The organism is Mesorhizobium sp. M0119 (assembly GCF_040322615.1).
GTDB lineage: Bacteria > Pseudomonadota > Alphaproteobacteria > Rhizobiales > Rhizobiaceae > Mesorhizobium.
The window spans coordinates 170,700-225,847 of record NZ_JAMYTU010000004.1; the positions used below are offsets into that span (position 1 = coordinate 170,700).

56 protein-coding genes (2 of these 56 cut by a window edge) are annotated in these 55,148 nt (G+C 63.0%); 19 read left to right on the forward strand and 37 right to left on the reverse strand.

Annotation, left to right across the window (positions count from 1 at the left end):
• Nucleotides 1-28 carry the final stretch of a Gfo/Idh/MocA family protein gene (locus tag NKJ40_RS05825; RefSeq protein ID WP_352465257.1) on the forward strand. 1,112 nt of this gene lie to the left of the window's left edge, so 28 of the gene's 1,140 nt are visible here — the last part of the coding sequence; the start codon falls outside the window, past its left edge; the stop codon is at nt 26-28.
• On the opposite strand, the gene NKJ40_RS05830 is transcribed toward NKJ40_RS05825, so the two are convergent.
• Entirely contained in the window at nt 15-788 is a 774-nt protein-coding gene (locus NKJ40_RS05830) for a FadR/GntR family transcriptional regulator (protein WP_352465258.1), read from the reverse strand. The genes NKJ40_RS05825 and NKJ40_RS05830 overlap by 14 nt on opposite strands.
• A 30-nt stretch (nt 789-818) precedes the next feature.
• Nucleotides 819-1,820, reverse strand: a complete 1,002-nt coding sequence (locus NKJ40_RS05835) for a LysR family transcriptional regulator (RefSeq protein ID WP_352465259.1) — start codon at nt 1,818-1,820, stop codon at nt 819-821.
• A 111-nt stretch (nt 1,821-1,931) separates the two neighbouring features.
• On the opposite strand from NKJ40_RS05835, the gene NKJ40_RS05840 reads away from it, so the two are divergent.
• From NKJ40_RS05840 to NKJ40_RS05850, 3 genes are all read left to right on the forward strand, one after another.
• The gene (locus tag NKJ40_RS05840; RefSeq protein WP_352465260.1) at nt 1,932-2,546 is read left to right on the forward strand and encodes a nitroreductase family protein; all 615 of its coding nucleotides are present in this window, start codon (nt 1,932-1,934) and stop codon (nt 2,544-2,546) included.
• A complete protein-coding gene (locus NKJ40_RS05845; RefSeq protein WP_352465261.1) occupies nt 2,543-3,400 on the forward strand; it encodes an EamA family transporter in 858 nt (285 codons plus the stop codon). Before NKJ40_RS05840 ends, NKJ40_RS05845 begins: the two co-directional genes overlap by 4 nt.
• 170 nt (nt 3,401-3,570) lie before the next feature.
• Nucleotides 3,571-4,035, forward strand: a complete 465-nt coding sequence (locus tag NKJ40_RS05850; protein ID WP_352465262.1) for a nucleoside deaminase — start codon at nt 3,571-3,573, stop codon at nt 4,033-4,035.
• A 306-nt stretch (nt 4,036-4,341) separates the two neighbouring features.
• On the opposite strand, the gene NKJ40_RS05855 is transcribed toward NKJ40_RS05850, so the two are convergent.
• Nucleotides 4,342-4,824: a MarR family winged helix-turn-helix transcriptional regulator gene (locus NKJ40_RS05855; protein ID WP_352465263.1), complete on the reverse strand. Its 483-nt coding sequence runs from the start codon at nt 4,822-4,824 to the stop codon at nt 4,342-4,344.
• A gap of 110 nt (nt 4,825-4,934) precedes the next feature.
• Between NKJ40_RS05855 and NKJ40_RS05860 the strand changes: the two genes are divergently transcribed.
• The gene (locus NKJ40_RS05860; protein WP_352465264.1) at nt 4,935-5,339 is read left to right on the forward strand and encodes a VOC family protein; all 405 of its coding nucleotides are present in this window, start codon (nt 4,935-4,937) and stop codon (nt 5,337-5,339) included.
• Nucleotides 5,340-5,438: 99 nt separating this feature from the next.
• Here NKJ40_RS05860 and NKJ40_RS05865 read toward each other — a convergent pair whose 3' ends face one another.
• Nucleotides 5,439-6,335: an NAD-dependent epimerase/dehydratase family protein gene (locus NKJ40_RS05865; protein WP_352465265.1), complete on the reverse strand. Its 897-nt coding sequence runs from the start codon at nt 6,333-6,335 to the stop codon at nt 5,439-5,441.
• A 146-nt stretch (nt 6,336-6,481) separates the two neighbouring features.
• On the opposite strand from NKJ40_RS05865, the gene NKJ40_RS05870 reads away from it, so the two are divergent.
• Entirely contained in the window at nt 6,482-7,420 is a 939-nt protein-coding gene (locus NKJ40_RS05870) for an NAD(P)-dependent oxidoreductase (RefSeq protein ID WP_352465266.1), read from the forward strand.
• Nucleotides 7,421-8,209: 789 nt separating this feature from the next.
• Here NKJ40_RS05870 and NKJ40_RS05875 read toward each other — a convergent pair.
• Together NKJ40_RS05875 and NKJ40_RS05880 are read right to left on the reverse strand one after the other, a co-directional pair.
• Nucleotides 8,210-8,989 (reverse strand): FadR/GntR family transcriptional regulator, encoded by a 780-nt coding sequence (locus NKJ40_RS05875; RefSeq protein WP_352465267.1) that lies wholly within the window; start codon nt 8,987-8,989, stop codon nt 8,210-8,212.
• Nucleotides 8,990-9,134: 145 nt separating this feature from the next.
• On the reverse strand, nt 9,135-10,124 hold the full coding sequence (locus NKJ40_RS05880) for a sugar-binding protein (protein WP_023675805.1): 990 nt from the start codon (nt 10,122-10,124) through the stop codon (nt 9,135-9,137).
• Between the two features lie 427 nt (nt 10,125-10,551).
• Here NKJ40_RS05880 and NKJ40_RS05885 point away from each other — a divergent pair, with 427 nt between their 5' ends.
• The 11 genes from NKJ40_RS05885 (at nt 10,552) to NKJ40_RS05935 (ending at nt 20,615) form a co-directional block, all read left to right on the forward strand.
• Nucleotides 10,552-11,292 carry an ATP-binding cassette domain-containing protein gene (locus tag NKJ40_RS05885; RefSeq protein ID WP_023675804.1) on the forward strand — a complete coding sequence of 247 codons (741 nt, stop codon included), beginning with the start codon at nt 10,552-10,554 and terminating at the stop codon, nt 11,290-11,292.
• A 34-nt stretch (nt 11,293-11,326) separates the two neighbouring features.
• Nucleotides 11,327-12,325, forward strand: coding sequence for an ABC transporter permease (locus NKJ40_RS05890; RefSeq protein WP_352465268.1), 999 nt, complete (start codon nt 11,327-11,329; stop codon nt 12,323-12,325).
• Between the two features lie 266 nt (nt 12,326-12,591).
• Complete coding sequence (locus tag NKJ40_RS05895) at nt 12,592-13,419, forward strand: AraC family transcriptional regulator (RefSeq protein WP_292660605.1); 828 nt, start codon at nt 12,592-12,594, stop codon at nt 13,417-13,419.
• Nucleotides 13,420-13,526: 107 nt separating this feature from the next.
• Nucleotides 13,527-13,976, forward strand: a complete 450-nt coding sequence (locus tag NKJ40_RS05900; RefSeq protein WP_352465269.1) for an SRPBCC family protein — start codon at nt 13,527-13,529, stop codon at nt 13,974-13,976.
• Nucleotides 13,977-13,990: 14 nt separating this feature from the next.
• Entirely contained in the window at nt 13,991-14,785 is a 795-nt protein-coding gene (locus NKJ40_RS05905) for an FAD binding domain-containing protein (protein WP_352465270.1), read from the forward strand.
• 51 nt (nt 14,786-14,836) lie between these two features.
• Nucleotides 14,837-15,319, forward strand: coding sequence for a (2Fe-2S)-binding protein (locus NKJ40_RS05910; RefSeq protein WP_352465271.1), 483 nt, complete (start codon nt 14,837-14,839; stop codon nt 15,317-15,319).
• 14 nt (nt 15,320-15,333) lie between these two features.
• Nucleotides 15,334-16,701 (forward strand): xanthine dehydrogenase family protein molybdopterin-binding subunit, encoded by a 1,368-nt coding sequence (locus NKJ40_RS05915; protein WP_352465272.1) that lies wholly within the window; start codon nt 15,334-15,336, stop codon nt 16,699-16,701.
• 1 nt (nt 16,702) lies between these two features.
• Nucleotides 16,703-17,707 (forward strand): xanthine dehydrogenase family protein molybdopterin-binding subunit, encoded by a 1,005-nt coding sequence (locus tag NKJ40_RS05920; protein WP_352465273.1) that lies wholly within the window; start codon nt 16,703-16,705, stop codon nt 17,705-17,707.
• A gap of 9 nt (nt 17,708-17,716) precedes the next feature.
• Nucleotides 17,717-18,598 carry an AAA family ATPase gene (locus NKJ40_RS05925; RefSeq protein WP_352465274.1) on the forward strand — a complete coding sequence of 294 codons (882 nt, stop codon included), beginning with the start codon at nt 17,717-17,719 and terminating at the stop codon, nt 18,596-18,598.
• The gene (locus NKJ40_RS05930) at nt 18,595-19,728 is read left to right on the forward strand and encodes a vWA domain-containing protein (protein ID WP_502903691.1); all 1,134 of its coding nucleotides are present in this window, start codon (nt 18,595-18,597) and stop codon (nt 19,726-19,728) included. The genes NKJ40_RS05925 and NKJ40_RS05930 overlap by 4 nt, the downstream gene beginning before the upstream one ends.
• On the forward strand, nt 19,728-20,615 hold the full coding sequence (locus NKJ40_RS05935; RefSeq protein WP_352465275.1) for an amidohydrolase family protein: 888 nt from the start codon (nt 19,728-19,730) through the stop codon (nt 20,613-20,615). The genes NKJ40_RS05930 and NKJ40_RS05935 overlap by 1 nt, the downstream gene beginning before the upstream one ends.
• A gap of 45 nt (nt 20,616-20,660) precedes the next feature.
• Here the strand turns inward: NKJ40_RS05935 and NKJ40_RS05940 are convergent, their stop codons facing one another.
• From NKJ40_RS05940 to NKJ40_RS06040, 21 genes are all read right to left on the reverse strand, one after another.
• The gene (locus NKJ40_RS05940) at nt 20,661-21,068 is read right to left on the reverse strand and encodes a carboxymuconolactone decarboxylase family protein (protein ID WP_352465276.1); all 408 of its coding nucleotides are present in this window, start codon (nt 21,066-21,068) and stop codon (nt 20,661-20,663) included.
• Between the two features lie 362 nt (nt 21,069-21,430).
• A complete protein-coding gene (locus tag NKJ40_RS05945; RefSeq protein WP_352465277.1) occupies nt 21,431-22,927 on the reverse strand; it encodes a sugar ABC transporter ATP-binding protein in 1,497 nt (498 codons plus the stop codon).
• Nucleotides 22,927-23,985 (reverse strand): SMP-30/gluconolactonase/LRE family protein, encoded by a 1,059-nt coding sequence (locus tag NKJ40_RS05950; protein WP_352465278.1) that lies wholly within the window; start codon nt 23,983-23,985, stop codon nt 22,927-22,929. The genes NKJ40_RS05945 and NKJ40_RS05950 overlap by 1 nt, the downstream gene beginning before the upstream one ends.
• A complete protein-coding gene (locus tag NKJ40_RS05955; RefSeq protein WP_352465279.1) occupies nt 23,982-26,105 on the reverse strand; it encodes an ABC transporter permease in 2,124 nt (707 codons plus the stop codon). Before NKJ40_RS05955 ends, NKJ40_RS05950 begins: the two co-directional genes overlap by 4 nt.
• Nucleotides 26,106-26,188: 83 nt before the next feature.
• Nucleotides 26,189-27,214 (reverse strand): sugar ABC transporter substrate-binding protein, encoded by a 1,026-nt coding sequence (locus tag NKJ40_RS05960; protein WP_352465280.1) that lies wholly within the window; start codon nt 27,212-27,214, stop codon nt 26,189-26,191.
• Nucleotides 27,215-27,273: 59 nt separating this feature from the next.
• Entirely contained in the window at nt 27,274-28,260 is a 987-nt protein-coding gene (locus tag NKJ40_RS05965; RefSeq protein ID WP_023675789.1) for an ABC transporter permease, read from the reverse strand.
• Between the two features lie 279 nt (nt 28,261-28,539).
• Nucleotides 28,540-29,982 carry a DHA2 family efflux MFS transporter permease subunit gene (locus NKJ40_RS05970; RefSeq protein WP_352465281.1) on the reverse strand — a complete coding sequence of 481 codons (1,443 nt, stop codon included), beginning with the start codon at nt 29,980-29,982 and terminating at the stop codon, nt 28,540-28,542.
• A 226-nt stretch (nt 29,983-30,208) separates the two neighbouring features.
• Nucleotides 30,209-31,009 carry a 3-methyl-2-oxobutanoate hydroxymethyltransferase gene (locus NKJ40_RS05975; protein WP_352465282.1) on the reverse strand — a complete coding sequence of 267 codons (801 nt, stop codon included), beginning with the start codon at nt 31,007-31,009 and terminating at the stop codon, nt 30,209-30,211.
• Between the two features lie 37 nt (nt 31,010-31,046).
• Complete coding sequence (locus NKJ40_RS05980; protein WP_352465283.1) at nt 31,047-31,361, reverse strand: MocE family 2Fe-2S type ferredoxin; 315 nt, start codon at nt 31,359-31,361, stop codon at nt 31,047-31,049.
• Nucleotides 31,362-31,405: 44 nt separating this feature from the next.
• Entirely contained in the window at nt 31,406-32,494 is a 1,089-nt protein-coding gene (locus tag NKJ40_RS05985; RefSeq protein WP_352465284.1) for a fatty acid desaturase family protein, read from the reverse strand.
• Between the two features lie 91 nt (nt 32,495-32,585).
• Nucleotides 32,586-33,767: an aldose 1-epimerase family protein gene (locus NKJ40_RS05990; RefSeq protein WP_352465285.1), complete on the reverse strand. Its 1,182-nt coding sequence runs from the start codon at nt 33,765-33,767 to the stop codon at nt 32,586-32,588.
• Between the two features lie 34 nt (nt 33,768-33,801).
• Nucleotides 33,802-34,584, reverse strand: coding sequence for an ATP-binding cassette domain-containing protein (locus NKJ40_RS05995; protein WP_352458321.1), 783 nt, complete (start codon nt 34,582-34,584; stop codon nt 33,802-33,804).
• Nucleotides 34,581-35,585: an ABC transporter permease gene (locus NKJ40_RS06000; RefSeq protein WP_352465286.1), complete on the reverse strand. Its 1,005-nt coding sequence runs from the start codon at nt 35,583-35,585 to the stop codon at nt 34,581-34,583. Before NKJ40_RS06000 ends, NKJ40_RS05995 begins: the two co-directional genes overlap by 4 nt.
• Before the next feature lie 61 nt (nt 35,586-35,646).
• The gene (locus NKJ40_RS06005) at nt 35,647-36,585 is read right to left on the reverse strand and encodes a sugar ABC transporter substrate-binding protein (protein ID WP_352465287.1); all 939 of its coding nucleotides are present in this window, start codon (nt 36,583-36,585) and stop codon (nt 35,647-35,649) included.
• 37 nt (nt 36,586-36,622) lie between these two features.
• Nucleotides 36,623-37,537 carry a sugar phosphate isomerase/epimerase family protein gene (locus tag NKJ40_RS06010; protein ID WP_352465288.1) on the reverse strand — a complete coding sequence of 305 codons (915 nt, stop codon included), beginning with the start codon at nt 37,535-37,537 and terminating at the stop codon, nt 36,623-36,625.
• Between the two features lie 26 nt (nt 37,538-37,563).
• On the reverse strand, nt 37,564-38,652 hold the full coding sequence (locus NKJ40_RS06015; RefSeq protein WP_352465374.1) for a Gfo/Idh/MocA family protein: 1,089 nt from the start codon (nt 38,650-38,652) through the stop codon (nt 37,564-37,566).
• A 50-nt stretch (nt 38,653-38,702) separates the two neighbouring features.
• Entirely contained in the window at nt 38,703-39,764 is a 1,062-nt protein-coding gene (locus NKJ40_RS06020) for an ABC transporter ATP-binding protein (protein WP_352465289.1), read from the reverse strand.
• A gap of 1 nt (nt 39,765) precedes the next feature.
• Nucleotides 39,766-40,857 carry an ABC transporter ATP-binding protein gene (locus NKJ40_RS06025; RefSeq protein ID WP_352465290.1) on the reverse strand — a complete coding sequence of 364 codons (1,092 nt, stop codon included), beginning with the start codon at nt 40,855-40,857 and terminating at the stop codon, nt 39,766-39,768.
• Nucleotides 40,854-41,813: a carbohydrate ABC transporter permease gene (locus NKJ40_RS06030; RefSeq protein WP_352465291.1), complete on the reverse strand. Its 960-nt coding sequence runs from the start codon at nt 41,811-41,813 to the stop codon at nt 40,854-40,856. The genes NKJ40_RS06025 and NKJ40_RS06030 overlap by 4 nt, the downstream gene beginning before the upstream one ends.
• On the reverse strand, nt 41,810-42,670 hold the full coding sequence (locus NKJ40_RS06035) for a carbohydrate ABC transporter permease (RefSeq protein ID WP_292661980.1): 861 nt from the start codon (nt 42,668-42,670) through the stop codon (nt 41,810-41,812). Before NKJ40_RS06035 ends, NKJ40_RS06030 begins: the two co-directional genes overlap by 4 nt.
• Before the next feature lie 78 nt (nt 42,671-42,748).
• Entirely contained in the window at nt 42,749-44,362 is a 1,614-nt protein-coding gene (locus NKJ40_RS06040) for an extracellular solute-binding protein (RefSeq protein ID WP_352465292.1), read from the reverse strand.
• A 373-nt stretch (nt 44,363-44,735) separates the two neighbouring features.
• Here NKJ40_RS06040 and NKJ40_RS06045 point away from each other — a divergent pair, with 373 nt between their 5' ends.
• Nucleotides 44,736-45,767, forward strand: a complete 1,032-nt coding sequence (locus tag NKJ40_RS06045; RefSeq protein ID WP_352465293.1) for a LacI family DNA-binding transcriptional regulator — start codon at nt 44,736-44,738, stop codon at nt 45,765-45,767.
• Nucleotides 45,768-45,856: 89 nt separating this feature from the next.
• On the opposite strand, the gene NKJ40_RS06050 is transcribed toward NKJ40_RS06045, so the two are convergent.
• The 10 genes from NKJ40_RS06050 to NKJ40_RS06095 form a co-directional block, all read right to left on the reverse strand.
• Nucleotides 45,857-46,279 (reverse strand): aconitase X swivel domain-containing protein, encoded by a 423-nt coding sequence (locus NKJ40_RS06050; RefSeq protein WP_352465294.1) that lies wholly within the window; start codon nt 46,277-46,279, stop codon nt 45,857-45,859.
• The gene (locus NKJ40_RS06055) at nt 46,276-47,526 is read right to left on the reverse strand and encodes an aconitase X (protein ID WP_352465295.1); all 1,251 of its coding nucleotides are present in this window, start codon (nt 47,524-47,526) and stop codon (nt 46,276-46,278) included. The genes NKJ40_RS06050 and NKJ40_RS06055 overlap by 4 nt, the downstream gene beginning before the upstream one ends.
• 80 nt (nt 47,527-47,606) lie before the next feature.
• Nucleotides 47,607-48,674: an ABC transporter ATP-binding protein gene (locus NKJ40_RS06060; protein WP_352465296.1), complete on the reverse strand. Its 1,068-nt coding sequence runs from the start codon at nt 48,672-48,674 to the stop codon at nt 47,607-47,609.
• Entirely contained in the window at nt 48,674-49,462 is a 789-nt protein-coding gene (locus NKJ40_RS06065; RefSeq protein ID WP_292664211.1) for an ABC transporter permease, read from the reverse strand. Before NKJ40_RS06065 ends, NKJ40_RS06060 begins: the two co-directional genes overlap by 1 nt.
• The gene (locus tag NKJ40_RS06070) at nt 49,462-50,331 is read right to left on the reverse strand and encodes an ABC transporter permease (RefSeq protein WP_352465297.1); all 870 of its coding nucleotides are present in this window, start codon (nt 50,329-50,331) and stop codon (nt 49,462-49,464) included. The genes NKJ40_RS06065 and NKJ40_RS06070 overlap by 1 nt, the downstream gene beginning before the upstream one ends.
• 66 nt (nt 50,332-50,397) lie before the next feature.
• Nucleotides 50,398-51,459, reverse strand: a complete 1,062-nt coding sequence (locus NKJ40_RS06075) for an ABC transporter substrate-binding protein (RefSeq protein ID WP_352465298.1) — start codon at nt 51,457-51,459, stop codon at nt 50,398-50,400.
• Nucleotides 51,460-51,498: 39 nt separating this feature from the next.
• Complete coding sequence (locus tag NKJ40_RS06080; protein WP_352465299.1) at nt 51,499-52,485, reverse strand: PfkB family carbohydrate kinase; 987 nt, start codon at nt 52,483-52,485, stop codon at nt 51,499-51,501.
• On the reverse strand, nt 52,482-53,537 hold the full coding sequence (locus NKJ40_RS06085; protein WP_352465300.1) for an ADP-ribosylglycohydrolase family protein: 1,056 nt from the start codon (nt 53,535-53,537) through the stop codon (nt 52,482-52,484). Before NKJ40_RS06085 ends, NKJ40_RS06080 begins: the two co-directional genes overlap by 4 nt.
• Nucleotides 53,538-53,540: 3 nt before the next feature.
• Nucleotides 53,541-54,266, reverse strand: coding sequence for a GntR family transcriptional regulator (locus tag NKJ40_RS06090; protein ID WP_352465375.1), 726 nt, complete (start codon nt 54,264-54,266; stop codon nt 53,541-53,543).
• A 167-nt stretch (nt 54,267-54,433) separates the two neighbouring features.
• Nucleotides 54,434-54,688 carry a hypothetical protein gene (locus tag NKJ40_RS06095; protein WP_292664224.1) on the reverse strand — a complete coding sequence of 85 codons (255 nt, stop codon included), beginning with the start codon at nt 54,686-54,688 and terminating at the stop codon, nt 54,434-54,436.
• Nucleotides 54,689-54,965: 277 nt separating this feature from the next.
• Here NKJ40_RS06095 and NKJ40_RS06100 point away from each other — a divergent pair, with 277 nt between their 5' ends.
• Nucleotides 54,966-55,148: the 5' portion of a hypothetical protein gene (locus tag NKJ40_RS06100; protein ID WP_292664226.1), read on the forward strand. Its footprint extends 150 nt past the window's final position; 183 of the gene's 333 nt are visible here — the first part of the coding sequence; its start codon is at nt 54,966-54,968; its stop codon lies off the right edge, out of view.

Genomic DNA, 55,148 nt, shown 5'->3' on the forward strand with positions numbered 1-55,148 from the left:
TAGCCGAACGGCAGCTACCTGGACTTGATGACGCTATCGGTATTGGCCAGCAGCTTGCGCACCGCATTGCGCGCCGCGTCCGGCCGCTGCAGGCGGATGCTCTTCTCGATTGCCTCATGCAGCCTCTGCGCATGCTGCAAGTCGTCGAGTTCCCGGGTCGTGAAAGCAAACAGATGATCGAATGCCGATTCGATCAGCACGCCGAGCGGCACCAGCAGATCGTTGCCCGAGGCGCGCAGGATGGCGAGGTGAAAACGCGTGTCGGCGCGCGTGCGCTCCTGCAGGTTGGTCGCCTCGCCCATCTCGCGGCAGGCCTGGCTGATCTCGGCCATCTGCTCGTCAGTGCGCCGCATCGCGGCAAAGGCGCTGGCCTCCGGCTCGATGATGTGGCGGAATTCCTGCACCGTTCTGAGGAACACCTCGCGGTCCGGCGAGGTCGCATACCAGGCCAGCACATCGCGATCGAGCAGGTTCCAGCGCTCCTTCGGCTCGACCCAGCTGCCGATTTTGGGACGTGACGACAGCAAGCTCTTCGCCATCAGCATTTTGATGGCTTCGCGCACCGCCGAGCGGCTGACGTCGAAGGTCTCCGACCATTTGGCTTCGTTGGGCAGGATGGTTCCCGGCGGATAATCGCCGCGCACGATCCTCAGCCCGATCTCGTTGGCCAGCGACGCATGCACGCTCGATCCCGGCATGCGTGCCGCATCAGCGCGGCGGACACCGCTCGTGCGTTCGGCGAACGCCTCGGCCGCTGTCTTTCGCTTATTCGGCTTCGCGTCCTGCATGGCTCCACAAAGTCCGGATTTGGAGGCGTGTCAAGGACACGAAATCGACGGCAATATCTCAGCTTGATTTTCCGCATCCGTCGCCTCGCCGGCACCGCGCTTTGCCAAGCGCTCACGCGGGAGCGGCACAACCGGCTTCTCTTTGTCCCGACTGAATTCCTCGATCAGGAAATCAAGGAAGACGCGGATTTTCGGGGCGAGATGCTGCCGCGCCGGATAGACCGCGTAGAGCGTGGTTTCGACCTTGTCCCAGTCATCCAGAGCCGATTGCAGCCGGCCTGCTTTCAGGTCGTTCTCGACATAGGGATAGGGGATCAGGCTGAGGCCGAAGCCGGCGCGCAGCGCATCGCGCACGGCAAGGCTTGACGAGACCGAGTACCGTCCGTCGATGGCAATCCGCTCGCTGCGGCCGTCCTTGCGGAACTCCCATATGTCCGCATGCCCCGAGAGGCTGAACCGGATGCAATTGGCCGCCTTCAAATCGGCAGGCGTGACGGGCCGGCCATGCTTCGCGAAATAGGACGGAGCTGCGCAAAGCACGTGCGGCATGACCGCAAGCTTTCGGGCGACCAGGCTGGAATCCTCGAGATTGTCGCTGCCGCGAATGGCTAGGTCAAATCCCTCCCGCACGATATCGACGCGCCTGTCGTCAAGATGCAGATCGAGCTTCAAATCGGGATAGCGCGATAGAAACGCGGGAATGCCAGCCGAAAGCCGCGTCAACGTGACGGTCATCGGCGCGCTGACCCGCAACGTGCCGCTCGGCGCCGCCTTGATGGGACCCAGGACCTGGTCGGCCCTGGCCAGCGCATCGAGCCCCTGCGTGACATGCTCCAGGTAGATCCTGCCCTCTTCGGTCAAGGCCATGCGCCGCGTTGTCCGGTTGATGAGCCGCACCCCCAGATGCGCCTCCAGCTCGGCGATGTTCTTGCTGATCGCCGGAGGCGAGAGGCCGAGCCGCCGTCCGGCTTCGGCAAAGCTGTTCAGTTCCGCCACATGACGGAAAACCTGCAGCGCCGTCAGGCGATCCATGGCACCCATTCTCTTTCAGTAAACAATGTCTTTCGATTGTCGCATATTATCGCTCGTTGGTAAATTCTCTATCTGCTTCCCGAACGGCTTACTCAATTTCGGAATGACATGATGACCAACCCCACAATCTCCCTTATCGAGCGACGCATGTCGGCCAATCGGTTCGATGTCTCGCACGCGTTGACGGATGCCGAGGTCGAGGAACTGGCACGCCTCGCAACGCGCGCGCCAACCGCCTACAACCTTCAGAATTGGCGGTTCATCGCCGTGCGGACGCCGGAAGCAAAGGCACGGCTGCGTAGCGTGGCCCATGGCCAGGCCAAGGTGCAGGAAGCAGCCGTCACCTTCATCGTCTGCGGCGTACTGCCCGACCACGCTGCCCTCGATGCAAGGCTGCTTCCTTTCGTCGAAGCCGGCTTCATGCCGGCGGATATGGCTTCGGGCTGGCAGGAAGGCGCCCGCACCCAATATGCCGATCCTCGAGCGGCCCGCGACGAAGCCGTGCGCTCGGCAACGCTTGGCGCTGCAACGCTGATTTTTGCAGCCGAAGCGCTGGGGCTCGTCGCTGGTCCGATGGGAGGCTTCGATGCCGAAGGCGTGGCCCGCGAGTTTGGCCTTGGACTGAATGAAGTGCCGGTGATGCTCATCGCGGTCGGCCGCGCCGCGCCTGGAAACTGGCCGCAAAAGCCCCGCCGCCCTCTTGCCGAAGTACTGGAAATCTTATGAAAGCGCACCGTTCCGATCTGTTGCTTACAGCCATTGCACCCGCAATATGGGGCAGCACCTATATCGTCACCACGCAGTTCCTGCCCAACTTTTCCCCGATGACGGTCGCAATGCTGCGAGCCTTGCCCGCCGGATTGCTGTTGCTCGCGATCGTTCGGCAACTGCCGACGGGCATCTGGTGGCTGCGCAGTTTCGTGCTCGGAGCCCTCAACATCTCGATCTTCCTGAGCATGTTGTTTGTCGCCGCCTACCGGCTTCCGGGCGGGGTCGCGGCGACGGTGCTGTCGGTCCAGCCGTTAATAGTGATTTTCCTTGCCTCTGCCCTGCTTGCCAGCCCTGTCCGGCCGTTGTCGATCGTCGCCGCCCTTATCGGGATCGCCGGTGTTGCGTTGCTGGTGCTGACCCCGAATGCGGCGCTCGATTTAATCGGCGTTGCCGCCGGCCTCGCCGGGGCGGCCTCCATGGCCTTCGGAAGCGTGTTGAGCCGCAAGTGGCAACCGCCAGTAACGCTGCTTACCTTCACGGCATGGCAACTGACCGCCGGCGGTCTGCTTCTCGTTCCGGTGGCCCTGCTTTTCGAACCGTCCATCCCAATCCCGACCGCGGCCAACCTGCTTGGACTGGCGTGGCTCGGCCTGATCGGCGCGGCGCTGACCTATGTCCTCTGGTTCCGGGGCATTGCGCGACTGGAATCTTCCGTGGTGTCATCGCTGCTTTTCCTCAGCCCGGTGACCGCCGTGCTGCTTGGATGGGTATTCCTGGACCAGATGCTGACCTTGCCTCAGATCGCCGGCGTCGTTTTCGTCATCGGCAGCATCTGGCTGGCTCAACGGCCTAGTCGGAACGAGTCCTGATGCATGTCGCGCAAAAATGTGCAGCGGTTTTGCGATAACGACATGCATCAAAACAAGAACCTGAAGCGCGTCGCATGAGGCCGGTCGAACGCGACGCGTTTTAGGCCGCTGACTTGTGCCGGCGGATTGTTCGGCACTATGGTCAAGCGACACTGCCGGAGGATCTGCCGATGCCACAACGGCCCTATGATGAGCGCCTGCTCCGTCAGGCGTTCGACGTCGCGCGCAAGGCCCGCGATGCTGGCGAACATCCCTTTGGTTCGCTCCTCGCCGACAAGGACGGCAATGTGTTGCGCGAGCAGCCCAACGGTTACAAAGCCGGCGGGGGCGACCGCACCGCTCATGCCGAAAGGCTGCTGGCCTCCTGGGCGGGGATGAATATCAGTCTCGAAAAACTGGCTTCCTGCACCCTCTACAGTTCGGCCGAACCTTGCGCGATGTGCTCCGGGACGATTTATTGGGCGGGCATCGGACGGGTCGTCTTTGGGCAGAGCGAACACGACCTCAAGCGGATGACGGGCGCACATGTCGAGAATCCCACACTCGACCTGCCCTGCAGGATCGTCTTCGAAGCCGGGCAGCGTCCGACTGAAGTCGTCGGCCCGCTGCTTGCCGATGAAGCGGCGCAACTCTAGGCCGAATTCTGGAAGGACAAGTAGGGTCGGGACTCGTTGATTCAGAGGCAGAGGTGACTACCGACGTGGACAACGACCTAAGGTGTATTGAAATTCAGGTCAGGCCGAGCCGGAGTCGAAGACGGGCGCAAGCGACCAAAACGGTGGCTGCCGAGAACCGGAGCGGAACGTAGCTGAGTAGGTGAGCACCGGCCTACGCCGGCCATAGCCCTAACTGCCGCGACCGCTGCTCATGAATGCTTCGGCCGGCGAAGGCCGCAGGAAGCCGGCGTTTGCAGGCCGGCATCACCTGACTATCAACAGACCCTAGAGGCCGGTGAGCAATTTCTTAAGCAGAGCGTTAAGAGTTTCCTGCTCCGCCGGCGTCAGCACAGAGATTAATTGCTCTTCCAGCGCCACCATTGGACCAATCAAATCCTCTATCGCGCGCTTGCCGCCAGTCGTCAGCGCAATCTGCTTGCCGCGCCGGTCGTCGGGATCGGGGCGTCGTTCAACCAGCCCGGCGCGCTCCAGCCGGTCCAGGCGGCTCGTCATGCCGCCCGAGGAGATCATTGCCGATTCGTAGAGCTGAGTAGGTGAGAGCATATAGGGTTCACCGGCGCGCCTGAGCGGCGTGAGCACATCGAACTCACCTACGTTCAGGCCCGCTTCTTTGAGCAACGGGTTCATGTGATCGCGGATAACCCGCGCGGCGGCATCGAGCAGGCGACCTACCGTTTCAACAGGCAACAAGGGAAGATCGGGGCGCTCGCGAGCCCATTCCTTAGCTGCGGCCTCGGCGCGATCCATGGCAAAAATATTCCCTCGGCAAAATGTATCTTGCAATCAAGATACATTGCATCTACTTACATTGTAGCAAGATAATAGCGCAGCGCGCATCCCTGGAGAAGGCGAAATCGATGCCCAAAATGATTTTCGTGAACCTGCCTGTCCGTGACCTGTCGGCGTCGACGGCGTTCTACGTGGCGCTAGGCGGCACTGTGAACCCGCAGTTTTCGGGCGAGAAATCCACCTCGCTCATGTTCTCGGACACGATCGGGGTGATGCTGCTGACCCATGACCACTACCGCGAATTCACCACACGCCCAATCGGCGACGCACGGCGCGACAGCCAGGCAATGATCGCCCTCACTGTCGATAACCGCGACGCCGTCGATGCAACACTGACCAGCGCGGTCGCAGCGGGCGGTCGCGCCGATCCCAACCCGGCGCAGGATCTTGGCTTCATGTATAACCGCCACATCGAAGACCCAGATGGCTACGTTTGGGAAATCGTGTGGATGAACCAGACGGCGAACGCCTGAACGCGGTGTGGGCGCATCGGTCGTAGCGGGTCATGAGCCTAGCCTCATGACGAGCAATTCCGGGCTGGCCCAGTGCCGGTTCCGCCTCAGCCGCCCCCGTCAGCTCGTCTTGATATATTTCCGCCAGCTGTGTTCCGGCCGGAAGCCGAGCATGTCCCGTGCCTTGCGGTTGGAGAGCAGCGTCTCGTATTCGCCAAGTTCGCCCTTGACCGGCACATCAGGATAAAACCGCTTCAGCAGTTCGGCCGTCGGCAGGTCCGACGAGGTGTCGTCATTGGCGGCGTTGAATACCTGATAGCCGAGCCCATCCTTCTCGATGGCGCGCAGCGTGATCTGGCCGAGGTCGCGCGCGTCGATATAGCTCCAGGCAATGCGCTTGCGGAAACCCGGATCGGCGAACCATTTCGGAAACAGCGAATATTCATGCGGCTCGATGACGTTGCCGATGCGCAAGGCATAGATGTCGAAGCCGCTGCGCAGCGCAAAGGCCCGGGCCGTCTTCTCGTTGACGACCTTGGACAGCGCGTAGCTGTCCATCGGATCGACGTCGTACTCCTCGTCGAGCGGAAAATGCGTCGGGTCGCGCGGTTCGTTGGCGAAGACCAGCCCGTAGGTCGTCTCGCTGGAGGCGATCACCACCTTGCGGATGCCGAGCTTCACGGCGGCCTCGACGACGTTGTAGGTGCCGAGCGCGTTGATGCGGAACACCTCATTGTCGGGGGTGATCATGATGCGCGGGATCGCCGCGAAATGCACCACGGCATCGACCGGTTGCGAACGGAGCGACGGGTCGAATTCATGCAGGCCCATATAGCTCGACAGCGCATTGAACACCTGCCCGCTATCGGTGATGTCGGTGATCAGCGTGCGCACCTTGGGATTGTCGAGCGGCTTGGTGTCGATGTTGAGCACCTGGCAGCCCTGCTCGACCAGATACTGCACGACGTGGCGCCCGGCCTTGCCGCTGCCGCCGGTGAACATGATCCGCTTCGTCATTTTGCTCTCCCTGGAATTCATGTGTATTGTCAGACAATATCGAACTCTGCAATCGCCTGCCACGGCATGCGGCAAAAACCCGCTTCAACAATTCGCCGGCAAGGTGCAGCGCCGTCATCCATCATTGCAAAATAGGACGAAACGACATGAACACTACCGCCGCGAGCGAAAAGATCGGTTTCATCGGGCTCGGCCTGATGGGGCACGGGATCGCGAAGAACATCGTCGACAAGGGCTATCCGCTGACGTTTCTCGGCCGCAAGAACCGCGCTCCGGCGGAAGACCTGCTCGGCCGCGGCGCCAGGGAAGCGGCGACCTCGCGCGACATCGCGGCGGCATCCGATATCGTCTTCATCTGCGTCACCGGCTCGCGCGAGGTCGAAGCCATCATCCGCGGCGCAGGCGGCCTCAAGGAAGGCCTGAAGCAGGGATCGGTTGTCGTCGACTGCTCGACCTCGGATCCTGTGTCGACGGTGGCACTGGCGGCCGAGCTCAAGGCGCTCGGCGTCGATTATGTCGATGCCCCGCTCAGCCGCACGCCGAAGGAGGCCTGGGAAGGCACGCTCGACGCCATGGTCGGCGCGCCCGATGCGGTCTTTGCCCGGCTGAAGCCGGTGCTCGACACCTGGGCCGGGCGCATCGTCCATATCGGCGACACCGGCGACGGCCATCGCATGAAGCTGCTCAACAATTTCATCTCGCTCGGCTACGCCGCAATCTATTCCGAGGCGCTGGCGTTGGCGCAGAAGGTCGGCATCTCGCCGCCGCGCTTCGACAGCGTGATCCGCAACGGCCGCATGGATTGCGGCTTCTACCAGACCTTCATGCGCTGGACGCTGGAAGGCGACCGCGACGCGCACAAATTCACCATCGCCAACGCCTTCAAGGATCTCACCTATCTCGAATCGATGGCGGGTGCTGCCGGCATCGCCAACCCGCTCGGCAACGCCACCAAGAACGCCTTCGCCGGCGCCTTCGCGGCTGGCCCCGCCGACCAGTACGTGCCGATGCTGGCCACGCATATCGGCAAGGTCAACGGCGTCGACCTCATGCCGACCAGGGATGGCAAGAAGCAGACGATCTGAGAACGTTGGGATTAACGTCTGTCGCAAAACACCAACATTCGACTGCCGCAGGCTAGTTCGTTTGCACAGAGGATTTGGTTCTTCGATTGAGCCCGAAAGGAACTGTAGACGTTCGCTGCCGACCAGCTACAGCCGCCAATCTCCAACGCTGGCGATTAGCCGAATTGCCACCACGCCTTCGTCATCCCAGGGCGGAGCAGGAGCGAAGCGACGTCGCGCAGACCCTGGGATCCATGCCGTGACATCCGCCGAAGAATGCAGCGGCTCGGAGCGGCGCTTGCATCCGCCATTGCGCTCGTTGCCCTTCCACCATGACCGCGAGCCAGAAGCTGCTGAAGCGCTGGCTCCGCCAACGGGAGACCGAATTGATCGAGACGACCAGTCCCAGAGTGCTTCGAGCTTCCCAGGGTCTGCGCCGCGTCGCTTCGCTCCTTGCTCCGCCCAGGGATGACGAAGGCAGGGTTTCGGCTAATCTCCTAAATTTGCGATTTGCCACTGGCAGGAATGATCGACCTTCGTTGCCGGTTGACCCGACTTACGCGCTATTGGCCGAGAAACGATCGAATTAGCGCCTAGACCGGCCGATAACGTCATCTGTATTCGCGAGAAGTCTGTGCACCGCAGCACGCACAACTTCCGATCGGAAGACGCCAGAAATAAAAAACCCGCCTCGGTGGGCGGGTCGTTGGAGCCAATTAGCACGATACCGAAATTAATAGCATAGCTGCCGGCACAAAGCAAGAACAACATGTGGCGCGGCGGTAAAAATCCACAGCCTCGGTGCCTAAATCACCGCCGCGACCGCCCGATAACGTCGTCGGTGTTGGCGAGAAGTCTGTGCACCGCGGCACGGGCTGCAGCCGGCCGCTGCAGGCGGATGTTCTTCTCGATCGCCTCGTGCAGCCTCTGCGCATGCTGCTGGTCGCTGGTTTCGCGCGTGACGAAAACAAACAGGTGATCGAGCGCCGATTCGATCAGCACGCCAAGCGGCACCAGCAGGTCGTTGCCCGACGCGCGCAGGATGGCGAGATGAAATCGCGTGTCGGCGCGGGTGCGCTCCTGCAGGTTGGTCGCCTCGCCCATCTCGCGGCAGGCCTGGCTGATCTCGGCCATCTGCTCGTCGGTGCGCCGCATCGCGGCAAAAGCGCTCGCCTCCGGCTCGATGATATGGCGGAATTCCTGCACAGTCCTGAGAAACACCTCGCGGTCCGGCGAGGTCGCGTACCAGGCCAGCACATCGCGATCGAGCAGGTTCCAGCGTTCCTTCGGCTCGACCCAGCTGCCGATCTTCGGGCGTGATGCCAAAAGGCTCTTGGCCATCAGCATCTTGATCGCCTCGCGCACCGCCGAGCGGCTGACGTCGAAGGTCTCCGACCATTTGGCTTCGTTGGGCAGGATGGTTCCCGGCGGATAGTCGCCGCGCACGATCCTCAGCCCGATCTCGTTGGCCAGCGACGCATGCACGCTCGAGCCAGGAAAGTGTGCGGCGTCGGCACGCCGAACGCCGGCCGGCCGCTCAGCCTCTGCCTTCAACTTGGCGGGTCGCTTTTTTGATGTCGCGTCCGGCATTCGTATTCCCCGGCAGCTGCCTGTCGAAAGCCTGAACTCAGGACACGACAAAGCGGCGGCCTACGCTCCAAAGCAGCGTCGCCTCGTGCGTTTTGTATGGACGATGCGTAACGGGGCGCCCGACGGGCGCCCCGAAATTGCCGACCTACTTCTGGATGCAGGTGTCGACGGTGTCCTTGGTGCATTCGTCGAGGCCGGTGAACACCGGATCGGCGACCGGCTTGCCGTCGACCAGGTCGATCATCACCGAGGGCGCCTTGTAGCCCATCTCGAACGGCCGCTGGCCAACCAGTGCGGTCACCAGCCCGTCACGAGCAATCGCCACCTCGTCGCCGATGGTGTCGGCGGCGCCGATGACAAAGGCGTTGCTGGCGATCTTGTCGGCCATCGGCTTGAACAGGTCGCGGTAGGGCTGCGGAGCGCCGAACAGCGGCCAGCCGCCCATGATGCCGAAGGCGTCGAGATCGGGATTGGCAGCGAGGATGTCGGTCATCGCCTGCACGCCCTTGGCGCCGTCGTCATTGGTGAACACCGGGCAGCCGGCAACTTCCGTCCAGCCGCCTTCCCCTGCGAGCGCCGCGAGGCCGTCCTTGCCCGAAAGCGCGTCACGCATGCCTTGCGCGCGGCGCAGGATGTTGTCGGCCGCCGGATTGCCTTCGATGGTGCAGATCTTGCCGCCATTCGGCTTGGCCTTCTTGATGTATTCGCCGATCTTGTGACCCATCAGGTAGTTGTCGGTACCGAGATAGGTCTTGCGCAGCGCCGCGTCTTCCTTGCTGAGGTCGGCGTCGAGGGTCATGATCGGGATCGACGGATTGGCGCTTTTGATGGTCTGCGCGATCAGCGGCGCGTTCGACGGCGAAATCGCCATCGCCACCGTGTCGGGCTTGCTCAGCATGTCCTGGACGATCTGGGCTTCACCGGCCTCATCCGAGGTCGACGCCGGTCCGGTGTAGAAGCACTCATATTCCGAGCTGGCGTTTTCCTTGTTCCATTTCTCGCAACCCTGGTGGATCGCCTCGAAGAATGGATTGTCGAGACCCTTCACCACGATAACGAGCTGTTTCTTGGCCATGGCCGGCCCGGCACCCAACGCCATGACGGCGGCGGCAGCGAGCAATAGTGATTTCCTCATGTCAGTCCTCCCTTTTGAAACAAACGGACACCGCGTGCCCGCCACACACAGACCGACCCGGAGCAAGATGACAGAGGACGTCGCACTCGTGTCGCCAAGCCAGGTCGATAAGCATTTTCATCTTCAGTCTCAGACCGGCGCCGACAGATATCGCTGGTTGCCAAATCCTTGACCGACAAACCCTCACCAATTCCTTCCGGCAACCCGGGGGATCGGCGCAAGCTCCTCCGACACTTAGCTAATATCGCCTTGTCACCGACGTCAATGCTATTTGTCCTACAAAACTGATTTTTCGAAAGAAGCCGTGGTTGACGCCAAGGTGGCTTATGCGTAAATGGGCAAAATCGCTGCCTCCGGGAGGAACTGGGGAGAGCGAAAGGCCGCGGCAGAACCGCGGCCCGCAAAGCACGGGGAGGCAAGAAGGCTGGTGGCGGTTCTCGAACTCACCAACATCTCGAAGCATTTTGGCGCCATCCAGGCGGTCAACGACGTTTCGTTGTCGATCGAGGCCGGACAGGTTGTCGGCCTGATGGGCGACAACGGCGCCGGCAAGTCGACGCTGGTCAAAATGATCGCCGGCAATTTCCCGCCTAGCCATGGCACGATGCAGATGGACGGCAAGGAGCTGATCCTGCACAAGCCGGTCGAGGCCCGCCAGCACGGCATCGAAATCGTCCATCAGGACCTGGCGCTGTGCAACAATCTGACGGCCGCCGCCAACGTCTATCTCGGCCGTGAATTGCGCCGCGGCCTCGGGCCGCTTCGCATCCTCGACTATGCCGCCATGTACAAGCGTGCCGGCCAGATCTTCGCCGAGCTGAAATCCGAAACGCGCCCGCGCGACCTTGTCAAACAAATGTCGGGCGGCCAGCGGCAAGCGGTGGCGATCGCCCGTACCATGCTTTCGCAGGCCAAGATCGTGCTGATGGACGAGCCGACCGCGGCGATCTCGGTGCGCCAGGTCGCCGAGGTGCTGAACCTGATCCGCCATTTGCGCGACCAGGGCATCGCCGTCGTGCTGATCAGCCACCGCATGCCCGACGTCTTTGACGTTGCCGACCGCGTCATCGTCATGCGGCGCGGCCGCAAGGTCGCCGACAAGACGATCGCATCGAGTTCGCCGGAAGAAGTCACCGGACTCATCACCGGCGCCATCGAACAGGTATGATTGACGCCTCAACCATGAGTAAAAAAGGTCGATAATGGCTGTCACCCTTGATCAGACGATCGCGCACAAGCAGCACACCTTGCTGAGCAAGGTGTTTGCCAGCCAGACCTTCTGGGTGGTGATCGCGGTCATCCTCGCCTGCCTGTTCCTGTCGGTGGCCACGGATTCCTTCGCCACGACCAAGAACCTCTACAACATCACCCGCAACGTCACCTTCGTCGCCATCGTGGCGCTCGGCATGACCTTCGTCATCATCACCGGCGGTATCGACCTGTCGGTCGGCTCCGTGCTTTGCCTGTGCTCGATGGTGCTGGCCGTGACCATGCATGCCGGCTACGGCATCGAGATCGGCATTGGCGCTGCGATCGCCACGGCGCTGATCATCGGCGCCTTCAACGGGGTTCTGATCGCTTATCTCGGCTTTCCGCCCTTCGTGGTGACGCTCGGCATGCTGTCGATTGCGCGCAGCCTGGCCATGGTCGCCTCCAACAACACCGTCGTCTTCCAGTTCGGGCCGGACCATGAAAAGCTGCTGGCGCTGGGCGGCGGCGCCTGGGTGTTCGGCATTGCCAATCCGGTGCTTTACATGATCGTGCTGGCGTTGATCACCGGCTTTGTGCTGCGCTGGACGAAATTCGGCCGGCACATCTTCGCCATCGGCGGCAACGAGCATGCGGCAACGCTGACCGGCGTTCCGGTGCGCCAGATCAAGGTTGTCGTCTACATGATCTCGGCACTGGCGGCGGGCCTTGCCGGCATCATCCAGACCGGCTGGCTGGGCGCGGTCACCACCAATCTCGGCAACGGCATGGAGCTTCAGGTGATCGCCGCCACCGTCATCGGTGGTGCCAACCTGGCCGGTGGCATGGGCACAGCCTTCGGCGCGGTCGTTGGCGCGGCGCTGATCGAGGTCATCCGCAACAGCCTCGGCCTGCTCGGCATCAATGCCTTCTGGCAAGGCGTGTTCATCGGCGGCGCCATCCTGCTCGCCGTGCTGTTCGACCGCATCCGCAATTTCAGGCGCAACGACTGAATTTTCGGCCGGATCTCGGCGCTGGATCATAGATCATTCGCTGGTCGAATCGCCGGCCTCGAGGCCTCGCTGGCGCTGGTCCTCGGATTAGCCATACCGGCCTGGAAACGCTCGCCTTCCTCCTATCGCCGAGTCTGAAAATCCGCCAGTGCGGCGCATGGCAGGCGCCCGGACGTGCACATCCGTCTTGACGCAAGCCCAGACTGCGCCGCACAATCGCTCGCAGCAGGCGAAGGGAGGCCAGTCGCCTGCGGGAGGATATACCCATGACGGAAGCGATCAGGCTCTACTGGGGCCGGTTCGGACATGTTTCTGTCCTGAACGTCGCCAGCGACTTCGTCACCCATGCCCATGTCGAGGCGCATATCATCATCTGGCTGGAAGGCACGGCCGGCGAGATGACCATCGGCCGCGAGACGGTGCGGCTTGGACCGGGCACCGCCGCCGGCATCAATTCCTTCCAGCCGCACAGCCACGCTCTGTCCCGCGACGGCACGCCTGGCCTGTTTCTCGCCTTTTACATCGATCCGGACTGGGCTCGAAAACGCCGCGAGCTGCCTTCCGCCGCGCCGCTGTTCTCGAGCCCTGCAATCACACTCGAGCCCTGGCTGCACAAGGCAGCGGCCAACCTCCTCGACCATCTCAGCGACAATGAGAGCATCGACGACATCGCCAATTACGAGATCGAGCGCTTCATCGACAGCGTGCTCGACGCCGCCGACGCGTCCGCACCGCAGACGGTGCGCGCCCGCGTCAACACCATGCAGGACTTCCGCGTCCGCAAGGCGATCCAGCTGATGAAAGCCAATGTCTGCGAGCGTATCTGCTTCGATGACGTGGCGCGCAGCGTCGGCCTGTCGCGGCCGCATTTCTTCGCGCTGTTCAAGGAACAGACCAATCTGACGCCCAACGTCTACTGGAACACGCTGCGCATGGAGGAAGCGGTGCGGCAATTGCAGTGGTCGCAGGAGCCGCTGATCTCGGTCGCCTGCAATCTCGGCTTCACCACGCAGGGCAATTTCTCGCGCTTCTTCCGCGACCATGTCGGCGTCCCGCCGACGCTTTACCGCGAGGCGGCGCGGGCAATCAGCTGAGCGCCCGTTTTTCAGACTATTTGATAGGCGTTCAAGACGCATTGATAAGCGCTGCCGAACCTGCCGCCCTAGCCTCCCAAGCAGCTGATTTGCAAGGGAACGATCATATGGCGAAAGTCACCATCTCCAGCGTCATCGACGTGCCGGTCGAAAAGGTCTGGGCGCGCATACGCGACTTCAACGGCCTGCCGAGTTGGCACCCACGCATGGTCGAAAGTCATATCGAAGACGGCAAGGACGCCGGCACGATCGGCTGCGTGCGCAATTTCCAGCTCGCCAGCGGCGCCCGCCTCCGCGAAAAGCTGCTCGATTTCTCCGACGAGAATTTCCTCGTCAGCTACTCCATCCTGGAGACGCCGCAACCGCTCACCAACCACAAGGCAACGCTGCAGTTGCGGCGGGTGACCGACGGCGACCGCACCTATGCAGAATGGACCGCCCGCTTCGACGCGCCCCCAGAGGAAGCCGACAAGCTGGCCGAAGGCATGGGCGCAAACGTCTTCCAGGGCGGCTTCAACGCCCTGAAGGCGCATTTTGCCGGCCAGAGCCAGGCGTAAAAGAGGAGCGTTCCATGGCGCTTGCACTGCAGACTTTCCCGACGGTGAAGGACGCCGGCGCGGCGCTGAAAGCCGCCGGCACCCGCTATCTCGGTGGCGGCACGCTGGCCGTGCGCGCCGTCAATGAAGGCGACGTGTCGATCTCCGGTTTCGTCAGGTCGACCGAACCGGCGCTGTCGGTCGTGACCGTTTCCGGCGGCACGGTCCGCATTGGCGCTTCGGTGACAATGGCGGCGATCGCCCGTCACCCGGATCTCGCTCCGCTGGCCCACGCCGCGCGCGCCGTCGGCGGCCCGGCGATCCGCAACATGGCGAGCGTCGGCGGCAATCTCTTCGCGCCAACGCCTTACGGGGATTTCACCGTTGCACTGCTGGCTCTGGATGCAACCGTCAGCACCGGGGCCGGCGAACTGCCGATCGAAACCTTCCTGGCAAAACGCGAAAGCAACCACGCCATCGTCACCGCGGTCGGCTTCACGCTTCCGAAGGAAGGCGGCTTTCGCTTCCTGAAAGTGTCGCGGGTCAAGCCAAAGGGCATTTCGGTGCTGAGCATCGCCACCGTGCTGGAACGCGCACCGGACGGCACCGTGTCGTCCGCGCGGATCGCGCTCGGCTGCATGGCCGACCGGCCGATCCGTGCCAGGGCGGCGGAGAAAGCCCTGATCGGCCGGGAACTCACCAGCGAGGGCATCGCACCGGCACTGGCTGTTGCCCGCGACGGCACTTCGCCGCCAACCGATCCAGTTGCCAGCGCCTGGTATCGCAACGAAGTCCTGCCGGTCCATCTCGGCCGGTTGCTGCTCGCCTGAAAGACCGTGGCGCGTATGTCCCCGCCTGGCCGCGGCGCAAGGAGTAAAAAGATGGCAAAGGTTCCGGTTCAGTTCACGCTCAATGGTGCCGAAAAGGCCGAATTCATCGACAGCGGCACGACGCTGCTTCACGCGCTGCGCGACAAGATCGGCGACACCTCGCCGAAGGGCGGCTGCCATCAAGGCACCTGCGGCGCCTGCTCGGTCGTCATCGATGGCGAACTCCGGCTCTCCTGCCTGACGCTGGCCGAGGCCTGCAATGGTGCGACTATCACCACAACGTCAGGGCTTTCGGAAGGCGGCGTGCTGCATCCGCTGCAACGCGCTTTCCTCGACGCTTTCGCCACGCAATGCGGTTTCTGCACGCCGGGCATGATCATGGCCGCCAAGGTGCTGCTCGACCACACGCCGAACCCCAGCCGCGAGGACGTGGTCGAGGCGCTGTCGGGCAATATCTGCCGCTGTACCGGGTACGAGCCGATCATCCAAGCGGTGCTGACTGCCGCGCGCTCCAATTCGCAGAACGCGGCTTGAGGGGAGTCAAAAAGATGGAACTCCGCAAGAGCTATTTCGCCGACCAGCGCAAGGACGATCTGCACGAGATCGGCCAACCACGGCCGCGTTCGGATTCACCCGGCCATGTCACCGGCAAGACGGCCTATTTCGCCGACCGCAATTTTCCTGGCATGCTGCACCTGAAGATGGTGCGCAGCCCGCACCATCACGCCCGCATCCGCAGCATCGATACGTCAGAGGCGGAAAAGCACCCAGGCGTCGTCAAGGTGCTGACCGCCAAGGATGTGCCGCACAATGTCTACACCATCCTGATCCTGATCCAGATCGGGCCGGAGGACGAAACGGTTCTGGCCGACGGCAAGGTGCGCTGGAAGGGCGAGGCCGTGGTGGCGGTGCTGGCCGAGACCGAGCGCGCCGCGCAGGAAGCCGCCGCCAAGGTCAAGGTCGACTACGAGGTGCTGCCGGCCGTCTTCGACATGGAGGAAGCGCTGAAGCCCGGCGCGCCGATCGTCAACGAATATCACGGCCGGAACTATTATCTCTACGATAGCGGCGAATGCCGCAAGGTGCGCTTCGGCGATGTCGAGGCCGGCTTTGCCGAGGCCGACCACCTACTCGAACAGACCTACCAGTCTTCGCCGATCGAGCATGCGCCGACCGAGACGACCGGCTGCATCGTCGCGCCCGAGGGCAACGACCGCTTCATCTGCTACACCAACACGCAGGCGATGTTCTTCACCCTCGACAACGCCTCGATCATCCTGCAGATGCCCGGCAACAAGCTGCATTTCGTCGGCGGCACTGTCGGCGGCGGTTTTGGCGGCAAGGTCGACGTCATCGTCGAGCCGATCGCCATCCTCGGCGCCAAACTAACCGGACGACCGGTCTGTTTTGTCTACAGCCGCGAGGAGGAGATGCAGATTTCCTCGCCCCGCGCCGCCGAAAAGGTCGTCATCAAGGACGGCGTCATGAACGACGGCCGCATCGTCGCGCGCAAAGTGACCGGCTACACCGATGCGGGCGCCTATTCGCGCCATTCGCCCTACGGCGCGCAGAAGGGCGCCGGGCATTATCCCGGCCCATATACGATCCCGAATGTCTGGATCGACACCTACTGCGTCTACACCAACCGCACCCCCTCCTCGGCGATGCGCGGTTTCGGCGTCACCATCGGCGACTTCGCGCTGGAGGTGCAGATGGACAAGCTCGCCCGGCTGATCGGCATGGACCCGCTCGAATTCCGCTTCATCAACGCCTACCGCGACGGCGACGTGAAGGCGCATCGCCAGCCGACCGAGGGAGCGGCGCTGATCGAATGCATGCAGGAAGCCTCACGCGCCGCCAACTGGCCGGTGGCGGAGAAGTTCATGGCGATGTCGTCTTACGCGAAGGGAGCTTGAAATGGCGATCAGGCGCGGACGCGGCGTCGCCGCGATCAACTATCCGACCGGCATGAACCTTGGCGGCGACCCTACCCAGGCGCTGGTGCATTCGACGCCGACCGGCAATTTCATGGTCACGCTCTCCAGCGTCGACCTCGGCCAGGGCATGAAGCAGATCATGGCACAGATCTGCGCCGAGACGATCGGCGTGCCGACCGACCGTGTCGTTGTCGACACCGCCGACACCGACACCGGCCCGCACTGCATGGGCACCTTCGCCTCGCGTGGCACGCACCGCGCCGGCAATGCTGTCATCCAGGCGGCCAGGGAAGCCCGCCAGGTGATGCTGGAAGTGGCGGCCGAGGAGCTGGAGGTAGACGCCTCGGACCTCGAGACCGATGGCCAGGGCAACATCCTGGTCAAAGGCGCGCCGCAAAGGTCGATCTCGATCTTCGATGTCGCCCTGTCGGCGCATTTCAAGCGCGGCCGTTCGATTTCCGGTCGCGGCATGTTTTTGATCCCCCGCTCCTATCCGGAGAAAGAAACCGGCGCGATGAAGCCCTCGACCTGCTATGCCCACGCCTGCACGGTTGCCGAGGTCGAGGTCGATGACGAGACCGGCGAGGTCACGGTGCTGACCGTGAAGAACGTGTTTGAGATCGGTCGCGCGCTGAACCCGAAAATGGTCGAACAGCAGCTCGTCGGCGGCTCGTGGATGGGCATCAGCCATGCCCTTTATGAGACGACCGAGCCCTACTATCCCAACCGCGACCATGGCGGCACCGATTTCAACCAATATCTGATGCCGGGTCCTGGCGATCTCGCGCAAACCGAGATCATCGTGCTGGAACGACCCTCGGCGGACGGGCCGTATGGCGCCAAGGGGCCGGGCGAAATGTGCGCCAACCCGCAGATCCCGGCGGTCGCAAATGCCGTCTTCGACGCCGTCGGCGTGCGCATCGACACGCTGCCGATCACGCCGGAGCGCATCCTGCGGGCGCTGAAGGCGCAAGCATCGAACTGAGTGCTGGAAATGCCCAAGAGAAGCGCCGAGACAGTCGCGACCTCGCCGGAGGCGGTGGCGTCCCGCCTCGCCGCCTCGCGCTATCTGGCCGATGAAAGCCTGGCCACCGCCATCTTCCTGGCGATCAGGCTGGGTAAGCCGCTGCTGCTCGAAGGCGCTCCCGGCGTCGGCAAGACCGAAGCGGCGAAGGCGATAGCCGAACTGCTCGGGCGCGATCTGGTGCGGCTGCAATGCTATGAAGGCATCGACGCCGCACATGCGCTCTACGAGTGGAACTACCAGCGCCAGCTGCTCGCCATCCGCCATGCCGGCGAGCACGAGGTCGACATCTATGACGACCGTTTTCTGATCGCACGGCCGCTGCTGCAGGTGCTTAAGGCACCGGAAAAACGCGTGCTGCTGGTCGATGAGATCGACCGTTCCGACCATGAATTCGAAGCGTTGCTCTTGGAGTTCCTGTCCGATTTCCAGATCAGCATTCCCGAGCGCGGCACCATTCGCGCGACGGCGCAGCCAATCGTCATCCTGACCTCGAACCGCACCCGTGAGCTTGCCGAAGCGCTGCGGCGGCGCTGCGTCTACCACTGGATCACCTATCCCGACGCCGAGCGCGAGGCCGAGATCATCATGCTGCGCGCCGGCGACGTCGCAAGAGCCACGGCGCGCGCCGTTGCCTTAGCCGTGCGTGACATTCGCGCCCGTCCGCTGGCCAAGCCGCCCGGCATCGCCGAGGCGGTCGAATGGGCCAATGCCGCGACCATCCTCGAAAAGGGCGGCAGCCCGTGGCCGGAAGCGTTTCGCCGCGCCATCGGCGTGCTGATCAAGGACGAGGAGGACCTTTCCTGCATCGCGCCCGAGCTCGGCAAGATTGTCGAGGAGGCGCTGGCGTGAGCGCCGCAGCACTGCCTCGAGGGGCGGCGCCCTTCCTCGGCTTCGGCCGGCTGCTGCGCCGCTACGGCTTTGCGGTGGCACCCGAGCAGGTCTCCGATTTCATGCAAGCGGTGACGCTGCTTGGCCCGCGCTCGATGGCCGACATCCACGAAGCGGCCCTTGCCACGCTGGCGCCGCCGCCCGACCGCCGCGACGAATTCGACGTGCATTTCCGGAGCCATTTCTATGGCAGCACGGCTGCGGTGGTCGAAGGCGACGCCGACGAGGAAACCCGCATCAAGGATGACGGCGAAACCAGCGAAGAGGAAATCGAGGTGGTCCGCCAGGAGCAAGGCGGCGAACTGTCTTCGGCCAGCGAACAGTTGAGCGTCCGCGAATTCAGCCGCGATAGCGACGGGCTTGCCGCCTTCCGCCGCAAGCTCGCCACCGCTTTGCCCGCCCGCCGCTCCTTCCGCACCGTGCGCACGCATGCGCGCGGCAAGCTCGATCTGCGCCGCTCGCTGCGCGAAATCGTCAGTGCCGACGGCGATATCCCCTCGCCGCTGCTGCGCCGGCGGCAGACAGTGCCGCGCAAGCTTTTGCTGCTGATCGACGTGTCGGGGTCGATGAAGCTCTACACATCGGACTATCTCAAGCTGGCGCATGCGGCCGTGCAAGGCGCCGACCGGGCGGAGATCTTCACCTTCGGCACACGGCTGACCCGTATCACCTCGGCGCTGCGCATTCGCGACCGCGACCAGGCGCTGGCCCGCGCCGCTGCCCAGGTCGACGACTGGGACGGCGGAACCCGCATGGGACCGACGCTGCTCGCGTTTCTATCGGTGCCGCGCTTCTCCGCCTTTGCACGCGGGGCGGCGATCGTCATCCTGTCGGACGCGCTGGAGCGCGGCGACCATGCCGAGCTGGAAATGGCGATGCGCCGGCTGAGCGCCCGCGCCTTTCGGCTTTCGCTGGCGACGCCGCTGGCCGGCGATCCACGCTTTCGGCCGGCAACGGCGGCACTTCGCGCGATCCTGCCGGTGCTCGACGATCTGATCGACGGCTCCTCAATCGCCGGACTCACCGAGTTCATCCTGTCGCTCGCCCGCCCAGCTCCGGCGGCCGCGGCAATCTGGAAAAGGGTTTTGTGATGCAGAAGGCGATCGACGCGCATTTCCACATCTGGCGCCAAAAGGACCAGCCCTGGCTCGTCGGACCGATGGTGCCACGCATCTTTGGCCCTTACGAGCCGATCCGCCGCGATTATCCGATCGAGGAATTCCTCGCGGACCAGCAAGGTTCAGGCGTCGAGAAGGCGGTCTATGTCCAGACCAACTGGGCCAAGGAAGATTTCGAAAAAGAGGTCGCTTTCCTGCAGAAGACCGCGGAAGAAACCGGTTGGCCGCACGCCATCGTCGGCTATGCCGACATGACGGTCGACGATGTGCGTCCCCAGATCGACCGGCTGAAAAAATATCCGCTGTTGCGCGGCGTGCGTATGCAGCTGCACTGGCACCAAACGCCGGCCTTCCGCTTCGCCGCCTCGGCCGATCAGGTCATCGATCCGAAGGTGCGGGCCAATGTCGCGCGACTCAGGGATTATGGCCTGTCCTTCGACCTGCAGCTTTTCCCCGCCCAGATGAAGGATGGGCTGACGCTTGTCGGCGAGAACCCCGAGACGAATTTCGTTCTCACCCATGCCGGCATGCTGACCGACATGGAACCGGAGACCACCGAGGCGTGGAAGACCGGCCTGCGCACGCTGTCAGCGGCACCAAACCTCTATGCAAAGCTGTCCGGCCTCGGCACCTTCGTCCACCGCAACGACCCGGCGCTGATCAGCTATATCGTCGACGCCGCCATCGACATCCTCGGCAGCGACCATTTGATGTTCGGCTCGAACTTCCCGATCGAGAAGCTGTGGACCAGCCATGCCGAGTTGATCAGGGCGCACCGGGAAGCTGTGGCGAAGCACGGCGCAGCGGCAGAGGCCGATATCTTCTGGAACACGGCGGAGAAGGTATATCGGCCGGTGTAGCGCATCCCTTCTCCCCTTGTGGGAGAAGGGAAGGCGCCCCGCCCCTCACCTCACCTCGAACTCCGGATCGACCGGGATCTGCATCGCCGTGACCATCTGGTTGGTCTGCCCCGCCAGTCCGATGATCGACACCAGCTCGCCATGCTGCGCGTCGGTCATGCCTTTGGCCCGCGCTGCCGCGGTGTGCGAGTGGACGCAATAGGAGCAGCCATTGGCTGTGGAGACGGCGATGTAGATCATCTCCTTGGTCAGCGGGTCGATGGCGCTGTCAGCGACCATCACCGCCTTGAGCTGCTCCCACACCCGCTTCAGCGAAACCGGATCATTGGCCAGCCCGCGCCAGAAATTGTTGACGAAGTCGGATTTGCGCGTCGCGCGGATGTCGTCGAATACGGCCTTCACGGCGGGAATAGCCTCGACCTCAGCATCGGTCAGAAGTCTTGTGGTGGCCATGATCAGGCTCCTTTCGTTTGAATCATTATGCGAGGTCGTTGAATCAGATCTTGAGAAAAGGCGGCTAATCGCCTCGGATAAATCAGCAATTGACGCGCTGAGGCAAGGCCTTGAAGGCCGGCCGAAGCCCCTCAACGTCGTCATCCCTGGACGAAGCAGGAGCGAAGCTCCGTCGCGAAGACCCTGGGATCCATGCCGTAACCTCCGCCGAAGATTGCAGCGGAGCAGAATTCTGCACCGCGGCCGCGCTCTGTGGTCGCGGCATGGATCCTGGGGTCTGCGCCGCGTCGCTGCGCTCCTTGCTTCGCCCCAGGATGACGAATGGACTGGCGACACGGCCAATTGTCGAAGTACGCATCGCCCTAATGCACCGCCGCATACATGATCTTCTCCTCCGTCGCCTCGGCCGGCGAGAACTCCTCGACGATGCGGCCTTGCCGGCAGACCAGGATGCGGTCCGATAGGTTCATGATCTCCGGCAGGTAGGACGAGATGACGACGACGGCCAGGCCCTCGTCCGCCAGCCGGTTGATGATCTGGTGGATCTCGGCGATGGCGCCGACATCGACGCCGCGCGTCGGTTCGTCGAAGATGACGATGCGCGGTTTCTGCACCAGCCCCTTGCCGATCACCACCTTCTGCTGATTGCCGCCGGAAAGTTCAACCACCCGGGCATTGTCGTTGATCGCCTTGACGTTCAGCGTCTTCGTCCACTCCGCCGACAGCGCCCGCATCTCCTGCGCATTGATCACCCAGCTCTTTTCCCGTCCAGCCGCCAAAAAGCCGCCGAACAGGTTCTCGGCAACGTCCATCGTCTCGAATATCCCCTCGCTCTTGCGGTCTTCAGTGACATAGACGATGCCGTCGGCAACTGCCTCGCTCGGCACGAGATAGCGCACCGGCCGGTCGTCCAGTTCGATCGTGCCGCCGCGCAGGAAGTCGCGCTTGTAGATGCCGGAGACGATCTTGAACGTCTCGGTGCGGCCCGAGCCGATCAGCCCGAACACCCCGGTGATCTGGCCCTCGAAGATCGAGAAGGAATTGTTGCGCACGACATTGCTCATCGAGATGTCCTGCACCGAAAGCACCTTCTTGCCGGGCTTGCGCAGCCTGGCCTCGTCGCGCTGGCTGTAGAGCTGCCCCGATAGCGTGCGCCCGACCATGGCGGCGACGATCCTGTCGCGATCGAAAGCGGCTGTGTCGTCGGTGATCACCAGTTCGCCGTCGCGCAGGATGGTGATGCGGTCGGCGATATCGAGCGCCTCTTCGAGCGCATGGCTGATGAAGACGATCGACACACCCCTTGCCTTGAGCCGGCGGATCAGTGCGAAGAAGTGCCGCTTCTCCTCCGGCGTCAGCGTCGCCGTCGGCTCGTCGAAGATGATGATCTCGGCATTGTGGTGGACGGCGCGCGCGATCTCGACCATCTGCCGTTTGGCCGCGCCAAGCGTCGCCACCATGGCGTTCGGGTCGACGGGAAAGTTCAGCGACTGCAGGAACTGCTGCGCCGAGATGTAGGTGCCGCGCAGCCGGTTGAGAAAGCGCTCCGTTCCGAGATAGAGGTTCTGCGCCACCGTCATCGACGGCACCAGGCTGGTCTCCTGGAACACCATGGCGATGCCGGCTTCAAGGGCGGCGTGCGGCGAGGTGTAGGCGATCTCCTGCCCGTTGTGGAACATCTTTCCCGAGGTCGCGTCGACGACGCCGGCGATGATCTTGGTCAGCGTCGATTTTCCCGCGCCATTCTCGCCGAGCAGCGCGTGGATCTCACCCTTGCGCAGCTCGAAGCCGACATTCTTCACCGCGGGCACGCCGCGATAGGTCTTGGTCACATTCTCCAGGCGGACGATCGGTTCCATCAGCGATGCCCTTCTGGAGCCAGGTCGATAGCCAGCAGGCAATCGCCGCCTTTCGAGGCAATGAACAGGCGGCCGTCTTTCTCCGCCACGCTGCAGATGCCATGGCGCGTGCCGTTGGCGCGGCTGTGCAGGCTGAATTGCGGCCGCATCTCCCGATCGAGCCTGACCACCAGCCCGTAGGAGCGGCTCGGCGACCACGGCTTGTGGATGCCCATGGTGCGGATGCCACCGCATTGCAGCGGCTCGAGGAAGCTTCGATTCGAGGCGAGCGCCGGCGCGATCCAGTGCTGCGGCGGCACTTGCGCCAGCATGTCGTTTCGATAGTGCTTTTCCTGCAGCACGAATTCGATCAGCCGGTTGCGGGGCGCAAACAGCGCCAGCCAGGCACCGCCACCGGCGGCAGGCGACAGGCGAGAGGGATAGCCGGGCAGATGCGCCAGCACCGTCGAGCGGCTGCCTGTCGCGCTGTCGAAGCGGACGAGTTGGTGCCGCCAGCTCTCGCCGACCAGCACGTCCTTGCCGGTTGGATGCAGGCCATAGGGAAAGGCGATGTCACCGGCGAGCTTGCGGAATTCGCTGCCTGCCGGATCGCGCTTCCACAGCGAACCCGACGCACCCTTCTTCATCAGATCGGCGGCCCATTGCGACGGCCCGTGGTCGGCCGAGCCATTGGCCAGCCAAAGCGTGCCATCTTCCGCGTAGGCGAGTGCTGTGATGCAGCGGATCTCGGCAGGCAGGGCGGCCTCCTTGCCTGCAATCAGCAGCCTGCCGCTTTCGAGCCCGACCGTCAGTTCGCCGGCAGGCGAGCGCGCGAGCGCGGTGACTGCGGCCGGAAATGTCTCGACCAGAACAGGCGCGCCACCGGCGGCGAGCGCGTAGACGGCATTGCCGCTGGACGCCAGCAGCCGGCCGTCGGCGACCAGCAGATTGTCGGGCTCGGTCAGATCGGCAAAAGCCGGCGCATCGTCCAGCAGCGTATTCGGCCTGAAGGCACCGTCTAGCGGCGGGATTGTCACCGCCTTGCCGCGGAAGATGTCGAGGATCGGGTCCAGCATCATGCCTTTGCTCCCCAATAGGAAGCAGGGCTGGTCCAGTTCGGGTCGGCCCCGGCAATCCGGTAGCGGCCGATCCGATTGTTGAGGATACCGCCGACGAACAGAAAACCCTTGTGCTCGCGCATCGAAGTCACCATCGGATGCGCGGCGCCCGACAGGTCGCCCATCGCCTCGACGATGCCGCCCTTCTCGTTGAATTTCACCACACCGCCGGTGTTGATGTTGGGGAACAGCCATTCGTCCTGCGGCAGCCGGCGCGTCATGCGCTTGCGCATGTCGGGATGGCGCAGCGACAGGTCGAAGCTCGGCGTGCGCATGCCGAGCCAGGCCATCCAGTAATTGCCGTCGGAGGCACGGTTGATGTTGTCGGGGTAGCCCGGCATGTCGCGGATGACGCATTCGGCGCTGCCTGCTTTCGGCCCTTCCAGCCAATATCGATGCACGCGGCAGGCCCAGCTTTCGGCGAAGAACAACGACTTGCCGTCATGCGCCATGCAGACGCCGTTGGTGTAACGGTAGCCGTCGAGCAATGTCTTGGTCGAAGCGTCCTTCGGATCATAGACAAGCAGCCGCCCGGTGGCGCGGTTCTCGATCGAGTCCAGCGCCCAGTCGTGCGCGTCATAGCGCTTGGTGGAATCGGTGAAGTAGATGCGGCCGTCCGGCGCGATGTCGCAATCATTGGGGTCGCGCAGGCGCGCATCGTCGACGATCGAGGTCCAGGAGCGCGACGTTTCCGCCGAAAGCCGCTTCACCTCGCGCTGCGGCGAAACCGAATAAAGGCCCATCGCGCCGACGCAGCTGATCAGATTGCCTGTCTTGTCGAAGGCCAGGCCGAGCGGGAAGCCGCCAATATGGGCAAAGACCTCCGAGCGTTTATAGTCCGGCGCGAAGAAACGGACGATCTCGCCATGCCTGGTGCCGCAATAGAGATGGTCGTCGCGGTCGAGGATGACGTCTTCCGGCCCTTCCAGCTCGCCGAGCCCGATATGGTCAGCCTCCGACAGCCGATTGTCGAGCTCGTAAGGCGTGCCCGAGCCCGGTGCCGCCGACTGCGTTGCGCCCATTTTCAGATAGACCGGTGCGACATAGACCTCGTCCAGAACCTTGTGGCGGTTCTTCAGCCAGCGAATGTCGATGGTGACTGCGACGGCCAGCATGATGCCCAGCACCATCTGGTTGGTGCCGGTGCCATAGCCCAGCCGGATCAGCCCGTTGGTCATCGTCAGCACGATGATCGCGCCCATCAGCCCCTTGATCACCGAACCGCGGCCGCCGCCCAGGCTGACGCCGCCGACGACCGCCGCCGTCAACGCCATGACCTCAAGGTTGAGGCCGGTTCCCGGCCCTGCCCCGCTCAGCCGGCAGGCGATGAGAAAGCCGCCGAGCGAGGCGCAGAAGCCGGAGAACACATAAGTCATGAACACGGTGTGGCGCACGCGGATGCCGGCATTGTGGGCCGAGCGCCGCGACCCGCCTACCGCCTGCACATGCCAGCCGGGCCGCGAGCGCGTCAGCGCGACGTGGGTGATGATGGCCAGGATAATCGCCGCCCACACCGCAACCGACAGGCCCCAAAAGGTATCGTCGCCGATGAAGTCCAGCACATCCGATGTGGCATCGGAAAGCTGCACGTCGGCGGCATAGGTGGTGACCAGTATGTCGAACAGCGCCCGCCCGAAAATGAAGGTGACCAGTGTCGTCAGGAAAGCGCGCAGGCGGAAATAGCCGATCAGATAGCCATTGATCGCGCCGAACAGCAGGCCGGTGACGATCGAGGCGGCCAGCGCCAGCCACACCGACTGTTCGAGGATGAAGAAGACGAACACGGCGGAAAAGCACGACAGCGCGAAGATCGAGCCGACCGAAAGGTCGATGCCGCCGCCCAGCATGACCACCGTCATGCCGGTGACCACCAGCGAGAACTCGCCGAGCTGGCGGGTCGATTCCTGCAGCGACATCGGCTTGAAGAAGCCGGGAATGATCGAACCGAACACGCCGAGCGTCGCCACCAGCGCCAGGAAAGGAATGGCGTTGTCAGTCCAGCGCTTGCTCAGGATCTCGCCGACGAGATGATCGGGCACGAGATTGTAGCGCCAGGATTGAAGGCGTTCGCGAAAGGACATCGGTTGCTGCTGCCACTCAAGAGAGAAAGAGGCGGCCGAACCCGGTCCGGCCACCTCGTCGATGCTTGCAACGGACCCGCGGTTTACTTGGCCGCAGCTTGGGCTTGCAGTGCTTTCAAGTCCCAGCAGCTGTCTGGCTTGAGGTCGGCCTTGGTTGTCGCCTTCTCCAGCGTGTAGATGTAGGTGTGCGAGGTGCCGGCCGGCTGGCCACTCTGCAACAGGAACTTGATGACGGCGTTGATGTCGCCCGACTGGCGGGCAAGGTCGGTCATCACCACCGCGCCATAGGTGCCGTCCTGCAGCTTGTCGCAGTCGGCGGTCTTTTCGCCACCGCCGGTGGTGACCAGAAAGACTTTGCCCTCGAGCTTGGCATCGCGGATCGCAGCAGATGCGCCGGTCGCGTCGCCGTCCCAGAAATCGATGATGGCGCAGATGTCGGGGTTCTGCTGCAGCATCGTCGTCGTCACGTTGCGCGAGGTCGTCGCATCCCAGTTGGAGTCAGGCTTGGCCACGACCTTGAAGTCGGGGTTCTTGTCCAGCACCTTCATGATGCCGGCATATTGGTAGAGGCTCGACGAGTTGGCCTGGTCGCCCTGCACTAGCCCGATCTTCTTGGACGAGTTCGGCCCACAACCCTTGATCGCCGCTTCGGCTTCCAGCTGGCCGAGCCGATCCCAGTCGCTGCCTACAAAGGCATCGGCCGGGAAGTTCGCCGGATTGTCGACCAAAAGCACATAGGTGCCTGCGGCCTGCGCCTTCTTCATCAGCTTGGCATAGGAGTTGAGGTCCGGCGAATGGATGATCAGCACGTCCGGCCTGGTGTCCGACGAGATTGCGTCGGTTATCGCCTGCGCGCCGGCATCGACCACCCAGTTCGGGTCACGCGTCTCGAACACGCCGCCCCAGGCCTCGACCTCCGTCTTCAGGTAATGCGCCCAGCCCTGTGCCAGGTCGAAGCCCATCGCCATCGGTACCAGCATCACGCGCTTGCCCTTGAGTGCTTGCGAATAGGCGCCCGGACCCGGATCTTCGGCCGCGAAGCTTGGCGCCACGAATGCGGAGGCGGCAAGCGCTGCCGCGGCAGCCATAAACGTCCTGATGATTTTCATGTCACATCCTCTGGTTTGGTCGTTGTCGTTCGCGGCCGGCCCCAACCGTTCGCGTCAGTCTAAATGTCGCCTTGCTGCGCGGTCTGCTCGTCGCGCGGATTGATGAACCCATCGACGATGATCGCCGCCAGCAGGATCGCGGCCTTGATCAGGTTCTGATAGAGCAGCGGAATGTCGATGATGGTCATCGCATTGAGCAGGATGCCGATCAGCGCGGCACCCACCAGCACGTTGCGCACCCCGCCCCGCCCGCCAGACAGACCGATGCCGCCGATCACCGCCACCAGCACGATGTCGTAGAGCAGCGTGGAATTGACGATGCGGGTGTTGATCGAATGCAGGCTGGCGGCGGTGAGCAGGCCGGCCACCAGCGAGACCAGGGCCGACAGCACGTAGCGCAGCACCAGCATCGGGCGCACTGGAATGCCGATGTTGCGCGCGGCAACCGGGTTGTCGCCGGCGAAATAGACGTAGCGACCCCATTTGGTGTAGCGCAGGAACAGGAAAAAGGCGAAAGCCAGCCCGGCGAAGACAAAGACCTCGACCGGGATGTCGAGGAAACGCAGCCCGCCCAGAAGCTCGACCCAATGGCCGGGCGGCACCGGCACGGCGTCCTGTGTGATCAATTGTGAGCGCACATAGCCGAAGACGAAGGATGCGGTCGCCAGCGTCACGAAGATCGCCGGAACCTCGGCGTAGGCGACCAGGATTCCGTTCAACAGCCCGATGGCGAGAACGCCAGCGAGCACATAGGCGAAGGCCAGCCCGTCGGATGTTCCCGAATTCAGCAGTTGCAGATACCAGGCGACCGACATCGCCATGATCGCCACCGCCGACAGGTCGATGCCCCTGCCGATAATGACGACCGCCATGCCGAGCGCCAATATGCCCAGCACCGAGACCGAGCGCACGATGGCAACGAGATTGTTCGAGTTGATAAAACCAGGCAGTCCGATGGCGGCGGCAATGAACAGCACAACCGCGATGGCAAAGACAATGCCCTCCTGGTTCAGGCTTCTCCAGTTTAGCCAGCCGGTCGCGTTCATTGCCCGCTTTCACCCGCGATGGCTACGCCCTGCTCCCTCTGCGGCCATCGGAACGAAAGCTAATCGGCTCAAGACCAATTCGTCAAATGAATCCGCGCATTGCAGGCCGGCTTGCGAGGAAATTCCGCGGTTGGACGCGCCGATTGGCGAGGCTGGCGCAATGCCAGGAACTCAAGCACTTTTGCATTAACCGTGCCGATCGGAGCGCTCGCAAAAGTTTGTTCCACAACGAGCGAAGCAGGCAGAATTTATGTCCGCGATCGCCGCTGGATTCCCGCGTCAAATCCGCAAAACATGGCCCGAGACCTCGGCGCCGGCAGCCTTCGGCAACGCCAGGAAGCGACACGAGGCGACGAGCCCGATTGCGCCGATCACCAGGAAGGCAAGTCGGAAGTCGACGAGATCGAGCGCCGCAGCCCCCCTGGCGATCTGCGACAGGTTGAGCAGTGCCGCGGCGACCGCTACGCCGAACAGCATCGCCACCTGCTGCAGCATGCTGGACAACGTCGCCGCCGAGCTGCGCTGCGGTGAGGCCACATCGGCGAAGGCCAGTGTGTTGAGCGCGGTGAACTGCATCGATCGCGAAAGGCCGGCGATCAGCATCAGCACCACCACCAACGCTTGCGGCGTCTGCGGCGAAAGCGCCGCGCAGGCCATGATCGACAAGGAAGCGATCACCCCGTTGACGATCAGCACCGAACGGAAGCCGAAGCGCCTCAGCGTCGGCGTCGTCACCGCCTTCATGCCGAGATTGCCGAGGAAATAGGCCAGGATCATCATGCCCGCATCGACTGGGCTCAGTCCGAAGCCGACCTGGAACAAAAGCGGCAGCAGGAACGGCGTGGCGTTGATGGCGATCCGGAAAATCGTGCCGGCCGACAGCGTCGAGATGGCGAAGGTCTGCACCTTGAAAGCTGTGAGATCGAGCAGCGGATGGTTGGCGCTTCCCAGATGCCGCACCGCCAGCCAGCCGACCAAAATGCCCGTGCCGAGCAGTGCCACGGTCGGCAACACACCCTCTTGCGGATGCGCGATGCGCTCGAGGCCATAGAGCATCGCGGCGAGCCCTACCGAGGTCAGCAGGAAGCCCGGCCAGTCGAGCGGCTTGGTCCCAGCTTCGCGGTCCCCAGGAATGAAGCGGGCAACCAGCGCCAAACCGGCAACCCCAAGCGGAATGTTGATGAAGAAATTCCAGTGCCAGGAGAGATAAGTGGTGATGAAGCCGCCAAGCACCGGCCCGACCACCGGCGCAAACAGCGCCGGCCAGGTGATCAGCGCCGTGGCGTTGAGAAGCTCGGATTTCGGCGCGTTGCGCAGCACCAGGATGCGGCCGACCGGCGTCATCAGCGCGCTGCCCAGGCCCTGAACCGCGCGTGCGGCGACGAACTCGGCCAGGTTCTGTGAGATGCCGCAAACGAGCGAGGCCAGCGTGAACAGGGCGATCGCCACGAGGAAGATGTTGCGCGCGCCAAAACGGTCGGCAAGCCAGCCGGACAGCGGCACGAACACCGCCATGGTCAGCATATAAACGGTGATGCCGATGCTCATCGCCACCGCCGGCACGCCGAAGGATTCTCCCATCTGCGGCAGCGAGGTCGAGATGATGGTCGAATCCAGAAGCTGCATGAAAAAGGCGACGGCGACGATCAGCGCCACCCGCCGAGCTTGCCGCGCCGCCGGCGCGGTTTCGGGCAAGGCTTTGTTTTCGGGAATGGCGGTCATGCACAGAACTGTCCGAAGGGGAATTTTCACCCGCTCCATCGGCAACCGCACCATTGTCCGGCAAACCGATGACGCACCGGTTTCAACAGCATCTGGCCGGTGCCGTCCAGACCTGGTCCAACAAACTTTCGTGTGGCATCGCAGCCGGCCATGCGATGACCTGGCCCTGGCGCCGAACCGGCCTTTTACGATCCGCGATGACGCTTTGTGCCGCAGCCGGCGTATCTCATGCGGCTTCGATCTTCTCCAGGAACAGGCTGAGCTGGTCCGGGCCCATGTGCACGACGTGCCTGTCTTCGGGATACGCCAGGCTGTTCACATCGGCGACATATTCGGAAAAAGCGGCGATGCGTTCGGCCTGCAGGCGATCGTATTCGGCGGCGAAATTGCGATAGACCTTGGAATGGCGCGGCATGTGGCCACGGTTCTGGCCGAGGATGTCGTCGGCGAACAGATATTGCGCGTCACAGCCGGTGCCCGCTCCCATCGACAGCATGATCAGCGACGTCCGTTCCGAGATCGCCTTGGCCACTTCCACCGGCACCACTTCGATCTCGGCGCCGATCGCGCCGGCGGCCTCCAGTTGCTTCACCGCTTCGAACACCTGCATGGCGGTGTCGGCGGTCTTGCCGACAGCCTTGAAGCCGCCGGTCCAGGTGGCGCGTGACGGGATGAGGCCGACATGGCCGATTACCGGAATGGCGTCGTCGGCCATCCGCTTGATGGTGGCATAGCCGGCGCTGCAATAGACCGCATCGGCGCTGGCCTTGTAGAGCCGGAACGCCCAGCGGACGAAATCGTCGGCCGTGCCGATTTCGAAGAAATTCTCGCCCGGCATGGTGAACAGGCTGGGTGCCGCATCGCGGTATTGCGGATTGAGCACCAGCTCCGGCGGCACCGAGACGATATCGACGCCGGCGCGTTCGGCGGCCTCGGCCTCGTCCATCGTCAGCACGCGCAGCATCGTCAGCTGCCGCTTGCCCTTCATGGCACGCAGGTCTGCGACGGTCGGTCTTTTCCGGCTCATGGATTTTGGTTCCCTTTGCTACGTGACAGAAGGCCGGTCAGGCGATCTGGATCATCACCTTGCCAGCTTCCACCTTGACCGCATAGGTCTGCAGATTGACACAGACGGGAGCCCCTTTGGCCTGGCCGGTCTTGTAATTGAAGCGGCCATTGTGCTTTGGGCATTCGATGATGTCGTCCATGACAAGCCCATCGGCCAGATGCGCCTTCTCATGCGTACAAAACCCGTCGGTGGCGAAGAATTCATCGTCCGGCGAACGGTAAATCGCGAAGGTGCGGCCGCCATGGTCGAAGCGGATGACGTCTTCCTCTTCGACATCGTCCACGGCGCACGCTTCGACCCAATCGGCCATTCTATATCTCTCCTGAAATTTTCTGCATGGCGCCGGTGCGGTGCCTATTCAGCCGCCGCCGACATGTTCACTTCGTGGAACTCGCCACGATAGGGCCTGGCCGTTGGCGGCAGTTCGCGCTTGAGGAAATAATCCTCGTATTTGAGCTGCCTGAGCAGGACCGGCCAGACCTCGCGATAGGCATGCCATATCGACGGGTTCGGCTCCGGCAGATCGTGCTTGATCAATTCATGCAGCCTGGGCAGCGCGTGATAGGGCACCATCGGAAACATGTGGTGCTCGACGTGGTAGTTCATGTTCCAGTAGATGAACCGGCTGATCGGGTTCATGTACACGGTACGGGTGTTGAGCCGGTGATCGACGACGTTGTCGGCCAGACCGATGTGTTGCAGCAGGCCGGTCATCACCATGTGCCAGGTGCCGTAGAGGCGCGGCACGCCGATGAGCACCACCGGCACCCACGACTGCATGTAGAGGGCGAGTGTTATCTTGGCGATGTAGATGGCAATATGCCAGCGCGCCGCGATGACGGCCTTGTGCTGTTCCATCTCGGGAACGTAGCTTTTCTCGTCGGGCGTCAGCTTGCCGAACGCCTGGCGTACCAGTGCCGGAAGCGAATAGCGAAAATCGAGGATGCCGGTGAAAGCCAGCGCCGCACGCAAAAGGTCCGGCGGGCGCATCACGGCGATCTCGGCGTCGCGGCCGACGATGATGGTGTCGGTGTGGTGGCGGGCATGGCTCCAGCGCCAGGTCACCGGGTTGCGCATCAGCATGAAGCTGGCGATCTGGTAGACGACATCGTTCATCCAGCGCGTGCGGAAGGCAGTGCCATGGCCGCATTCGTGCCAGCGCGAGTCGCTGGAGGAGCCGTAGAGCACGCCGTAGACGAAGAAGAACGGCACGCACCACCAGGTGCCCCAGAAATAGATGGCGCCGGCGGCGGAGCCGAGGATGGCGACGATCCAGATGATCGTGTCGCGGATCGCCGGGCTGTCTGAGCGCTGCATCAGCTCCTTGATCGCCTTGCGAGGGACATCCGTGTGGTACCACTCCGCCGAGGCCAGTCCCGTCTCGATCGCCCTGCGCGTGCTTTCGCCGACCAGGCTGTAATCGCGCTTTACCGTGCCAGCCATTGTGACCTCCGATTCCCGATCTGCCGCGAGCCCTCCCCGCTCCGGCCGGAGCCAGCCTCCCAACTGGTGTCCCGTATCGTTTTCGCCATTATCACGACCTGCCTCCAAGAACAGGAAAATGGCCCGACGGCTGGGGATAATCCTGCTGCGGCTGCCTGGCGATTGCCGCGATCCGGCTCTCGGCGACGGCGATCTCGCCGGCGCCGTCGAGAACCCGGAAAACGGCATTGTAGGAGCGGCTCTCGCCATGCTCCAGCCAGATCATCTCGCCGCGTTCGCGCGCCGCCAGATTTCCCAGCACATGATGCGTCGAGGGCTCGATCCCAAGCGCGTACTGCCCGGCCTGGAAATTCTGCCATTGATAGGCGCAGGGCAATTGGTCCTTGCGCGTGACCACCTCGAAGCCGAGGCCGAGCCTATCGTTGACCACCGCCACCGGGACTTCGCCGGCGCTGTCGGCGCCGAGTTCGTGCTGCCAGACCTGTTCCTTGAATCCCGGTTGCGGCGCCGGCACCGTGCGGTAGCCGACCTTCTGCGCTTCATAGCGCTCGCCGGCATGGCCTGCCCAGACGACGTCGCGGATCGGCGCCAGGTAGCGCGCGCCCTCGTCGAGCACCGGATGGCTGACATTGATGTGGTAGAAATACATATGCGGCGTACGGTTGAAACCGTGATTGACGACACGGTCCGAAAGCCGGATCTCGTTGCCGCCGACATTGGCCTCGATCCGCCGCAGCAGGTGCAGATCTTCGCCGAATACAGTCGATTGCTGGACGATGCCTTCGGCCCACAACACGCAGCGGTCGCCGTCCCAGGTCTCGCCATAGCCGGTCAGCCGCGCCGGAATGGTGCTGACGCGGCCGTGCAGCGAATGGCGCACCGTCTTCTTCGGCGGGTAGTTGTAGGTATCGGCCGGTACTTCGTTCATGAACAATATATGGTCGAGGCCGCAGGTCAGCAGAAGGCCGGAAAACGACCGCGCCCACGCCAATCCCTCCTCGCCTTCATACTCGTGCAGGCCGGGATGGCGAAAACCGCTCGGCGAGTGCCAGCCGATCGCCTGGCCTTTGAAGTCGCAGTCGGCGATATCGAGCGCCCGGTCGACCAGCGCGGTGAAGCGCAGGCCGGAGCCGGTGCGGAATTCGAGCATGCGGATGCCGCGCTCGACGCCGTCGCCAAGCGTCATCAGCCGCACGCCGGCGAACTGCGACAGCATGCCCGAGCGTTCCGAGACCTGCCGGCGCGACAGCGTCTTGCCGTAAAGCTCTACCATGTGACGGCCAGTTCTTTCACTTTGCTCCCCTCCTTCACTTCGCTCTCGTCTCCTTGAGCAGGGCCGACATGTCGGCGCCGGTGATGATGCTTTCCACGGTCAGCAGGTCGGTATCGGCGACCGTCTGCTCGGCGACGATCTCGCCACGGCGCATAACAATGATGCGATCGGCGACCTGGAAGACGTGATGGATGTTGTGGGTGATTAAAAGCACCGAGTGACCGGCATCGCGCACTTCCTTGACGAAGCGCAGCACGCCGTGCGTTTCCTCGACGCCGAGATTGTTGGTCGGCTCGTCGAGGATGATGACCTTGGCGGCAAATTGCATGGCACGCGAAATGGCGATCGATTGGCGCTCGCCGCCCGACAATGTGCTGACCAGCGCATCGGCGTCGAGTTTCTTCGAGATGCCGACGCGCTTCAATAGAGCCGACGCAGCATCGCGCAATCGAGCGAGATCGAGCGGCGCGAACACGCCAAGCCATTTGAGATTGACCGGCTCGCGGCCGAGGAAAAGATTGCGCGCGATGCTGAGATCGGGAGCCAGCGAGGTGTCCTGGTGGATGGTCTCGATGCCGAGATCCATCGCGTCGCGCGTCGAGCGGATGGAGACCTTCTGGCCGCGCACATAGATGTCGCCGCGATCGACGGGAAAGACCCCAGAGATCGCCTTGATTAATGTCGATTTGCCGGCGCCGTTGTCGCCGAGCAAGGCCACCACTTCGCCCTCGTTGAGCGTGAAGGAGGCGCTCTTCAGGGCACGGACGCTGCCGAAGGATTTTTGCAAATTCTGCAGCCGAAGCACTTCCATGATCAGCTCCTGGCGGCGTTCTTCTGCAGCAAAGCGTGCAGGATGAGCATGGCAAGGATGATGACGCCGACGAAGATGTTATAGGCGAGCCCGGGCACGCCGATCAGCACGATGCCGTTGCGGATGCTGCGCAGCATCAGCGCGCCGACGATGGTGCCTAGGATGGTGCCGCGCCCACCGGTCAGCGCAGTGCCGCCGACCACCACCATGGCGATCACTTCGAGCTCGTACCCGGTGCCGGCCACCGGCGAGGCGGCAGAGATGCGGAAGGCGCTGATCATGCCGGCGAGACCGGCCAGCACCGAGGTCAGGATGAACAGCCAGATCTTGACCGCATCGGCCGGCACGCCGCGCGCCACGGCAGCGTTACGGTTCGAGCCGATAGCACTGATCCAGTTGCCGAGCTTGGCGTAGCGCAGCACATAGATCGCCAGTAGCGACAGGCCAATGAACCACCACAGCGAGGTATAGAAACGGAACGTTCCGATATTGAAGCTGCCGGCCAGCAGCGTCACGAAGAAGCCTGGCTGGTTCCAGGATTTCAGCGGAAAGCCCTGGGTGATGTAAAGCGCTGCCCCACGCACGACGAGCAGCATCGACAGTGTCACCAGGAAGGACGAGATGCCGATCTTGGTGACGATCAGCCCGTTGATCGCACCGATCGCTATGCAGAGCAGCAGGCCGGCCAGCAGCGCGACGCCAATATCAAACCCGCCGTTCTGCACCAGCAGCATGACGACGACCGGCGCCAGCCCGAATACGGCACCGACCGAAAGGTCGAACTCGCCCGCCGTCAGAAGCAGCGTCATGCCGAGCGCGATGATGCCGAGCTCGGGCAGGAACGCCATCATGTTGGAGATGTTGAGCGGCGACAAGAAATTCGCGTCGGCGATCGCGAACACCGCCAGCAGGACAATCAGGATGACGAGCGAAGAGAACTGCGGCGAGCGCATCAGGCTCGACCTGCGTTTGGCACGCGGCATTTCCTCTTCTGCGGCAATTGTCATGACTGTTTCGACCATATTTCAAGGTGACGCCCGCCGCCTGCGCGGCGAGCGTCAATTTCAATCACTTGTTGTAGAGTTTCAGGATCGGTTCGACGCTCGACGCGTCGTAGAGGCTGAAGGTGTGAATGTCGTAGCCGATCGGTTCGCCAGCGGCGGCGAGCCCGAGCAGCGCCACCGGCATGAAGCCCTGCGCCGAGGGAAACTGCCAGGCAGCCGCGTTGATGAACCCAGACTTCACTGACTCGGCCGTTTCCTTCGAATTGCCCCAGCCGACGACCGGGATCTTGCCGGCCGGCACGCCGGCGCCGTCGAACACCCGCTTGACGCTGGCCGCAACGGAATCGCCGAGCGCGATGATCGCCGGCGGGTTGTTGGCCACCATGTAGTCGGTCATCTTGGCGATGATGCCGGCCGGATCGGTGCCGCAATCGACCACATCATATTTGATGCCGAGCGGATCGAAGACGCTGGCAATGCCTTCGGTCTCGAGCTGCTGGTAGCTGGCGCCCGGCACTTCGACCGGCAGGAACACCTTGTCGCCCTGCTTCACCATATTGTGGTCGACCAGATATTTCGCCCAGATTACACCGGCTTCCTTAAGGTCGGCGCCGACATAGGCCTGCCGGCCGGTCGCCGGATCGTCGGTGTTGAAGAACACGATCGGGATACCGGCCGCCTTCGCCGCCTTGACCTCCTCGGTCCACAGGCCGGGCTGCGCCGAGGTCGTGGCGATGCCGTCCGGTTTGGCGGCGAGTGCGGAGTTGAAGGCCTCCTTCTGCGCCGCCATGTCGCCACCGCTGAACGAGATCTTGCAGGTCACCTTGAGCTGGTCGCAGGCCTTGGTGGCGCCGGCATTCCAGTCGATCCAGAAGGCATCCGACGGGCCGCCATGCGACAGCAGGTAGAACGTCTTCTGGGCGTCCTGTGCCAGCGCCGAGGCCATGGTCACGCCGGCGAGCACGGTCGCCGCAGCCGCGATTTTCAACGCGAATTTCAACATTTCTCTTCCTCCCTTGTTTCGTAGCCGAACCGCGCCATCACAGACCGTTGGTGCGGAATTTCCCGTCGAGGAATTTCTTGGCGCGCGGCACGTCGTCTTCCGAAAGATGTTCGATGATGACCGGGATGTTCGGGTGCTTTTCGGCCAGCCGCTTGAGATAGAGGTCGTAGTTCAGCGAACCGAGACCGGGCGCCGGCAGCTCGATCTCGCCGACGCCGCGGAAAGTGTGGCTCTCCAGCGCGTCCTCGTCGCCGATGTCTGCGTGCTTTTCCGACTTGTCGCCGCCGGAACGCTTGACGTCCTTGGCGTGGGCAATCTTGATCTTGTCGGTCAACGTGTCGAACACCTGGTTCAGGATCTGGTCCATCCTGTCGATGTTGTGCGTTTCGAAATAGTTGGTCGGGTCCATCAGCAGGCCGAGGCCTGGGTGGTCGACCTGCGCGAACATCCTCACCGTCTCCTCGACCGAACCGACGACATTGTTGACATAGGTTTCGAGCAGGAAGACCGCGCCGTGGTCATAGGCGGTCTGGGCAAGGTCGGCGATGACCTTGCGGCATTCCTCAAAACCTTCCTCGGTCTTGTTCTTCGGGTGATGCACCCAGTCGGACTCGGTGTTGTAGGTACCGGTTTCCGAGATCACGTAAGGGGTGCCGAAATGGCGTGCGTTGCGGATGATCTCCTTCAAATAGCCGACGCGCCGCTCGCGCTCGCCCAGGTCCGGATGGATGATGTTGGTATAGCCCGATACGCAGCAGATCGGCAGATTGTGATCGCGAAACGTATCGCGGACGGTCTTGGCCTTGTCCCTGGTGATCTGCCCGGCCGACAGATCTATGTCCTTGAAATGCAGGTCGAGCTGCACGGTGTTGAAATCGAGCGCACGGATCTTCTGCGCGGTTTCCTTGAGGCCATACGGGAAATAACCCGTGAAAATACCTGCCTGCATCATGGTGTGAAGTCCTCCCTGTAAGTAATTCAGTCAGTTGATATTTCGGAAAGCTTGACCGTCCGGCCCATGTCGATCGAGCGGTAGCCGGCTTCGACCAGAGCCATGGTCTTGACGTTGTCCGCGACCGATAGCGCCGGCGGCTCGCCCGTCTTAACCGCGTGCTGGAGCTGCTCCATGACGCCGATGAAGGCATGCGGGAACCACATCGTGTCCCAACTGGGCGTCACCCATTCACCACCGGTGGTCTCGGTCGAGGCATAGGTCAGCGTCGAGGCAGAACCTGTCGGCCAGCCGATGGTGCCCTTGGCGACGCCCTTGGTGGCGTCGACGCGCCAATTGATGTGCTGGTCGTCCTTGTAGCCCTCCTGGCGCGGACCGGACCAGACATCCTCAAGCGATACGGCGAGCACGCCCGACGGGAACTTTATCGTCGACACGGTGATGCCGTCCGAATGATCGAAGCGGGTGCGCGGATCCTTGCGGGTCAGGCTGGTGATCTCCAAGGGATCGCCGAACAGGAAGCGCAATACGTCGAGATGGTGGACGCTCATATTGGCGAGCGTCAGCCGGTCATAGTCCTCGAGGAAGCTCTGCCAGTGCGGGATCGCATGCATGTCGATCTGGGCGAAAACGATGTCGCCGAGCGCGCCGCTGTCGATGATCTGCTTCAAGACGCGCATCGACTGGTCGTAACGCATGTTCTGGTTGACCGAGAGGATCTTGCCTGCCTTGGCCGCCTCGTCGCGAAGTTTGACTGCCTCTTCAAGGGACAGCGCCAATGGCTTCTGCGCCAGGATCGCCTTGATATGTGCCTGCTTCAGAGCATGGCGGATCAGCGCCGGCTGCTTGTCCGGCGGAAAGGCAAGGTCGATGATCTCGACGTTCTTGTCCTCGATGAGCTGTTCCGGCGTGTCGTGGACGGTTGGGATATCCCAGCGTTTGGCGACCTTCTCGGCGCTGGCCTTGGTCCGCGAGGCAATCGCCACCACGGGGAAACCGGCTTCCTTGTAGGCGGCAAGGTGACATTCGGCCATGATCATGCCGGCGCCGACGCAGCCGATCCTGTATTCTCTGGTGCGGACTTTAACGTCCGGCTCGAAGCCGTTGCCCACCATTTCTTGGCTTGCCATATATTCCTCCCGAAGCTCGTTCCTTGCAGCCACCGTCATCTTGCCAGCGCTCCGCCGCCTTGCCCGAAATAATGCACCCTGCCCGGCTCGCAGGATATCGCCACCATCGCGTCCGGCCTGATGTCCGGCTGGCCGCGCAACAGCGCCCGCAGACGCGCCTGCCCGGCGGCGAGCGTCACAACCGTGTAGCCGCCGAGCGGCTCGACCTCGAACACTCGCGCCGCGCGGCCCGCGCCCCCCTCCGACCAGGCCTTAACCTTGATGTCTTCCGGCCTGAGTCCAATTTCCACGGCATCGGCCGGGGCGCCGGTATCCGCGATGCGGATCGTGCCTTCCGCCGCCTCCACGCCTTCAGCGCCGTGCACCGACTTCAATATATTCATCATCGGCGAGCCGAGCAGCCGCGCCACATAGGTGCTGGTCGGCCGGTCATAGATCTCGGCCGGCGCGCCGATCTGCCTGATCTTGCCGTTCTCCAGTATGGCCATGCGGTCGGCGACCGACATCGCCTCTTCCTGGTCGTGCGTGACATAGATCAGCGTCTTGCCAAGCTCGCGCTGGATGCGCTTGAGCTCGACGCGCGTCTCCTCGCGCAGCCGGGCGTCGAGCGCCGAAATCGGGTCATCCATCAGATAGGCGGCCGGGTCGCGCACCAGCGCGCGGGCAATCGCCACGCGCTGCCGCTCACCTCCGGAAAGCTGTGCCGGCGGCTTGTGCAGGATATGGCCTATATGCAGCTTGGCTGCGACGTCGGCGACGCGCTCTTCGATCTCGGCTTCGGCGACCCGGCGTTCGACCAGCGGAAAGCGGATGTTGTCGCGCGCGCTCATATGCGGAAACAGCGCCAAATTCTGGAACACCATGGCGACGTTGCGGTCGGCCGGCGACACTGTGTTGACCGGCTTTCCGCCGATCAGGATCTCGCCCGCGTCCGGGGTTTCCAGCCCGAGCACCAGACGGAGTATCGTCGACTTGCCCGACAGCGGCGGCCCGAAGAAGCAGAAGAACTCGTTGTCGTTCACCGCGAACGACGCATCGTCGACGGCAAGCGTGCCGCCATAGCGTTTTGTCACATTACGGAAAACGATATCGGCCATCTCAACCTGCTCTCAATGCAAGACCGGAGGCGGCGTCGAAGACGCGCACCGCCTCCGCCGCAGGCGCGACGACAGCTGTCTGCCCGATCGCCAGCCCGACATCATTGTCGAACACCGCCTTCACCGCAGTCTCGCCGTCGCCAAGGTGGATGATGGTGCGCGCGCCGATCCGCTCGACGAAACTCACCGGCATGGACAGGCCACGGCCACCTTCAGCCAGCGTCACCTGCTCCGGTCGAAAGCCATAAAACACCTCGCCGCGCATCCTGGGTACGGCATCGGCGATCTCGACCGGCAGCGGCGGTGTCACGCCGAGCGGGCCGAGATCGATGACCAGACCACGGTCGCTTTCCGCCGGCCTGCCCTTGAGCAGGTTCATGCCCGGCGCGCCGATAAAGCGGGCGACGAAGACATTGGCCGGATTGTTATAGACCTCGAGCGGCGTGCCGACCTGCTGCAGCACGCCGTGGTCCATCACCGCGATGCGGTCGGCCATGGTCATTGCTTCAAGCTGATCGTGGGTGACGTAGACCATGGTCTGCCGGAACTGCCGCTGCAACTGCTTCAGTTCGGTCCGCATCACTGCCCGGAAGGCGGCGTCGACATTGGAAAGCGGCTCGTCGAGCAGGAAAATCGCCGGCTCCATGATCGCCGAACGGCCGATCGCCACCCGCTGCAATATGTTGACCGACAGTCTGTCCGCCTTGCGGTCGAGCAGCGGCGTCAGTTGCAGCATCTCGGCAATGGCGTCGACACGGCGGCCGATCTCGGCCTTTGGTGCGCCGCGCATTTTTGGCCCGTAGGCGAGGTTCTGCCGCACGCTCATATGAGTGAAGATCGCATAGTTCTGGAAGACGAAGCCGACGCCGCGCCGCCCCATCGGCACGCCGGCCATGTCGCGCTCGCCAAACAGGATCTTGCCGCTGGTCGGCCCTTCCATGCCGGCGATCATGTTCATCGTCGTCGACTTGCCGCAGCCAGACGGCCCGAGCAGCGCCATGAACTCGCCGTCGGCAATGGCCAGGTCCATCGTCTTCAGCGCGGTGAAGTCGCCGAATTTCTTGACCAGGTTCTGCAGGTGGATGGTGCTCATGCCGCCACCTCGCGTACCCGGGCCATGCGTTTCATGGCAAACACCGCAGCGACGGACAGCACGATCAGTATGGCCAGCGCGATTGCCGCCACATAGCCCCAGATCAGGTCCTGGGTGGTGAGTTTGTAGATGTAGACGGAGATGGTTTCGGTAGCGACGCCGGGACCGCCGCCGGTCATGATGTAAAGCGTGTCGAATATCTTGAAGTTCTCGATCACCCTGATCGCCAGCGCGATGATGATGATCGTCTTCATCTTCGGCAGCACGATGGTGACGAATCGCTGCCACGGGTTGGCGCCGAGCAGCGTCGCCGCCTTGATCTGGTCCTCGGGCACGCCGACCAGACCGGCAAGCAGGATCAGGAACATCAGCGGCGTCCACTGCCAGATGTCGGCGACCATGACGGCGATGAGAGCCAGCGTCGGGTCCGACAGCCAGGCAATGGTGACGGGAACGCCTGACATCGCCGACAGGATGTCGTTGACCGGGCCGCCCGACTGAAACAGCATGAAGAACATGTAGCCGGCCACCGCCGGCACCACCATCATCGGCATCAAGAGGATCGAGTAGAAGATCCGCTTGCCGGGGAACTCGTCGGCAAACAGTGTCGCGAGCGCCAGGCCGAGCAGGAACTCCGCCGGCACGCAGACGATCATGACGATGGTCGTGCGCTTCAGCGCACTCCAGAAGCGCGCGTCCGCGGCAAGGTCGGTGTAGTTGGCGAAACTGTTCCACATCGACCAGGCATTCCACCAGCCGGTGCCCGACAGCGGCGACCAGTCGGTCAGGCTGATATAGAGCTGCATCAGGAGCGGGAAGACGGCGATGAACAGCACCAGGATCTGCGCCGGCAGGGTCAACCGGAAGCCGAGCCGTGCGCCCTCGTCCGGCAACACCGATGCCGCTTTGGAGGCTTGCATGTCGCCCTCCGAAATCGTCGCGGTCACCGCGCTCATTGCTTGAGCGCCCCGAAGGTCAGCCCGCGAACCAGGTGGCGCTGGATGGCGATGCCCATGATGACAGGCGGCACCGCGGCGATCAGGCCGAGGGCTGCCTTGGCGCCATAGAGCTGTCCGGTCATCGAGGAGGACAGCGACGCCATGTAGACGGGGACCGTCACCCATTCGCGCGTCGTCAGAAGCAGCGCAATCAGATAGTCCGACCAGTTGAGGATGAAGACGAACAGCGCGGCACTGGCCAGCGGCGCGCGCATCATCGGCAGCGTGATGCGGGTGAAGACGCGCCATCGCGAACAGCCCTCGACCAGCGCCGCCTCCTCGATCTCGCGCGGCATGTCGTCGAAGAAGGTCTTCATCAGCCAGAAGGCGAAAGGCAGCGTGACGATGCCGTAGATCAACGAAAGCCCCCACCAGCTGTCGGTGAAGTTGAGAAAGGCCCACATGATCATCACCGGGGTCATGACCGCCATCGGCGGAAACAGGCGAAGCTGGATCAGCGCCAGCGGCAGGTTCTGGCCCGAGCCGAAGCGCGACAGCCCGTAGGCCGCCGCGGTGCCCGCCGACATGGCGATCGCCGTGCCGAACGTGGCCGACAGCAGCGACGACAGGATCGGCTTCAAGGCGGTGCGGTCGAGGGCGACGATCAGATTGTTGGTCGATTCACCGAAGACGAAGCGGAAATTGCTGAGTGTCGGGTTCTTCGGCCACCATGTCAGGTCGGCGCCAGTCGCCGACCATTCGGCGATCGGCTTGAACGCCATCGACACCATCCACAGGATCGGCACCAGCGTCACCGCCATCGCCGCAAAGATCGCGGCATAGCGGAATATCTCGAAAGGAACTGAACGCTTCATCTTGCGGCTTTGCTGGGTCTTTCGTTGCCGAGGGGAAGAGCGACCGCTCCTCCCCTCCTTGGTAGGATCCTGGAAGGATCAGGCGATCGGATCGAGGACGGTGGGCCAGGCCTCCTTGTTGGTCTTGATGGCTTCGAGAAGCTTCTCCTCGCCGGTACGGCGGGCAATCTTCTTCCACTCGGCCTCGGTGTCGGCCATCGCCTGCTCGGCCGTCTTGGCCTTGGTCAGCGCGGCGACTAGGTTCTCGTCCAGCGCATTGTGGAAGGCGGTGGCGCCGGGATAGTTGATGGTGGGCACGGTGCGGGCGACCGTCTCGCGCACCACGTCCATGTGGTAAGCATGATAGGTCTGGCGGACCAGCGGATCGGAGAAATCCGACAGCCGGAACGGATCGAAGTAGCCGCCCGGATTGGCGGTCATCCAGGCGTAGATGCGGCTTGAACCCAGCCACTGCAGGAAAAGGTAGCAGGCCTCCGGGTTCTTGGCTTGTGAGGACACCGACGCCGACAGATTGAGCCACAGCACCGACCGGCTGACCAGCTTGCCGTCGATCTCGCGGCCGGGCGGCAGCATCGAGCCGATCTTGCCGGTGACAGCTGAATCCTTGTTGCCGGCATTGTCGAGGAATTTCGGCAGGTTGGAGAAGGCGCACGTCATGGCCGCGCCGCCTTTGGCGAAATTGCCGTACTGCTCCGGCCAGCCCCAGGAGATCGCATCTGGCGAATGATGCGAAAGCGACGCAATGTACTCGTTGGTCGCCGCGATACCTTGCTCCGAATTGATCAGCGGCTTGCCGGTATCGTCGAACAAGAACTGATTGGGCGAAGCCATTGAGACGTAACGCTGATACCAGTTGGTGTAGCCCCAACCCTGGTTGCGCAGATCGGTCGAGCCGAACAGGCCCTTGTCCGGGCGCTGGAAGAAGGCCGCGATCTCGTCATGCTGCTTCCAGGTCTTCGGCGCCGCCAGTTCATAGCCGTATTTGTCGGAGAAAGCCTTCTTCTCGTTTGCGTCGCCGAACAGATCGGTGCGGTAGACCCATGTCTGGAAGTCGCCATCCAGCGACACGCCATAGGTCGAGCCGCGATACTGGTTGAGCAGCGAGACGCCCTTGGCGCCGTTGACGTAGCCGCGCTCGGGATCGTCCCATTCCGGCTTGTATTGCGCGACGAAGTCGTCGAGCTTGAGGATGCCGCCGGTTTCGGCGAGGTCGCCAAGGCGGTTCCATTCGACCGCGTAGATGTCGTAGGCCCCACCCTTGGTGGAGATGTCCTGCATCGTCTTGGTGAATTCCTGGCCGTTTGGCACACCGACGATCTCAAGCGGAATGCCGGTTTCCTTCTCCCAGAGATCCTTGATCGACGGCGCTCCGGCCGGAAACGGCTGGGTCAGCTGGCCGATCGAGCCGTCGGACAGGCCAAGTACGATCTTGGCCGGCGCCTTGCCGGCGCCCTTCATCGCCTTGGCCGCTTCGATGGCGCGACCCTCCGGCGTATCTGGCCCGTACTGATAGCGCTCCGAACCGTCGAAGCCCGTCGGGCCACCGATCATGCCGGGCGCCAGGGCATCGGCCGCATAGGCACGGCTCGGGCGAATGAATTTCGGTGCGATACCTGCGGCAGCAACAAGGACTGCCGCCTTTCCACCGGACGCCAGCAAACGGCGCCGCGACACGCGGATCAGATTCGACATTGGAACTCCTCCCTCAGGGCCTTGTTCCTCCATGGCCCTTATGATGGATATTGACGGCACTATACGAAGGCTGTCAACATCATAAATAATCAAGACACCTCATAACATCTCATGGGAGGGGAAGGATGGCGTTTATCAAGGCTCTCACACTGAAGCCGGTGCTTGAATTTGAGGGAGCCCGGCTACCCACCTCCCCGCGTTGGTCCGCTTCGGCATTTTGGTGTAGCGCGGCAGCTTGCGCATCGGCCAAGGCTGGTTACATCATTTCCCATCAGAATCGCGGCTGGCGATGAAGCCGCCGCTTCGACAACGGACCCATGAAATGCGTGATCTCGATGCGCCCCTGGCACATTTTGGAATGAGGTGATCGACAGTGCGGTCCACGCTGACAGACATAGCCCGGGAAGCCGGCGTTTCCGCCGCCACGGTCGACCGTGTGCTCAACAACCGCGCCGGGGTCAGGCCGCGCACTCGCGAGGTCGTGCTCGAAACGGCACAGCGGCTTGGCTATATCGCTGAAAATTCGAATAATCCGAGCTCGCTCACCGCGCTGCGCGGTGAGGTCATACGGCTCGATTTCGCCCTGCCCGCCGGCACCAATTCCTTCATCAAGATGCTGCACCGCCAGATCGAGGCGCAGGCGCAGGCGCGGCCGGACCTCGACGTCCGCGTCGCCACCATCGAGGGCTTCAATCCGGACCGGCTCGCCCGTCTGCTGCAGGAACTGCACCGGCAGACGCAAGGCGTCGGTGTGATCGCGCTCGACCATCCAACGGTGCGCGAGGCGATCCGCTCGCTTTCTGCCAGCGGCGTCAAGGTCGTCACCATGGCTTCCGACATCCTGCATGTGCCGAGGGTCGCCTATATCGGCATCGACAACCGCGCCGCCGGCCGGCTCGCCGGCTACCTTCTCAACCGCTTCATGGGCGCCGGGCGTCCGGGCAAGGTCGCGCTGTTCGCCGGTTCGCTCTCCTACCGCGGCCACGAAGAGCGCGAGATGGGCTTCCGCCACATTCTGGCGGAAGAATCGCCCAATCTGCAGATCGTCGAGATGCGCGAAATGCTCGACGATCGGGAGAAAGCCTATTCGGAGGCTTCCGCCCTGCTGGACCGGCACCCGGACCTGGCCGCCATCTACAATGTCGGCGCCGGCAACACCGGCATCGCCCGCGCACTCAAGGAGCGCGGGCGCGCGCTGTCGACGGTCTTTCTCGGCCATGAGGTAACGGAAGGCACCAAGGAGCTTCTGCTCGACGGCACGCTCGACGCGGTCATCGACCAGAACCCGCGCGTCGAGGCCCGCGAGGCGCTCAACACCTTGACCCACGCGGTCAGGGGGTTGCCTTACGAACTGCACCAGCCACGGCTGCAAGTGATCTTCAGAGAAAGCATCCCGGAGATCTGAACGAACGCCCGCGTGAACCCCGCCACGCAAGTGAGACCCGGGTGCCTTTTAAATTATGGGCGGCGGGGCGCGGCGGGACTGATGGCCGGCTAGAGCTTGCTCACCATCGCTTGCGCATCTTCGCCCAGACCAATTGCGATCCGGTCGCCGGAGACAATGCCTGACATGTCGCAGACGACCAGCGGCATGCTGATTTCGTAGAGGAATTCGGCAACGATGGCGCCGACGGCAAGGATCGGGTCCGGCCGCTCCAGAATAATGCCGGCCGGCGCCGTGCCTCTGCGGATCGCTTCGGCCAGAACCGAAGACGAGGACGACGACCCTCGCCCGCTCGGCATCACCAGGATCTTGCCGGCGATATTGCCGCCCAGGTCCGGATGCGAATGGTCGATGATGTCGCCCGTTTCGACGTCGATCCCGCCCCAGAAGCTGAGCGCCTGCGAAAGCACCAGCGCCGGGCCTTGTGCCAAGCCGGAAAGGTGGAAGGTACCGGTTCTGGCCGGCGCCTTCATGGCGCGGCTCGCACGACGCGGCCGGCCGCAGCCGAGCGGACGCAGTCTTCCATGTCACCGAAGGCCACCGACACACCGATATTGCCCGGTGCGTAATGCGCCCATTTGCCCGAATTGGTCATCACCACGCCATCGAGACGCTCGAGGATCGATGTGACATAGGTGCAGGTGTCGGTGACCGGAACGAGGCCGAAGGCTTCCATGCCGGCCAGTGTGCCTTCGTCCTGCAGCCGCGTCAGCGTCGCGCGCCCTGTGTTGACGTAGATTGGGACGCCCTTGCCTGGACCGACTTCGCGCAGCAGCGGCAACAGGCGCATCCACTCTTCATGGGAGAAATGCGGCGTGCCTAACGACACGGCCGCCAAAGGCGCGCCGTCAGCTACGCTCGATAACCTAGCCAGCGCATCGTCGAGGTCGGCACGCGTGATGCGGATTGTTTCCTCTGGCCCCATGCCATGAAACGCCTCTTCAAGCGTGTTCGCTTCCGGCGTGATACCAACCGCATGGAACAGCGCAACGGCCCCGGTCGTCGCGGCGGCGGCGCCTAGCGCTTTCAGCTGATCCTCATCGCGCGGTCTTGGCAGGCCCGAGATCACGGGGATGCGATCGCTGCTTGCTTGCCCGATGATAAGCCCGACGGCAACGAACAGGCTGTCGCTCGGTTCTGGGTCAGAACCGACCAGCTCGAACAGAACCTGGCCGCGCCGGTTTTCGCTCAAGTGCAGCCCCCAAGCCGGCGCGCGCCCGGTGATGGCGCAGCACAAATCGATGAAATCGCCATAGCGGTTGGTCCGCGCTCCGATCACCGAATTGGCAAAGACGATGGCGTTGGACTCACCCCAGGCGATCTGCTCGCCGAACCCGGGCCGGAACCGAGTCTGATAGGGTGCGCAGGTGAAGGTCGCCTGGCAGCCGAGTTCCAGATGCGCCTTCATCAGACGGCGCGCCGGTACTTCTTCGGCGGCCGGCATCTTCACCAATCCGGGATGGATCAGATCGAACAAGCCGACATTGAGCGTCGTGGGAACCCGAACGCGACCGCCACCGTCGACCAGCCTTTCGACGAAATCGAGGCTGGCCTGACCGTGATAGAGGCAGCCGTCGATATGGGCACCAGAAATATCGAGCAGCTTGCGCGCACCGACTGCCTTGGAAACAGCGACCAGGATCTTCATGGCGGCAGCCGCGGCATGGTCTTGCTCGCCTTGCAGCATCGACTGGTCGCCCGCATTCAATTCAAGCGACATCGAGTATTCCGCTTCGCACTTTGCCCGACCATGCTTTCCCCGATTGCGGACCGCCTGGCAAGACTGAAGGATTGGATCTGCTAGCTCGCGGCGATCAGCACCGTACTCTCCGGCGACCAGCGCAGCACCACCTCTTGTCCTTCCGCCAGCTTTTCGATGCCGGTGTTCTGCACGATGACCTTGATTGTCTGGCCATCGCGATCGACAAAATACGTGCTGTTGTTGCCGGCGAAGATACGCTTGGAGACCCGCCCCGTGAGCATGTTGGCATGGGCTCGGTCCGGAACGCCGGCATTGGTGGCGATGCGGATCCGTTCGGGCCGCACGGCGCAGCTCGCCTTCATGCCGGCGACAAGCGTAGCCCCCGCGCCTGCGGCAATCCCCGTTCCGTCAGGCAGCCGGATGCCCGTACCAGTGGCGTTGCCGCGAAGGATGTTGGCGTCGCCCAGGAAGGTGGCGGCAAACTCACTCTTCGGCCGATCGTAGATCTCCTCGGGCGGCCCTTCCTGCACCAGCTTGCCGTCGCGCAGAATGCCGATACGGTCGCTCATCGTCAGCGCTTCTTCCTGGTCGTGGGTCACGAAGATGGTGGTGATGCCGATCTCGCGCTGGATGCGCTTGAGCTCGATCTGCATGTCGACGCGCAGCGCCTTATCCAGCGCGCCGAGTGGCTCGTCGAGCAACAGCACGCGCGGCCGGATGACGATCGCGCGAGCGAGCGCCACCCGTTGGCGCTGGCCGCCGGACAGCTGGTGCGGCCGGCGGCCGCCGAGCCTGCTGAGCTGCACCAGGTCGAGTGCGCGCTGCACCTCGCTGGCAATCACCGCCTTGGGCTCGCCGCGCACTGACAAACCGAAGGCGACATTGTCGGAGACGCTCATATTGGGAAACAGCGCGTAGTTCTGGAACACCATGCCGATGCGCCGCTTCTCCACCGGTACCCGCTCAACACTTTCGCCGCCTATGGAGATGCGACCAGAGTCGGGGAAGTCGAAGCCTGCGATCTGGCGCAGCAGCGTGGTCTTGCCGCTGCCGGAGGGACCGAGCAGGGCGTAGAAGCCGCAGTCGGGGAAATCGATCGAGACATCGTCCAGCGCCTTGTGCGCGCCAAAACTGCGCGACACATTCGATACCTGCACGCCCGCCATTATTTCTCTCCGCCGAATTTGAAGAAGCGCGCCGTCAGCAGCATCAGCGCCATCGACACGACAATGATGATCGTCGAGACAGCATTGATCTCGGGCGTGAAACCCTTGCGGATCGCGGCGTAGATTTCGACCGGCAGCGTCGTTTGGCCAGGCGTCGACAGAAAGTAGGAGACGACGAACTGGTCGAAGGACACGGCGAAGGCGAACAGCCCGCCGGCAATGACGCCCGGCATGATCCACGGCAGCGTGACGCGGTTCGTCACCTGCCATTGATTGGCGCCGAGCGAGCGCGCCGCTTCTTCCAACTCGGGCGCGAAGGTCTGCAGTCGCGCCGACACCACGACGATGACATAGGGCAGCGCAAGCGCGACATGGCCGAGCAGGATGGCGAACAGGCCGCGCCCAATGCCGACGCCGAAGAAGAAGATCAACATCGCCGTGCCGGTGATCAGCCACGGAATGGCGATTGGCGGAAACAGCAGCACCTGCAGGAATTTCTTGCCGCGAAACTCATAGCGGTAGAGCGCCAGTGACGCCGCCGAACCAAGCAAGACGCAGATGATGGTGGTGATGACTGCGATTTCGACGCTGTTCCAGGTGGCTGAGATAAGCTGGTCGTTCTGCCACAACGAGGCGTACCATTCCGTCGTCCATTCGAACGGCAGCTGGTAGAAGGGCGAAACGTTGAAAGACATCAGCGCCATGATGATGATGGGCACATAGAGGAAGGCGAGCAACAGCCAGACGTACAGGCGGCCGAGCCATTCGAGGACACGTGTTGTCGCCATCACGTAGCCCTACGCAGCACCGGCGAGGCAACCGCCAGGATGACGAGCACGACGGCCAACAGGATGAAGGAGAGCGCAGCACCCAGCGGCCAGTTGAACACGGCGACGAACTGGTCCTCGATGACAGTGCCGTAAAAGGTGCCGGTACGGCCGCCGAGGATTCGCGGTTCCATGAACGAGCCAACGACCGGCACGAAGATGAGTGCTGCGCCCGCCACTAGGCCCGGCATCGACAGGGGAATGATGACCCGCTTCAGCACCTGCAGCCTCGAGGCGCCGAGCGAGCGGCCGGCCTCGATCAGCGAGTCATCGATGGCCTGCAGGGTCAGATAGCAGGTCAGCACCATGTAAGGCACGTAGGAGTGCACCAGCCCGATGATGACGGCCGGATAGGAATACATGAGATCAATGTTGATCTTGAACGGCAGCACGGCGTTGAGCGCGGTGTCGAGAATGCCCCCTTCACGCAGCACCATCGCCCACGAGAAGATGCGCACCAGCCCGTTCGACCAGAACGGCAGGATGACAAGCAGGAAAATCGCCTCGCGGCTTCGCCCTTTCAGCACCTTGGCCAGCACATAAGCGGCGGGATAACCGATGAAGATGCACCACAGCGTCACCTCGAGGCCGAGGCGCAGCGAGGCCACAAGCAATGTCAGGTAAAGGCTTTGTGAAAAGAAGGCGGCATAGTTTTCGAGCGTGAATGCCCACGGCTTTCCCGACAGCGGCAGGTCGGTCATGAAGGAGAAGAACACCATGGCTGAGAGCGGCAGGAAAATTGCAACCGTCAGCCAGAGATAGGCAGGCGCCAGCAGCGGCAGGGCCGATCTCAGCTCGCTGCGCGACGCGGCTGCAACCTGTACTGCCATGACAATCTCCTCCCAGGACGGGAAGGATCAGCCGACACGATGGTCGGCTGATCGCGGCTTTTGCTGTTACTTCACGTCGACCTTGAGCTGCTGCCAGAGCGACAGATAGGCTTCGCGCTGGGCGTCTGTGATCGGCGCCTGGAACTGGATGCGCTTGGCGACTGCCGGGTCACCCATCACCTTGCGATTGAACGCATCCCCGGGAAGTGCTTCCACAGCCTTGGTGTTGGCGGACACCGGGGCGCCGACCTTGGTGACCCATTCGACATAGAACTTCGGGTCGATCATGTAGTTGATGAAGGCCTCGGCGCCGGCGACATTCTTGGAACCGACCGGAATGGAGAAGGCGTCGAGCCAGGCGACAGCGCCCTCCTGCGGGATCACGAGCGCGACCGGCAGCTTGAAATGGGTCTTGGCGCGGTCGGCCGAGCCGCTCCAATAGGTGCCGATGTCGATCTGGCTAGAGGCAGCCATCTGGTTCCAGTCGTTCTCCGAGCTCCAGAACGTCTTGATCTGCGGCATCAGCGAAGTGAGCTTCGCCTTGACCGCCTCCATATCCTTGATGTCGTTGATGTTCTGGCCGGTGGCAATGGCGCCGAACTGCACCGCTTCGACGGCATCATCACGGATGGTGACGCGGCCCTTGTGAGCGGGATCCCACATTTCGGCGATGCTGGTCGGCGGCTTGTCGAAGGATTTTTCGTTGATGGCGAGCGCCGTCAGTCCCCAGACCCAAGGTACCCCATAGACCTTGCCGTCATGGACGAGCATCGGCGAACTCGCCTTGTCCTTGCTGATGTCGGCATAGTTCGGCAGCTTGGATGTGTCGATCGGCTGGATCAGCTTTTCCGCCATTGCCTGGTCGTTGAAGGCGGCGTTGATCATAACGACGTCGTAGAGGCCGGGATTGGTCCTGAGCTTGGTCAGCATTTCCTGTTCGGAATTGAAGAAGTCGTTGACGACCTTGTTGCCGGTCGCCTTCTCGAACGCCTCGACGGCCCACGGCTCGTCGGCGCCGTAGCCCTTCCAGTTGAGTACGTGCACCTCGTCGGCCTTGGCGGCAAATGCGAGTGCGGAGGTGAAGACGGCGGCCGCCGTCAGCAGGGCAGTCAAGTCGGGCATGCGCATGTTCGTTCCTCTCTGTGTTTGCCCGCTTCCCGGGCTTTGTCAGGCTGTCGGGCGTTTGCCCTCTTGCTTCCGGCCATGGAGGCCGATCGGCGGACCGCCGGCATGGCTTAGGAATGTCTGGATGTCGCAGTCGGTCGGCGCTGATGAACCGCCGTGGCGGGTGACGGAAATGGCCGCCGCCGCATTGGCGTAGCGCGCTGCCTCAAAAGGCGGCATGCCGCGCGCCAGCGCGCTGACGAAGGCGCCGATATGGGTATCCCCGGCGCCGTTGGTGTCGATGGCATCGACCTGGAAGCCGGCAATCGTTTGCGCCGAGCCATCGGCCAGCCGCACGTGGCAGCCTTTCGCCCCGGCGCGAATGACGACGCCGACCGCCTTCGGGGAGTGGTCTCTTAGAAGCCGTGACGCGAGTGTCTCGACACCGCCCGGACGGGCAATCGCGGTCGCTTCCGTCGTGTTGCAGCTCAACCAGGTGGTGCGGGCGAGTATCCGAGACAGGATATGGCGAGGAATGTCGGTGATGACAGGTGTTGGGTCGAGGACAAGCGGTGTGTCGGCCGGAAGTGCCTCGATCCAGTCAACAATCGCGTCTCGGCTTCCCGGGTAGCTAAGCGTATAGCCGGAGGTGAACACCCAATCCCCCGGTGCGACCGAGACGGGCGCCATCATGTCAAGGCTGAGCACACTCTCCGCACCAGGCCATGAGACGAAGGTGCGCTCGGCATCGCTGCTGATCATGGCGACGCAATTGCCACTGTCCATAACCGACGATGGCGGCGTGAGTGTCTCGATTCCCTCAGTTGCTAAGGCCGTGCGCAGGAAGTCGCCATTGGGTCCGCTGCCGAGCTGGCCGCCGAACACCACCTTCATGCCGGTGCGGCTGGCCGCGACCATCATGTTGAAGCCGCCGCCGGCGACTTGTGCATAGCTCGACGCGGTCTTCTCCGTGCCCGGTGCCGGCAAGGCATCGATATGGTAGACATAGTCGACCACCGCGCTGCCGATATGGACGAGACGCCCCTTCATGCCGCCGCATCCTTGCCGGTGCTGGTCTTGTCCGCACGGCCCCTAGACGTCCGCGCCGCAACAAGGTCGGCGGCGAGCGCGCTAACCTCCGTCATGTCGATACCCTTGAGGTCTGCAATGCGGTTCTGAGGTAATCGGGAAAGGCCGGTGCAGGCACCGGCCATGCCGGCCGCGATGGCGCCGATCGTGTCGGTGTCGCCACCGAGATTGGCGCTGATGACTGCCGCCTGCCAGGGATCGCCACGGGCGACTTCCAGCACCGCGAATGCAGCCGGAACGGACTCCTGACTGGCGACGCCGGTGCCGACCAGATCGGTGATCAGCCGGATCGCGTCGCTCGTCTCCTTGCCGCGTACGAGCTTCTGCGCCCACCCAATGCGCGCGGCGATGTCACCGCCGGTCACCCAATGGCCGAGCGTTGCCCCGTGCCTCGCCCCGGCGATGGCGCTGTCGGAAGCGGCGCGCCAGTCACCGCCAGCGATGCCGCGACTGATGGCGGCAGCGACCGCTGCGGCCGAAGCGATTGCGATTGACGTGTTGTGCGTCGCCCTGCAAGTTTCGGCCACTTTGCCGACCAGTGCGTCAAGCGGCTCTGGTGGCATCATGATGCCGACTGGCGCGATGCGCATGGCCGCACCATTTGTGTCGCCGCTGCGTCCCGCTTCCCCGGCCGCCACGCCACGGTTTATGGCGTCGATGGCGCGTTTGGTCGATGGTCCCAGCAGGTCGTAACTGCCGCGCGCCTTGACGTCGCGCTCCCAGTCGAGCAGCGCATTGACCCACCGCGCGTGGTCGAACCGGTTGCCGGATTCGACCAGGATACGACCAAGCAGAAGCGCCTGTTCGGTGTCGTCGGTGATCGTTCCGGCGGGGAGCCCCTTCGACACCGGATGGTCGGCGAAAGGAGCAATGAAGCCCTCGACGTGACCGTAGAGTTCGGCAATCCGGGCCGGCGACAAAAGCTGCGTCGGCATGCCCAATGCATCTCCCAGTGCCCCGCCGACAAGGGCTCCCATAGCCCGATCGGTCATCTTCCCGGTGTCATCCGGCATCACTCAGAACCTCATATGTAGCGCAAAATGCGCCGGGTTGAGCAGGCTGGTCACATATTCGATCGGCCGGTCATCGGCGGCGCGGGTCAACCGACGACCGCGCAGGAAAGGCGTGCCTTGCGGGCAGCCGAGGATTGCGGCGTCCTCTGGGTTGAGCATTTCGATGCCGACCCATTCCTCGCCATGGTCTGGAATGAGACCGGCGCCGCGCAGCGTCTGGTGGAGCGAGCCTTCGCGCAGGCCGCGCAACGGCACGTCCTCCAGTTCCGGTGACAATGGCAGGCGACTGCGCTCGATGGAGATAGCGTGGCCGTCGCTGGCATTGGTGCGGACCCGATCGACAGCGATGAAAAACGGGTTTTCTATACCAAGCAGTGCGGCAAGATCAGGGTCCTCGATCACCTCGAGCCGCAGCGTCCGCGTTTCGGCATTGGCGCCGGCGTTGGCGAGCGCCCGCGACCAACCGATTGAGTCATCAACGGGCTTGCCATCGAAGGTGACGAAAGAGCCGATGCCGACCTTGGTGGTGATCAGCCCGCGGCTGGACAGTTCCTCGAGGCCCTTGCGGACGGTGTTGCGGCTGACGGAGAAACGCTGGACGAGCTCGTTCTCGCTTTGCAGCCGGTCGCCGAAGCCCAGAACACCGGAGCGGATTTCATGTTCGAGAACCGTGGCGATCTGTTCGGGCTTGCCCGTACCGGGAGACGATGGGACCACGCGGCGGACCATAGGCATACCTGTTCATTGCACCTGTATAGTCCTGTGCAATGTATCTGCAACGCCAGCTCTGTCAACCGACGGCGGAGGGCCACACAGATAGACCAAGCTGCTTGATGATACCCAGTGGCCGTGAAGGCCATACGAGGTGCGGCGGGCGAACGGGGTCGCTGGAGATGTCACTGTTCGCTGCTGGAAGACCCCTCGACTGCCCCGTCACCATCGGCAGAATGCGGCAGAATGCCGAAGTCGCGCGACTTGGTCCCATGCGCCGCCGTCAGGAAACCATCGGCTGTGAGACCTCGCCTCAAAAGCTCACGTACCGCGGCCGACCGGCTCGGCATGCGCTTGTCGAAGCGCCAGTTCTCCAACGCCGCCAGTTCATCGACGGTCAGCATGATCTGCAATCGTTCCGGGCGTTCCAGTTCGGACATCTCGGGCCTCCAGTCATACCAGCCTAAAAGCAGCTGAGTTAGTATGTTCATAATTCTTTGTAGAATTAGGTATGTGAGCAGAGTACGTCAAGACCTTCAGATGTGTGAGTCATGCAGAAGTCCGATGAAGCTGATCAAGCATCAAATGGGCAATTAACAAAATACTCTAACTATTTGACACAACACGATTTTTTAATGATTTTCGCTTGCCAATCGCGGACCCTGGGCGCATGGTATGGCACGAGGGACAAACCGCTCCCGAAGGGAAAGGTTTTCCATGCGCTACGGATTTTCGGTTCGCCTGCACGAAGACGTCAGTTCCCGAGTTCGAGCTACATTGCGGTCCGGGATTGCCATCAATCTGACTGCTGTCGCCGAAGCCGCGCGACTGCAGAACCTCGCCGAGAATGTTGCGCGCGAAGACATTGAATGGCTCGTCATGCAAGCCGCCCAACTCCAA

What these genes read in the sequence shown, in the direction of transcription:
- NKJ40_RS05830 (WP_352465258.1), bottom strand. Translation starts at nt 788, where the DNA reads ATGCAGGACGCGAAGCCGAATAAGCGAAAGACAGCGGCCGAGGCGTTC.
- NKJ40_RS05835 (WP_352465259.1), bottom strand. Translation starts at nt 1,820, where the DNA reads ATGGATCGCCTGACGGCGCTGCAGGTTTTCCGTCATGTGGCGGAACTG.
- NKJ40_RS05840 (WP_352465260.1), top strand. Translation starts at nt 1,932, where the DNA reads ATGACCAACCCCACAATCTCCCTTATCGAGCGACGCATGTCGGCCAAT.
- NKJ40_RS05845 (WP_352465261.1), top strand. Translation starts at nt 2,543, where the DNA reads ATGAAAGCGCACCGTTCCGATCTGTTGCTTACAGCCATTGCACCCGCA.
- NKJ40_RS05850 (WP_352465262.1), top strand. Translation starts at nt 3,571, where the DNA reads ATGCCACAACGGCCCTATGATGAGCGCCTGCTCCGTCAGGCGTTCGAC.
- NKJ40_RS05855 (WP_352465263.1), bottom strand. Translation starts at nt 4,824, where the DNA reads ATGGATCGCGCCGAGGCCGCAGCTAAGGAATGGGCTCGCGAGCGCCCC.
- NKJ40_RS05860 (WP_352465264.1), top strand. Translation starts at nt 4,935, where the DNA reads ATGCCCAAAATGATTTTCGTGAACCTGCCTGTCCGTGACCTGTCGGCG.
- NKJ40_RS05865 (WP_352465265.1), bottom strand. Translation starts at nt 6,335, where the DNA reads ATGACGAAGCGGATCATGTTCACCGGCGGCAGCGGCAAGGCCGGGCGC.
- NKJ40_RS05870 (WP_352465266.1), top strand. Translation starts at nt 6,482, where the DNA reads ATGAACACTACCGCCGCGAGCGAAAAGATCGGTTTCATCGGGCTCGGC.
- NKJ40_RS05875 (WP_352465267.1), bottom strand. Translation starts at nt 8,989, where the DNA reads ATGCCGGACGCGACATCAAAAAAGCGACCCGCCAAGTTGAAGGCAGAG.
- NKJ40_RS05880 (WP_023675805.1), bottom strand. Translation starts at nt 10,124, where the DNA reads ATGAGGAAATCACTATTGCTCGCTGCCGCCGCCGTCATGGCGTTGGGT.
- NKJ40_RS05890 (WP_352465268.1), top strand. Translation starts at nt 11,327, where the DNA reads ATGGCTGTCACCCTTGATCAGACGATCGCGCACAAGCAGCACACCTTG.
- NKJ40_RS05895 (WP_292660605.1), top strand. Translation starts at nt 12,592, where the DNA reads ATGACGGAAGCGATCAGGCTCTACTGGGGCCGGTTCGGACATGTTTCT.
- NKJ40_RS05900 (WP_352465269.1), top strand. Translation starts at nt 13,527, where the DNA reads ATGGCGAAAGTCACCATCTCCAGCGTCATCGACGTGCCGGTCGAAAAG.
- NKJ40_RS05905 (WP_352465270.1), top strand. Translation starts at nt 13,991, where the DNA reads ATGGCGCTTGCACTGCAGACTTTCCCGACGGTGAAGGACGCCGGCGCG.
- NKJ40_RS05910 (WP_352465271.1), top strand. Translation starts at nt 14,837, where the DNA reads ATGGCAAAGGTTCCGGTTCAGTTCACGCTCAATGGTGCCGAAAAGGCC.
- NKJ40_RS05915 (WP_352465272.1), top strand. Translation starts at nt 15,334, where the DNA reads ATGGAACTCCGCAAGAGCTATTTCGCCGACCAGCGCAAGGACGATCTG.
- NKJ40_RS05920 (WP_352465273.1), top strand. Translation starts at nt 16,703, where the DNA reads ATGGCGATCAGGCGCGGACGCGGCGTCGCCGCGATCAACTATCCGACC.
- NKJ40_RS05925 (WP_352465274.1), top strand. Translation starts at nt 17,717, where the DNA reads ATGCCCAAGAGAAGCGCCGAGACAGTCGCGACCTCGCCGGAGGCGGTG.
- NKJ40_RS05935 (WP_352465275.1), top strand. Translation starts at nt 19,728, where the DNA reads ATGCAGAAGGCGATCGACGCGCATTTCCACATCTGGCGCCAAAAGGAC.
- NKJ40_RS05940 (WP_352465276.1), bottom strand. Translation starts at nt 21,068, where the DNA reads ATGGCCACCACAAGACTTCTGACCGATGCTGAGGTCGAGGCTATTCCC.
- NKJ40_RS05945 (WP_352465277.1), bottom strand. Translation starts at nt 22,927, where the DNA reads ATGGAACCGATCGTCCGCCTGGAGAATGTGACCAAGACCTATCGCGGC.
- NKJ40_RS05950 (WP_352465278.1), bottom strand. Translation starts at nt 23,985, where the DNA reads ATGATGCTGGACCCGATCCTCGACATCTTCCGCGGCAAGGCGGTGACA.
- NKJ40_RS05955 (WP_352465279.1), bottom strand. Translation starts at nt 26,105, where the DNA reads ATGTCCTTTCGCGAACGCCTTCAATCCTGGCGCTACAATCTCGTGCCC.
- NKJ40_RS05960 (WP_352465280.1), bottom strand. Translation starts at nt 27,214, where the DNA reads ATGAAAATCATCAGGACGTTTATGGCTGCCGCGGCAGCGCTTGCCGCC.
- NKJ40_RS05965 (WP_023675789.1), bottom strand. Translation starts at nt 28,260, where the DNA reads ATGAACGCGACCGGCTGGCTAAACTGGAGAAGCCTGAACCAGGAGGGC.
- NKJ40_RS05970 (WP_352465281.1), bottom strand. Translation starts at nt 29,982, where the DNA reads ATGACCGCCATTCCCGAAAACAAAGCCTTGCCCGAAACCGCGCCGGCG.
- NKJ40_RS05975 (WP_352465282.1), bottom strand. Translation starts at nt 31,009, where the DNA reads ATGAGCCGGAAAAGACCGACCGTCGCAGACCTGCGTGCCATGAAGGGC.
- NKJ40_RS05980 (WP_352465283.1), bottom strand. Translation starts at nt 31,361, where the DNA reads ATGGCCGATTGGGTCGAAGCGTGCGCCGTGGACGATGTCGAAGAGGAA.
- NKJ40_RS05985 (WP_352465284.1), bottom strand. Translation starts at nt 32,494, where the DNA reads ATGGCTGGCACGGTAAAGCGCGATTACAGCCTGGTCGGCGAAAGCACG.
- NKJ40_RS05990 (WP_352465285.1), bottom strand. Translation starts at nt 33,767, where the DNA reads ATGGTAGAGCTTTACGGCAAGACGCTGTCGCGCCGGCAGGTCTCGGAA.
- NKJ40_RS06000 (WP_352465286.1), bottom strand. Translation starts at nt 35,585, where the DNA reads ATGACAATTGCCGCAGAAGAGGAAATGCCGCGTGCCAAACGCAGGTCG.
- NKJ40_RS06005 (WP_352465287.1), bottom strand. Translation starts at nt 36,585, where the DNA reads ATGTTGAAATTCGCGTTGAAAATCGCGGCTGCGGCGACCGTGCTCGCC.
- NKJ40_RS06010 (WP_352465288.1), bottom strand. Translation starts at nt 37,537, where the DNA reads ATGATGCAGGCAGGTATTTTCACGGGTTATTTCCCGTATGGCCTCAAG.
- NKJ40_RS06015 (WP_352465374.1), bottom strand. Translation starts at nt 38,652, where the DNA reads ATGGTGGGCAACGGCTTCGAGCCGGACGTTAAAGTCCGCACCAGAGAA.
- NKJ40_RS06020 (WP_352465289.1), bottom strand. Translation starts at nt 39,764, where the DNA reads ATGGCCGATATCGTTTTCCGTAATGTGACAAAACGCTATGGCGGCACG.
- NKJ40_RS06025 (WP_352465290.1), bottom strand. Translation starts at nt 40,857, where the DNA reads ATGAGCACCATCCACCTGCAGAACCTGGTCAAGAAATTCGGCGACTTC.
- NKJ40_RS06030 (WP_352465291.1), bottom strand. Translation starts at nt 41,813, where the DNA reads ATGAGCGCGGTGACCGCGACGATTTCGGAGGGCGACATGCAAGCCTCC.
- NKJ40_RS06035 (WP_292661980.1), bottom strand. Translation starts at nt 42,670, where the DNA reads ATGAAGCGTTCAGTTCCTTTCGAGATATTCCGCTATGCCGCGATCTTT.
- NKJ40_RS06040 (WP_352465292.1), bottom strand. Translation starts at nt 44,362, where the DNA reads ATGTCGAATCTGATCCGCGTGTCGCGGCGCCGTTTGCTGGCGTCCGGT.
- NKJ40_RS06050 (WP_352465294.1), bottom strand. Translation starts at nt 46,279, where the DNA reads ATGAAGGCGCCGGCCAGAACCGGTACCTTCCACCTTTCCGGCTTGGCA.
- NKJ40_RS06055 (WP_352465295.1), bottom strand. Translation starts at nt 47,526, where the DNA reads ATGTCGCTTGAATTGAATGCGGGCGACCAGTCGATGCTGCAAGGCGAG.
- NKJ40_RS06060 (WP_352465296.1), bottom strand. Translation starts at nt 48,674, where the DNA reads ATGGCGGGCGTGCAGGTATCGAATGTGTCGCGCAGTTTTGGCGCGCAC.
- NKJ40_RS06065 (WP_292664211.1), bottom strand. Translation starts at nt 49,462, where the DNA reads ATGGCGACAACACGTGTCCTCGAATGGCTCGGCCGCCTGTACGTCTGG.
- NKJ40_RS06070 (WP_352465297.1), bottom strand. Translation starts at nt 50,331, where the DNA reads ATGGCAGTACAGGTTGCAGCCGCGTCGCGCAGCGAGCTGAGATCGGCC.
- NKJ40_RS06075 (WP_352465298.1), bottom strand. Translation starts at nt 51,459, where the DNA reads ATGCGCATGCCCGACTTGACTGCCCTGCTGACGGCGGCCGCCGTCTTC.
- NKJ40_RS06080 (WP_352465299.1), bottom strand. Translation starts at nt 52,485, where the DNA reads ATGAAGGGGCGTCTCGTCCATATCGGCAGCGCGGTGGTCGACTATGTC.
- NKJ40_RS06085 (WP_352465300.1), bottom strand. Translation starts at nt 53,537, where the DNA reads ATGCCGGATGACACCGGGAAGATGACCGATCGGGCTATGGGAGCCCTT.
- NKJ40_RS06090 (WP_352465375.1), bottom strand. Translation starts at nt 54,266, where the DNA reads ATGGTCCGCCGCGTGGTCCCATCGTCTCCCGGTACGGGCAAGCCCGAA.
- NKJ40_RS06095 (WP_292664224.1), bottom strand. Translation starts at nt 54,688, where the DNA reads ATGTCCGAACTGGAACGCCCGGAACGATTGCAGATCATGCTGACCGTC.